Origin of the sequence: Bacteroides sp. OF03-11BH, assembly GCF_003604005.1 — a bacterium.
GTDB classification, from domain to species: domain Bacteria; phylum Bacteroidota; class Bacteroidia; order Bacteroidales; family Bacteroidaceae; genus Bacteroides; species Bacteroides ovatus.
Genome location: NZ_QTMW01000013.1, coordinates 115,344 through 158,171, shown reverse-complemented (window position 1 = coordinate 158,171; position 42,828 = coordinate 115,344). Strand labels below are relative to the sequence as shown.

Genomic DNA, 42,828 nt, shown 5'->3' with positions numbered 1-42,828 from the left:
AACTTTTTACTCATATTTATCAACTTAAATTAATTCCGCCAACGGGTATAATCTCCCTCCTGACACGTATAATTATAGTACACCTCCAATTCCGGAGTCAATTCCGCCCGCGGAACCAGACACCCTTCCATCTCCAGAAACTGATTAACATCCGTACTATCCGACTGTTTCACCAGTACAATACGACGCGCAATCGGATTATGATTGTAGTCCAGACAGAGATAAAGCCCTTTCAGCATATTCGGAAACTCATAATGCGGAAGTTGCAGGTAAATAGTCACCAGCGCAAACTGTGGCAAATCCCTTTCGTTGAACATCAGGTAAGAGTTCTGATGATTACTGATAATCCCGCTCCCCCAATGCACCGACTTATACGCATTAATCATCCCCACCTTCACATACTCATTATTCTCGGAAGCACAAATCATGTACGGCTCGATCTTCAAGCTATCCGTAGAAGACGACAAACTGTAACTAAGATACATACCGCTATAATTATACACCTCCTGCACAGACTCCTTCGCCTCCTTCCCCAGCAACTTGATAAAAGAGTTGCCATTCTCCGCCTCGCTCTGCACGTCCGGCTCCATCTCCTGAAGCAACAGCCTCACCGATCCCACATTATTTAATAAGCGTTTCTTGGAAACATTATTCACCAGTGCCAAAGCTTCATCCAGCGCCTCGTCCGGTGTGCGTGTTTTCAATAAGTCGATATAAGCGGGAAGCACACTCGAATACAAAGCAGACAACACACTCGGAGCCATATCCACCCGGTCGGCAATTTCTTTCATCTTCACCCCGTTGTTGCGCAGGTACTCTATTCTTTTATAAATATCCGTAAGTTCGTCCATGATTTTTCGGTTTGTTAATTGATTCCGTTGCAAAGGAATGACTAAGGTATTATGTTTGTATTGCATGAATATTACATTAATATTTCAGTACACTTAAAGGCTCATATATACAATATGATTCATTGAAATTCATTTTTTCGTTCGCTCCGACACCCTACTTTTGCACCGGAAACAAAAAAATAGCATTATGAACTTCAAAGAAAAACTGTCGCCTTCGGCCCAAAAGAAACTTTCCGATTTACTCTTTATCCTTTATGCGGGAGGAGCGGCACTGCTATCCTATTCATTAGTCTACGCACTACGCAAACCGTTCACCGCCGCCACGTTCGACGGCATGGAACTATTTGGTATGGACTATAAGATAGCCACCAGCATCATCCAGATATTCGGATATATGGTATCCAAGTTTATCGGGATCAAACTTATTTCCGAACTGAAGAGAGAAGGCCGCCTGAAATTCATTCTTGTTTCTATTTTAGTGGCCGAACTCTCTTTGGTTCTTTTCGGATGCCTACCCCGCCCGTTCAATGTGTTGGCGTTGTTCTTCAACGGACTGTCGCTTGGCTGTATGTGGGGAGTCATCTTCAGCTTCCTCGAAGGACGCCGGGTGACGGATCTGCTCGCTTCCCTTTTCGGACTTAGTATCGCAGTCAGTAGCGGCACAGCCAAATCCATCGGACTTTTCGTTGTCGACACCCTGCATGTCAGTGAATTCTGGATGCCTGCACTGATGGTGCGGTAGCATTGCCCTTGCTGGCAGGACTGGGCTATATCCTCGATCACCTGCCCAAACCGACTGCCGAAGACAAAGCACTGCGTGTGGAACGTGTCACTCTCAACAAACAACAACGCTGGAACCTGTTCCGCAGCTTTGCTCCCATATTGACACTGCTTTTCTTCGCCAACCTCTTTCTCACCGTTTTGCAAGATGTCAAGGAAGACTTTCTGGTGAAAATCATAGACGTCAATGCCGCCGGACTTTCCCCGTGGGTATTCGCCAAAGTGGACGGTGTAGTCACACTGATTATCCTGGCTATTTTCGCCACCCTGGCAGTGATGAAAAGCCACATCAAAGTACTTTCCGTTCTATTGACCCTTGTCATTGCGGGAGCAATCACACTTAGCACTGTGGCATTCAACTACCATACCCTGCAACTTTCTCCGCTCGTGTGGTTATTTATCCAGAGCCTCTGCCTCTATTTTTCTTACTTGAGCTTTCAAACCATCTTCTTCGACCGCTTCATCGCCTGTTTCCGCATCAAGGGAAATGTAGGTTTCTTCATAGCGATGGTCGATTCCATCGGCTACACAGGCACAGTGGTGGTATTGGTAGTGAAAGAATGTTTCAACCCGGATTTAAATTGGCTGGAATTCTACAATACGATGGCAGGGACAGTAGGAATCGTCTGCACCTTTGCGTTCACCTTAGCAATGATTTATCTGACACAAAAATACAGAAAAGGGAAACAGGGTGAAATACGCGGGAACGAATCCTGCCCCGTCCCCTCCCTCGCTTCTTATTAATTTCTGACGAATAAACCAATATTATATAGAAACAAGAATGAAAAAGATTGAATGTATTATTATGGACTGGGCTGGTACAGCCGTTGACTATGGATGTTTTGCCCCCGTGGCTGCTTTTATCGAAGCATTTGCCGAAAAAGGACTGGTAATCGATGTTGTACAGACCCGCAAACCAATGGGACTACCCAAAATTCAACACATCCGCGAACTACTTTCCATGCCTGACGTGAACGAACAGTTTACCGCCCGTTACCAACGCGCCTGGACGGAAGAAGACGTGGTAGAACTAAACCGCCTTTTCGAGAAGCATCTCTTCGCCTCTCTCGAAAACTACACAGACCCTATTCCGGGAGTAATCCCAACTTTGGAAAAATTGCGTGCCGCAGGTATTAAAATAGGATCGACCACCGGCTATACCCGCAAAATGATGGATGTAGTTCTCCCCGCCGCACAGGCAAAAGGATACCACGTGGATTATTGCGCCACTCCCAACCTGCTTCCCGCCGGACGTCCCGCTCCTTACATGATTTTTGAGAACCTGACGAAATTAGCAGTCCCCAGCCTCGACGCTGTTATAAAAGTGGGCGACACGATTGCCGATATTCGCGAAGGAGTGAACGCGAAAGTGCATAGCGTAGGCGTGATTCTCGGCAGCAATGAAATGGCACTTACCGAAGCAGAAACAAAATCAATGCCTGCCTCCGAACTCGAAGCCCGCATCGCCGACGTCAAAGAGCGCATGCTTGCCGCAGGAGCTTCTTACGTGATACGCACTATCGAAGAACTTCCCGCACTGATTGAAACGATCAACGCCGGCAACTAACATTCAAGCCCGCACCCAACAATCAGAAAAGAAACAAAATCATTTATTTATTCATTTCTAAAGAAAACATCATTATGAAACCATATTTGTTATTAACTCCGGGACCTCTAACCACCTCTGAAACAGTAAAAGAAGCCATGATGACCGACTGGTGTACATGGGAGGAAGACTACAACCTCGGCATTGTTCAGGAACTCCGCAAAGACCTGGTTAACATCGCCACTAAAAAACCGGAAGAATACACTTCCATCCTTTTACAGGGAAGCGGAACCTATTGCGTGGAGGCCGTTTTAGGCGCCACCATCACCCCGAAAGACAAACTCCTGATTTGTAGCAACGGAGCCTATGGCGACCGTATGGGCAACATTGCAGAATATTACCATCTCGACTACGACATGCTGGCTTTTGAAGAAACAGAGCAGGTATCAGTTGAATATGTAGACGATTATCTTAGCAATAACTCCGATATCACACATGTCGCTTTCGTTCATTGCGAAACAACGACTGGTATCCTGAATCCGATCAAAGAACTGTCCCACATCGTCAAGATGCATGGTAAAAAGCTGATTGTAGACTGTATGAGCAGCTTCGGAGGTATCCCCTTAGATGTAAACGAACTCGGTATCGACTTCCTAATCAGCAGTTCCAACAAGTGTATTCAGGGTGTACCGGGATTCGGATTCATCATCGCCCGCCGTTCGGAATTAAAATATTGCAAAGGAGTGGCACGCTCTCTTTCCCTGGACATCTACGACCAATGGGAAACAATGGAAAAAGGACACGGAAAATGGCGCTTCACTTCACCGACACACGTTGTCCGTGCTTTCAAACAAGCCCTGACCGAATTGATTGAAGAAGGAGGCGTAGAAGCACGTTACCAACGCTACTGCGAAAATCACCGTATTTTGGTGGAAGGTATGCGTGCACTCGGATTCAAAACATTACTCGAAGATGACATCCAGTCGCCTATCATCACTTCTTTCCTTTATCCGCATGAAGGATTCGACTTCAAAACATTCTACTATGCACTGAAAAATAAAGGATTCGTGATTTACCCGGGAAAGATTTCAAAAGCAGATACCTTCCGTATCGGAAACATCGGTGATGTGCATCCGGAAGACTTCCGCCGTCTGGTAGAAGTCATACGGGAAACGAAATACTAGAAAGTCAAATCTTTCAAGTTCATCTTGAATGATTACTTACTGATATGTTGTATGATGTTCCTGTGAAGTTCTGAAAGACTTAATCCTCTTTCAGGACTTCATTATTTTCTTTTCAGGGTGGAAGGCTGTGATAGCCTCAAGCTACTGACGATAGCTGCCACAACGGCAAACCCACTCCCCACCATCAGGCAAACAGCCGTGCTCCGGCTATGAGTGACAAAGCTGAAAAGCAAGGCAACCAATGTTGTTCCGGTGGTCTGTCCCAACAGGCGGGCCATTCCCAGCATCCCACTGGCCCCTCCCGAACGCTGCGTAGGAGCGGAAGAGATAATTGTACTGTTGTTTGGCGTCTGAAACAATCCGAAGCCTGCACCGCATAACATCAAACGCAGGATAATACTTATATCAGATGATTCGGCAGTCAGACTGGAAAGCGAGAAAAGCCCGATGGCAAACAAAACCATCCCGATACTTCCCAGTATACCGGGGTGAATACGCTCCACGAGATACCCTGCCAATGGAGCCGTGACCAGCGTAGCCAACGGCCACGGAGTAAGCAAAAGTCCGGTCATCACCTCACTGTGTCCTAAAGTGTTCTGCAGGAAAAAAGGCAGGGAAACCATTGCCGACATTTGAGCGATAAAGGAACAAATGGAAGTCAGGATGGATAACCGGAAAATAGGAATCCGCAACAGGTCGAGCGGCAGTAACGGAGTAGTTTGCGTCAGTTGCCGGCGCACATAGTACGTGCCTACCACTGCCAATACAACCAGTTGGATGAAAAGGAAATCCATTTCCTCGTGATGGGCGAATCCGTCCAGCGTATATATAAGCAGGCCGAAGGTAACCGCATTCGCTATGGCGCTGATATAATCAAACTTGCGTTTCGAGCGTTCCTCCTGCCTTGGCAGATGTTTGATGCCGAGGAACAATGCGGTAAGTCCTAACGGAACATTAATAGCAAATAACCAGTGCCAGCTGGCAATAGAAAGAATACCGCTCGCCACAGAAGGCCCGGCGGCAGCCGATATGGCAACGACCATCGCATTAATCCCCATTCCCCGCCCAATCTGGCTCTTCGGATAGATGTAACGTAGCTGTGCCGTATTCACGCTGGTGATGGCAGAGGCACTGAACCCCTGAAAAATACGGGCGACGGTTAGCGTCCAAAACGAATCGGACAAGGCACAAATCAACGAAGTGATGCAAAACAGACCGATACCTGAAAGAAAGACTTTCCGGTAACCGATGATTTCACCCAAAGCGGAAAAAGACAGTAGCGATATGACGATGGCCAGCTGATAGCCGTTGATAATCCAGGTGGTTACAGCGGGAGAAGTCCCAAAATCATGCGAAAGCGTGGGTAGTACGATATTGACGATGTTAATATCCAATACCGACATACAAAGAGCGAATCCGACGGACACCACCGCCCAAATACGCTTAGGCATCGGCAATCCGTCGGTTTCCTCTATTTTTTGAGTTGAATTTATCGATTGTACCATAAAAACTTATTCTTGTAAGTAGTCATTCTTTTTTCACCATAAAGCAACGCAGGGATGCAAACACAAACACCACCGACGACAAAAAAAGCACCGCGTTACTCTGTGATAAAAAATGATTCACTTGGTTTCGTAAAGGTAAACAAAACAATGGTACAGGTGTTTTTGTTTCCTTTGAAAAATAAGTTTTTTTAGTGGAGAAAAGTCGTTACTTCAACTTCAAGATCCGTTGATTACTGCTTCCCCTGAACTCCAGATACGGAGAGAAAAGAGCCTGCTCGAAGCGTCCGTCCACCAACACATCTATATAATCAAGAGCAGCACTCAAACGAGGCTGTGCCTTGATTTCTTCGTAGCTATATCCTGTATAGCACCACACATTCATCCCCGTCTCCTCTTTCACCCGTTTCAGTAAAAGCAGAAACTCCTCCGGATGGAAGAACGGATCACCACCGGAAAAAGTAACACCGTCCAGCAAAGGATTTGCCTTGATTTCACGGATGATGGACTGTATTTTTTCTTCCGTCAACTCTTCCCCCGCCCTCGGATTCCAGCTCTCCGGGTTGTGGCAACCAGGACAGTGATGGGAACATCCGGCAAGATAAATAGAGTACCGGATGCCTTCACCATCGACAATCGTTTCAGGATAAGTTCCTAATAAATTCACTTCTACAGGTGTTTTACGCGGTCTTGTTCTTCTGCCCGTTTAGCAGAGTTCCAGGAACTCAAATCGCCTGTCAGGTAACCGGTTATACGGCGCATACGAAGGATGCTTTCACTCTGGCACACCGGACATTTATCGAAGATAACCCCTTTGTAACCACAGTTATGACAAGTATCTACCGGGTGATTGATAGAGCCGTAGCCAATCCCCTCGTCGTGCATCACTTTCACAATCTTGGCGATGGCACGTACATTCTTCTGTGCTTCACCGTCCAGTTCTACATACGTGATATGTCCGCCGCGCGTAATAGCGTGGAACGGAGCTTCACGCTTGATTTTCTCAACGATGCTGATCGGTTCTTTCACGTCTACGTGAAAAGAGTTGACATAATAGTCGCGGTCTGTCACTCCGGGGATTTTTCCATATTTCCGACGATCCATTTTAGTGAAACGTCCCGAAAGTCCTTCGGCAGGAGTAGCCAGAACGGAGTAGTTCAGGTTATATTTCTCTTTATATTCGTTTACCACTTTATTCATTTCCATCACCGCTTCATACAGCGTGTCCCATGCTTTCTGGTTGTGGCCGTGACCTTGTCCGTAGAGAGCCACCATCGCGTTGTGTCCGCCGATAAATCCGATACCCAGCGTACCGCTGCGCAATGCATCACCCACCTGTTCATTCGGGTTCAGCTCACCGCCGCCTTTCCACACATTATTTCCCATCATGAACGGGAACTGACGTGCCAGGGCCGTACGCTGATACTGATAACGCTCGTAAAGCTGATCGGCTACAAGCACGGACATTTGGTGTACGGATTCGATGAAAATTTCTTTTGCCTTCTGTTCAATGGCATCCTTGTTGCGTTCATCCTCTATCAGGTTTTCCGCCTTGATGCGGGCTTCAATCGCCAGTCTCGGCATATTCAGCGTAGTGAATGAAAGATTGCCACGACCTAAAGAAGATTTTTCTCCTGCCACGTTTTCAAAGACACGGGTGCGACAACCCATCGTCGCCAATTCGTAGATGTAACGTTTCGGATCGTCCGCTCTCCATTTCTCGTTCTGATTGAAAGGTGCGTCGAGGAACATGAAGTTCGGGAACAATGCTTTCGCCGTAGTCTGGCAAGCCTTCAACAGCAAGTCGAAGTTGGGAGCCTCGTAACGGTCGGTCATTGCCTCTTCGATATTTTCCGCTTTCATTGCTTTCTCAAAGTCTTTTTCCGAGTAAGAAACTCCGTCTTTCACCTTGAAAATCTGGATCGGGAATACAGGCACCTCACCTCTTGTACCCAATCCTTCAATGGTAGCTTTCAGCAATTCTTCGATCACCATGCGGCCTTCGGCAGAAGTGTCCGTACCGTAGTTGATGGAGCTGAATACCACCTGATTACCGCCACGTGAATGCATCGTGTTCAGGTTGTGGATAAATCCTTCCATGGCCTGATGGGTATCTTTGCGAGTCTGCTGATAAGCTTTCTCAACGATACGGGCAAGGTGTTCCTTATCTATAATAATCTGTAAAGCCACCAAAGCAATGCGCAATGTTTCGCGTTCGGCTTCAGTAGTCTTGATAGACGGAAGATATTCTTTAATCAATGTGCGGATGGATTTCTCATCGGCCTGATTTCCGTTTTCCATGGCGACATAGAAATTGATGAACGATGCCAGATGCTTGCGGAAAGATTTGGCCACACCTTTTGCCATGAAGAAATCGAAAGCAGGAATTGCCTGTCCGCCATGCTGCTCATTCTGATTCGTCTGGAAAATAATAGTAGCCAACGTAGCATAACTCTGGATGCTTTGCGGGGTACGGATACTACCGTTCTTGGTGCGAAAACCACGTTCAAAGAGGTCATCCATATCATATTGGATACAGGTCGTCGTCTTTGTCGGATAATAATCCAAGTCGTGAATGTGAATATCTCCCAACTGGTGCGCTTCGGCAAAACGTTTCGGCAACAGGTATTTATACGTATAATCTTTGGTTACTTCGGAAGCGAACGTCATCATCTGTCCGGCAGGCGTGTGACTGCTCATGTTGGCATTGCTCAAGTTGACATCGTTCTTGTCGATAGCAACGATGCCGTCCATCACTTGCTTCATCTGGGTTTTCTTATCGCGCTCCGTATTCCGCCATTCGCGATAAATAATATATTTCTTCGCTACTTCCGGGCGTACTTTCATCAACGACTTTTCTACTAAATCCTGAATCTCTTCTACGGTAATAGTAGGAGTAGTAAACTGACTGATTACGTTCATAGTGATGTCAGCCACCAACTGCTGCTCATCCTGAATACCTGTTGCACTGAATGCTTTACTAATTGCATTCTTGATCTTACTGATAGAGAAATCTTCTCTCTTACCATCACGTTTGATGATACAAATTTCCGCGTAGTTCATAACTTTAACTCCCGAAAGTTTAAATTTAAAATATTGATAACTAAAAGAAAAAGTTCCGGCAGGTCTTCTGACTTATCCCTCCCTCGCAACACCTTCCCACACCGACATCGATGCAGTGGCTTATTGTGCGGATTCTTAGAGAATTACAGCAGCGGGTACTGTCGCCGATTTACACAGCGTTCCCTCATTGACTAAACCTCTTTTAGCTCCGAAACCGGATACAAAGATAGAAGATAATCTAATAGCTTGGTTAGCTTTTAACATTAAATTTCGGGAAACATTTCTTTCTCGCTGATACAGAAAGTTTTCCAAAACGGAAAACTTTTTTCTGATTTTAACGTGGATAATATTCCAATTCCGTTTATTTCACCCAAAAGACATATATAGTTTTTAGCTACTTCACTCTTAGCGAAAAAAGAATGTGTTAAAAGTCTCCACAACTATCTTTTGCTTCATAAGTTACAGACTATTTTTCACTTTCGACCAAACCTTTCTTTCCGATAAAATGAAAGAAATTATAATTTTTCGATTTCTTCTTTCGAAAGCCCGGTAGATTTTATGATAATATCGTCAGCCACTCCTAATTCTTTCAAATTACGAGCTGTTTCTTCTTTACCTTTTTGCAAGCCTTTCTGTTCAGCAAAGTCCAACGTATTAAAATAATCGTTATAAACTTTCCATTCTTCTTCATACTGGGCTCTTTCCTCCTGGGTCATATTTGCTTTGGAAGCCAACTTTTCAAGTCGCTCGAAGACGGCCTTGCGAGCCTTGAAAGGCATCCGGTCAAGTGTATCCATATGCTTTAGTATATAAATCCAGCGTTCAAAATCATTTTCACATTCATCCTCCTCTTTGTTGAAGTTCGGCAGTTCGATAAAAATCTGCCGGAACTTGTTGCTGAAGAGCTTCCCCGTATCCCTGTCAGAAAGAACGATATCCGTTCTGATTTTAGAGGGCATATCCTTGTCCATCACGAAATTCATGAAGAACACTCCGTACACGGCATCTAATTGAAAGTTCCAAACTCCCCTTTTCGCCTGCTGCGTAATGGCCCTAGAAAGATAGAAGAGGGCACGATCTTTAAAGTAAGGCTGTTCCCGGTTCTGCATTTCTACGATAATACGTTCACCGGTATCGGTTACGCAATAGATGTCGTAGATAAGACCTCGTTCTGTTTTTACTTCCGGCTGCTGTTCACTGTTAAGGAACTGAATGTCGGTAATCACATGCTCTCCTACGAGCAAATCGTTCAAGAAGTCGATTAACAACTCCTTTTCTACCTCTCTGCCGAATAAAAACTTAAAGCCAAAATCGGTAAAGGGATTGATAAATCTTCCCATTATATGCTGTGTCTCAATTACAAAACAAAGATAGAGTTTTTTTGTTGAATACGGTCAAGAATAGAAAAAAATAAATGGGTACAAAAAAAGAAGCTGCCTCATTCATCGGGAGACAGCTTCTTCATTTGAACCTTGAGCCTTACTTTACTTTCACTTTATGAGTTGCTCCACGTTTGTTACCGGTTCCGTGAGCTATGTGCGGGCGGCACGTTTCGTTTTTTTTCAGGATCATTTTTTTACACGTACACTAATCTTTTTCCGTCTTACTGCTTCTCCGATGACGGAACCGCAGAACAGCCTCAAGAATGTCTAACAACTTTTCCAGTAATAATTTCATTCGCTTTTCTATTAAGGTTGATAATCTATTTTATATCGGTCGAAGTGCAACCATCAGCTATACCCGATTCGCGGCTACTGATAAGTCTATCAATAAGCTTTAGTTTGCCTGACAAACTTATCAGTTAATCCCTACGGATTCAGCTGCCAGCTGCACTTCCGGTCAAGCGGCCGGGTCCGGCGCTTCTCCTCCTCCGCCACCGGGTTCGTCGCCGTCATCCGGGTCTTTGTCAACGACATCGTCGGCCACAAACGAACCCGCTACATCCTTGATGTGCACAAACTCCACTCCGGTGGTCAATGCGCGGGTAGCACTTCCGTTAGCGGCACGGGTGTATTCAGGGGTAAACTGACAACGCAATGAAGTGATCTGCGAACTGCTGACTTTACTCTCCAACTCCACTCCTTTTCCTCCTGCTTTGGCAATCATTGTAAATGTTCCCAAGCCTTCGAGGCGCACCGTGCGGCTGTTGAGCAACTGTTCGCGCATCACCGACATCAGGTTACGAATCACGTTATGAACATCACCCGCCGTCAGCGAGGCTTTTTCTGCAATCAATTCCGCCATTTTCTGCGTATTGACCATTTTCCCGAATTTCACCAGACGGGGATAATAAAGTTTCTGTCCTTCCTTGTTGGCAAGTGTTGCCTGATAAGGTTTGTAAATTAATGGCATACTGTTTTCCTTTCTTTTTTGATTGATGAATAAATAACTACTGTTTGTAACCGATTACGAAGACAAAAGTACACGAAGAGAAAAAAGCAGGGAAACACGATGTTACAACCCGTCGCAAGAGAGAACAGACAAACACAATTTGATACGATTCATGCCTACAAAGGCTTCTGTACAAAACAGAACCAACCGACATAAAAAGGCGTACCTTTGCATGAGTTCATACAAAATAAACCTCTAAAAAACAGTCAATATGAAAACAGAAACAACTCCAAAAGCAGAAACAGAGAGCCGTACCCGCATACAAGCCTATAGCAAAAGCCAGTTGGCCGGACTTTACCTACCTCACATACAGTCCGCCTCGGCACGACGCACCCTCCGTAGTTGGATTGCCAAGAACACTGCACTGCAAGCCGCACTCGCTCAAACCGGATATAGTGAAAAAGCCATCCTGCTCACTCCGGCACAAGTAAGGCTGTTCTTCAAGTTTTTAGGAGAGCCCTGAAACGACTCTTTTACAAAGAAAATATCATTCGGAGAAAGATAAAGCCAAACAAGGCAAGAAAAAAGGCAAGCCAAAGCAAAGCGGACATTTCATCACAGATCACGCGAATCAAATTATAACTTGCTGATTGCTGTTATAAAGAGTCCAAGATAATCTGTAACGAACTGTCCGCTCATTATATAAAAAAAGGATTATATCATTCCGGAGTACCTTCTCCCGACGGCTTCATCAAATCGGCTGTAACCTCCGCTTTAAAACGGACACCGTCGTGAAGCCGCAGATTCAATTTGACAGTAACATTCTCATCGTTGTTACGCTTCACATAAAACGTTCCCGTCACCCTTTTATATTGGGAATAATAATAGAACGGATCTTCGTAAATAAAGAAATACTGGTCGTTTTGGTACAAGGTCGATGCATCCACCACTTGCCCCTCCCAATACATACCCAGAGAAAACAAAAAATAAGTACTAGTTTTCCCGTCCTGTATCTTTTCCGGAGAAAAGATACAGGTAAAATAACCACCGTCCATAGTAGCCTCACCGGACACGATCCTGTTCGCTTCCCCCCGGAATGAATAAGTACCGATGGAAGGCAATTCCTCCACATCCGGACCGGGATTTACCGGATCATTATCTTTATCGTCACTACATCCGGCAAAACCCACCAGAAGCAATCCCGATAAAACATATAAATTTAAATATTTCAATAAGATTTTCTTCATGAATACACTTCATTAAATCGTCACTCTATTACTGTCACCGCACCTTTATAGTAGCCGGACAAACTGGCATCGCCATATTTCTTAATACCTACCACTTCAAAAGTCATTTCAACTTCATTGCCCTGAAGAGACACCGAAGTCCGGCCTCCCAGAGCCAGATTGCCCAATGTGGTATTAGCCCGACTGTAAGTCACTCCTTCATACGTAATCGAGATTTTCACATTTTCATCATCACCGGAGAATCCGCGGAGCACTCCATCCAGCATTGTTTTCGAAAGACGCACCACTGCATCCGCTGCCGACATTCCCGCCACAGTAGTGATACCTGGTTGTCGTGAAAGGTAAATAACACAAATATCCGCATCCGTCTTATCTATCACCACAGACTGGATAGTGACCGGAGTACCGTCCGCCCCTAAGCGATATTCATTCGGGATCGTCGTATCATACACCGCGAAAGCACCGTTATAGTTACCTGATATTTTAAGGCTATTATCACCCAAATATTTGAGGTTAAGCGTCAATGAATATTCATTATCCGCTGATTTCGATACACTGAACGTACCTGCCGCATCCTCCAGGTGACCTTTGGATATTTGTATTCTTTCTTCGTCATACGGGCTATAATAAGTAAACTCAAAAGCCAGATTGGTATCTGTAATATCCACCTCCTGCCCGTTAAGTCCTGCATTCGGAACAAAAAGGCGCACATAATACGAGTTTACATTTTCCAAGTCCGCAGCAGATGAAATTCCCGACGGAGTGAGATACAACGCTACTCCTGCATCTGTCTTTTCATAGAAAGTAGCTTTGATGTCACGCGTTTTTTCTCCGTTCAACGTTAATATATTCGTCGTACTCTGCTTAATTTCAGAATAAGCACCCTCATAAGAACCTTCGAACTTTTCACCCGAAAGCAAAGTAAAGCTAAAAGTTACTTTCACATGATCGTCCGTCTTTTCTACTTTGAACTTACCTGCCGAACATATTTCAGACCATCCATAAGGCTCCACCGCACCCAGATCGTCAGCTCCCAATTCTGTCATATTATAGAAAGCATAATCCGTACCGTCATAAGACGTGATATCCAATACCTGTCCCAACATATCCGGATTGATTCCGATCATCAGGAACTCCGTGTCCGACATATCTTCCACCGTTGTCACTCCCGCGTCCGGACTAAGATAAAGGTATTGAATCCCTCCGATGACAGTAGCCACCGCCGATTTCAACGGACGCACTTCACTTCCGAAAGAAAATTCACTGGGCAACTTTGCAGGAGCCTTGTAGCTACAACCAGCCTCCCCTGTAAACTTACCGCCACTTTTCAGCGTACAATCAAAAGTAGCTTTCACAGCCGATATCTCATTCTCACCCGGAGTCATCGTCAAAGTGATCTTGCCTTGCGTCAGCACCTCTTCCCATTCGTAAGGGTCCACGGCTACAATAGCCTCACCATCGGCATCCATGTAATAAAGCACATAATCGTCACCTTCAGAGCTGCCTACCGTAACCGGACTGCCCACCAGACTCTTATCCACTCCCAGCATCACATATTCCTTTCCGCTATTCATAAAGTCTTCAAGCGTTTCCAAACTCTGCAACGGACTCATACACACATACACAATGCCATCCTGTTCAAAACAAGACACCGATTTAGCTTGTATCGTCTTATCCTTATACGTATACGTATTCACTGTTTCCACAGGTTCCAGTTCCGGCTCCGGTTCGGGATCAGTGGCCGGATCATCGTCACTACATGCCACAAAACAACTCATTGCCAACATGAATAAGAAAAAGGAAATAAATCTAGTTTTCATATTTCTCGTTTTTTGGGTTAATTATAAAATCGCGTTATTAGTAAAATGATGCCATCCACCCGTGTTTACTGCGGACGATAATCAAATACGGTAATAGGAGCATCCTGCGAATAAGTGGTACGTACATGATTCGGGTGTTCCTTATCACAGTCAATAAAATCTATCGTCAGCGTGTGTTTGTCACCGTCGCGTGCCACAGTCATGGTTCCGCCGTCTATGCGTGCATATTCTTTCATGGCTCCGTTCTGAAGTTTCTCATACCAGGTTCCTCCCGGATAAGTAAAGCCGTTAGGATAGCCCGAAGCTATGTTTCCCGGTTTCAGCAACTCGCGCGGGATACCATATGATTCCTTATCACGCGCCACCACCGTATAAGTACCTGCCGGAATACCCTGTGTTACATCCGTAGCCCATTCCACGAAAAATTCCACCTTCAATACTCTTCCATTACCGGCCGGCCAAGTGTCGACAAGACTTATACTCTCTTCCGCCAGATAAAGCTCGACTACCCGGCACGACTCATCTTGCAGATAATAAGAATCGCCCTTATCCTGCAGGCGGGCTTGCGTCCATCCATTCAGTGCAATATCGGTGGTCAGCGTAGAATTAGGAGTTTCATCCTTGCTTTCGTGACGGTCGATGGTGATTACTTTTCCCGTATAGGTGAAATAACGTTTCAAGGAAAGATCGCCCACCAATGTTCCGCTAATCGAATATTCACCACCGGACAGCCGTTTCACCGTCATTTTACCACCGGAAAGCAAATCGGCATCGACACTCGTAGAGTAAGATTTCACATCACCGTAGAAAGTTCCGGCAGGAATATCCACCTTTCCGGTCGGGAGATCGATTTGATTCATATATCCGAGGTTGAATGTCCATTCATCAAACGTGTATCCGTTCAATGCTGCATCAAAAGTGCCTTCAGGGAGCGGAAATTCCGTAGCTTCCGAAGCAAATGGCGGGACATTCAGGCTGAACGCCATGATCTTGCCCGGTCCTATCGGATTACCAGTAGCATCTACTTCCATATCCGTATAAAGCGTCAATACAAAATGATCTGTGCCCACTCCGTCTTTATCTCCCCAGTACACCAGGTTGGAGTTGACAAACTCCACCACTTCCGGCGCCGGGTTTACGTCTTCTCCACCGGGTTTTCCTCCCTCCGGATTTTCGGCGTCATTGTCACTGCAAGCGGTCAACACCCCCACAGACGCAACAGCGAACAGGCAGACACCCAATAACTTCATTATTTTCTTATCCATATCAGACTGATTTATATATTTTACATCATTGAAAAGAACTTCCGTAGCGACCGGGAATCATAAAAAAGGCGGAGTAAGCTCGGGAAAAGGATTCCCATTCTTCGCACGAGTATCCCCGCCTGTCATATAGTAAAGTTAAATTAAGAGAGAATTAGTAAATTCTCATTCCGTTTCACAACGGTAGTTCTTTTCTTTATTCATCAATGTTATGTTCGTTTTATCTGAAAAGTGCAATATCCGGGAAAAGGATACAATCTTTCAGTGTCCCGGTCAGGAACTGCTGTCCGTCAAACAATGCTATCGCCAGGTAGCATCCGCTTTCCGGTGCTCCGGTCACGTCCTGAAAACTGACTCCGACAGAACCGTCCTGATAAAGCACAGGAGCGAAACCGAAATTTCCTTTCGAATAAATATTGGAAGAAGCCGCTACAGAAAAGCCGTACAGGGTTTGCAAAACAACACCTGCCCCATCATCCGATGTTCCGTCCGATACTCCACCTGACGTTCCGTCCGAAGCGCCTTCTGCCACCTCATCCGCAACTTCTTCCACGACCGTAAAGTCTTTCTGTGCCGCACCGATAGGAACCACAAACGATCCATTTTCATAGGTAGCCTGCAATGAAATCGTAGCCTTTGCGGGGTCTTTCAGATATTGCGCTGCCGGAGTATTTGCCAACGACATCTTAATGGTATATCCCTCGCCATCGACATTCTTCGAAATTTCAGTAGCCGACAAGGGATAGGCGTTTTCGATATTCTTCGTATCCCATTTCACATAAATCCGGCTATTTCCCCACACTCCAAGCAGGTCCGTCGCTTCATACTGGTAGACGTAGTAAAGGAACTTCCGCCCCTCATTGGTGCTGACCAATAACTGGCAGGCACGGGGATTTCCGGTTTTGTTCTCTTTCAACACAAGCAAGAAACCATCTTCTTTTGAAGCAGCCGGCACCTCCACCCAGTCGATTCCCCGCTGCACGCTCACTTTGAAATCAAACGAACTATTCACACGTACAATCGTCTGTGAAGGAGCATTTCCGAAGCGTATCACCTGCTGGTCGGAGTCGGGAGCAAAAATATTTCCCTCCTGCGTCACTACAATTTTCTGTTCGCTATTACCATCGCTCACGGTCACCTGCGTGGCACGTGACGTATATTCATAATTGGCTCTGGCAAGCAAAGTTATCTTTTCGTTTGTCACTTCGATTACCCTGCACCAGTCCGCACCCGAAACGGCAGTCAGTTCTCCGGTAGCCTGCAAAGCCACTTCCACCGTTCCGCCTCCGGCTGCCAGATCGACGTCCGCATTCATGATGCGGAAGCCTTGTGCCGTTTCATCGTTTTCCTTGTCGCACGCTGTCATCAGCAAACAGCACGCAGATAATAACAGTATAACTAACTTATTCATCATATCATTCTTCTATTGTTTTTTTAATCAACCTGATTGCTGCAACTGCATCCGTGTATCCCATGAAAGAGGCCTCCTCATCCTGCGAGTCGTACACACCGAAGATAAATCCGGAGATTTCACCCATCCACACTCCATTGTCCACCAGATAAATGCCGTCGGTGGTAGGATAACTGATAAGACCGATTGCCGAACTGCGCAAAACATAATCATTCATCAAATCCCACATAGCCAGATACACGTAACCTCCCTGTACTTTCTTCAAAAATTGCGGCAAGATGGAAAGTCCGCCACGCGGCTTGTCATAAGTTACCAGAATGTCATATTCGAGTCCTTTGAGCCAATAGCTCTTGCCGTCCTCGTCCTTCACCAGTTGAATCTCCTGCGAAGCCACTTCCATCTGGTTCGTCGCATCGTTCAGACGATAAAAATCCATCTGGTAAGTGCCTGGATAATAGTCGTAACTTTGATACCCGGCAGTATAGACACCCGCCAGTTTCACCTCCGTAGCTCCTTCGTCGGTACAAACAAAGCTGATCTCCTCGTTCTTCCAGACAAAATTCTGCATGGTTTGTCCGTCTATCGTCACCGGTTCGTGAAAACGCATTCCGTCGGTGGTAAACATAAAAGGTACGGTTTTCTGATGCACCTTTCCAACTTCGTCATAATAGGTCACAATGAACGTATAGTTGCTGCGTAGCATTTGCCCGGTGTAGAGTCCGTCCATCCGCAGGTCGTATTCATAAAAGAAAGCATCGTCTTCCACTTTCTTTATCCGGGTGAGATATTGCTTCCACGTCTGGTCGGCAGAAAAAGCCTTCATCACGATGCGGTTGCCATATTTCTTGCCTTTCAGTTCGATACGGTCGGCGGTGGCATCGGAGATCACGAATTCGTAGTCGCCTCCGAGCGTTCCGTTCGGGTCGTCGGCCATACTTCCCTGCGGTTGCCCGAAATAATGCACCAGGTAATTGTAGGTATCGAAAGACAACATCGTCGCCTGCTCGGACTTGACGCTATAAAGCGAACTGACCGTCTCATCCGCTCCCGCTATCTGCGAAGCCATCGTCACCCGCTGGCCGTCGAACTTGCAAAGCAGGGTAATACCTCCCAGCGAGTAGTCCTTACCGACGTAATATTCCATCACCCATCCGTTGGGTGCTGCTTCCAGCAGTTCGCTGCAACGCTTCACATCGGCCGTGGCACGGTTGGCAGACGAATCGTCAAAATAATCTTCTTCCTGAAAGAGGCACGACTGCAAACCCAGGCAGACAAGGGCCAACAGGAAATATATCGTTCTATTTTTCTTCATCATAATAATGTGTAATTAAATAATCATCCAATCGTCAATCAAAAAAACAAGAGGTGACCGGCACTTATTGAATAGTGCTCAAGTCAATTTCGGTAATCTCCTGCTGGCGGCGCAGCACGATTTTACGAAGTTCGTTGAGGTCGATCCCCCATGTGTCGCGCATATAGTTATAGACAATCGTGAATTTCTTGTTGATGATGGCAGCGCCCGATTCTCCGGCTGCCGTCATCATATTGTCCCAGTAGGCCTGCGTATGCGTGACGTACATGGCTATATTTTCCACAAAATCCTCGTTGGACTGGCTCATGGCATAAGCCGTCACGAAACCGTCGGACCAGGCCACATCGTCCGTGCGGGGCATGGCACCTTGGGCGGTCATGTAGTAATACCAGTCGGCTCCCACGTATTTTCCCTCCGAGATGCGGTTGAAAGAAGGGTCGAAATTCCGTTTCTGATGCAGGATATGGGCAAACTCATGATGCATCGTTTCAAAATAATACTCGTTGAGCTTTTCGATATTGATCTTCTTTATGTTGAGGTCGTTCACGTTGTAGAGGGTGATTTTCTTCCCGCCTTCTGCCGTGCCGAGCACCATGTTACCGCTACTTTCGTAGGCGGGCGATCCGATGAGGTGGAATGTCTTGGGTACGTAGACACGGAGAAAATCCATTCCTGCCAGTTCGACGTAAGCGTCCATCCAGACGTGTTTGATGATTTTCGACAGTGCCACCGCTTTGTCATAGTCGGCGGGCACGAGGTTGTATTTATGATCGCTCTCGATATCCTTCATGCGGTACATGAAGTCGATGTTATAAGGATAGGTGTAGTTGTCGAGCAGCCAGTAGTCGAAAGCATTTCTCTCCAGCGGTTCGGTAGAGAAGATGCTGTTCGCAGTGTCTATCTCGTCGTTATTGTTGCAAGCCCCCAGGCAGACTGTGGTGAGAGCAAGCAAAGAGTAAATGATCTGTTTCTTCATAATTTTCACTTTTTTCTCTGTTAGTTTCTTCTCGGGTTAGGTTGCATTCCCGCCACGATCACGTTTCGCGGAATCTGGATGGCACGGCGCAGGTCGTTCGGCGGCATTTCGTCGGTGACACGTTGAGTAGCCATGTTACGACGGTAAATCATAATACCGTACCGTTTGATATCGGGCCAGCGCATCCCCTCGTGCAGGGTAGTGACACAGCGTATGTGCAGAATACAGTGAAGAATATTTTCCTGCATCCCTTCCTCGATAGTGAAATCGGGAGCTAGCTGTTTCTTGGGCGTCTGTTGCGTGAAAGGCGTGTAGAAATTCATTTTATCATAATACGCATTGATCTGGTCGGGTGTCAGGGCCGATTTGTTGCGGGTGTAGGCACGTTGCCAGCTCGTGATGTCGGCAGCCGACTGGGGGTACATTTTCTTCAACGCGTATGCTTCGGCACGGCAAAGCAGGGTTTCGTCCGTTGAGAACAATACCGGCATATAATAAAGGTAGCCGCCATCATAAAGTCCGCTCTTGCGCAGGATGCTGGCTACAAATCCGGTGGTAGAGAAAGGTTTCAGATACAAATAATCCGAGCTGCCCCACAGTCCTGCAGAAAGACAGGTTTCGCTGGTGGCGAGCGTTTGGTTGTGGAAGTAACGCGGGCCTACCAGGTAGTCGCTTCCGAGTGCGCCCCAGTTGGAGACGGTGCTGCTTATCAGCAGGTTGGCCTCATTGGAAGAAGCAATATACGCATCTGCCTGCACATTTCCGTTCACGGAAAGATTGCTCAATGCTTCCCAGTCGCGGAGCAGGTCGTCGGGGTTGCTGCCCAACACACGGGTGGCAAAGTCAATCACCCGGTCGCAGTTGGAGAAATCGGGTTTCATATAATAAAGGTAGAAACGGGCGGCAAAGGCATAGGCGGCCTTGCGGGTGAAATGGTATTTGGGGACGGAATATCCGTCGTCCGAAATCAGTTCCACTCCCTCCAGGAGGTCACGCTCCACTTTCCGGTACACTTCTTCCAGCGTGCCGCGCTCGTAACGGGGAGACACGGTGGTTTCCACGTCTTCCATATAGGGGATTCCCAACGATTCGGAGGCATGAGTGTCATAAGCATTGCAGAAGATAGTTGCCAGCATGAAGTGGCAGTAGGCACGGCACACCAGTGCTTCGCCGCGCTGCGGGTTGAGCGATGCCGGATTCCCTTTCTCCTCTATCGCCTTGAGTGCCATGTTGGCGGCTGAAATTGCACCGTAATAACCTCCCCAAAGGGAATTGGGTGTGTCCTGATATTCCTCTTTGGTATCTTCCCAGTTGTAACATTCCTTTTCGGAAAGCTGGTAGTAACCGTAGGTGGGGCCGCTATCATCGGAGTTGTCGCTGTAGAGTTCGAACAGTTCGTTGGGCGATACGTCGGGATAGGCCGATACAAGCAGTTTGGCTATTTTCTGGTCGGTGTTCAGTTCCGTGCGGTTGTCCGGTGTTTTGTCCAGAAAATCATTGCAGGAAACGGTAGTCAGACCGGAAGCTGCGGTGAGCAGCAGCACAGGGAGTATATGGTTTATTTTCGTCTTCATCTATCGTATATTTTTTCGGGTTCTCTATTGGGGGTTACAATCACAGTCCCAGACGCAGGGTGAGGGTAAACTGACGCGGAACGGGGGATGCTACCCCTCCGGTGTTCACAAATTCGGGGTCCTGCCCGTTCAACTTCTTGTCGGCGTAGATCAGGAAGAGGTTGGTAGCCTGCAACTTGAGCGACAGGTTGGATATTTTGGCAGGAGCGATCCAGCTTCTCGGGAACTCATACATCAGTGATATTTCTTTCATGCGGATAAAATCGCCTTTGGCGATGCGCTCCGTAGAATAGTTGTAGGCGTTGTAGGCAAGATAAAGCGATGTATTCGTCCTATATTGCGGGTCGCTAAGTATCACCGGGATATTCGTTCTCGCTTCGTCGCCGGAAACAGTCCAGCGGTTTTTGAATTCACGCGGCATGGCGGTAAGGTCGGAATATTTGTAGTTGAACACCGGGTTGAGGCGGACTACGTTGCCAAAAGAGTAAGTCATAAAGACATTTAGTTTGAAGCCTTTATAGGTGAATACATTACCGAAACTTCCCGTGACGGTGGGATCGGTAGGTCCTTCGTATTTCAGGTAATCCAGTTTTTCGCGTTCCTGGAAGTTGATGCTGGTGCTAGTCACTTTTCCGTCGATGAGGTATTGCGGAATACCGTCTTCATCAAGTCCCGCAAAAGGGATGGAGAAGAGTCCGCGCACGGGGTATCCTTCGCGGGCAAAGCCGTTGCCGGAAACGAGTTCCATCATACTTGTGAGTCCTTTCAGTCGGGTGACTTCGTTCTTGGCATAGGAGAAGATAAAGTCTGTGTTCCATGAAAAATCCTTCGTGCGGATGTTGCGGGTGGAGAGCGTGAATTCCACACCGTGAGATTTCATGGTGGCTACGTTGGCATATTTGTTGATGACGCCGCCTACTCCCTGTGTGGGGACTACACCGATCAGGTCGTAGTTGTTACGCTGGTACCAGTCGGCGGAGAAGTTGATGCGATTTTCGAGCAGGCCGAGGTCAATGCCGATGTTCAGCTCATGCTTTTTCTCGTAGGTGAGTTCGCTGTTCTCGATGTCATCGATATAAAGTCCCGTTTCCTGAATGTCGGTAAAGGGGCGGTAGGGCGAGAAGCTGCGGATGATGGCTTGCGAGTTGGTCACTTCCGCCGGGCCGCGGTCGGCGGTGAGGGAGTATGAGGCTTTCAGTGTCAGGTTGGAAAGGGTGGGTTGCAGCGCTTTGAAGAAAGATTCTTCATGCACGTTCCAGGCACCGGACAGGTTCCATGTGGGTAGCCAGCGGGATGAACGGCTGCGTCCCATGCGGTTGGTTCCTTCATAGCGGAAAGTGCCGTTGAGGGTGTAGCGTCCGTCGTAAGAATACGTGGCGTTGAAGAAGCTGGCTATACTCCGGGTTTCGGAGTGTCCCAGGCTGTAATAGCGCGAACCGGATTCGATACCGTTCTTGAAGAACTGGTAGATGTAGGACGGAATTTCCCCCATCGAATATTGCATTCCCCAGCCTTGGAAAGAGGAATATGTTTTTTGAAGGCTGTTCACTTCCATTCCGGCAAAGAAGTTGGTGATGTGCTTTTCGGCGAAAAGATGATTCCATGAGAGTGTTCCACGGAAATCGAGTCCCAGCATACGGCGGTCCTGACGCTGGTAGATACCGCCTTCAGGCAGCAGGGTGATAGGCAGGGCGTATGGGTTGTCGGGGTCGGTATAGAGCAATTTGTTTTGCTCGCGGATGGTGGCGTCGTCCATACCGGTGCGGTAGGCGATTGCCTGATTGGCGTCGTCGAGCACGTTGTGTTCCTGCGATGAAGTCTGGTATCTAACGGCTCCGAGGGCACTCAATTCGAGTCCCTGAACCACTTTCCACTTCATCTCGCCTTGAAATTTCACATCGACCATATTGATTTCGATGTAGTTATTGTCGAGTTCGTGGAGAATATTGAATGGGGCGTAGTTGCTGATATAGTCCACAGAGGGGTCGAGTGTGCGGCTTGTGTTGAGCGCGTATGAATAAGGGTTGATGTCGAATCCGCGGGACATCTTTCCTGATGCGATGTCGAGGGTGGAGTTCATCGTTCCCGGCGCGTTCTGCTGGCGGTAGGAGGCGTTGGATATGAGGTTGAGCGACAGATTTTTATATATATTATAGGTTGTGTTCACATTGGCCGTATAGCGTTTCACCTTGCTCTGCTTGTACCAACCAGGATCGAGCATGGCACTCAAGGAGGCGTAGAAAGAGGATTTTTCCGTTCCGGCGGTGATGCTGACGGAATGGTTCTGCGAAACGGCATTGGTGAAAAGCACGTCGAACCAGTCAGTGTTGCGCATTTCCGCTTCGCGGAGGTAAGCGTTACGGGCTTCGGTGGTGTTGAGCAGTCCGCGTTGGCCGTTACTGTTGTTGTATTCGTCGATGAGGCGGTACATACGACCGTACACTCCGGTGTCTCTGGTGCGGAAAAGGTCGGCACTGTTCAACCAGCCTTTCTGTTCCATTTCTTTGTAGATTCCCATCTGTTCCTGCGAATTCATGATATTGAATTCTTTGTAGCTGGGGATAGCACGGGTGGTGAACTCGCCCGTATAACTGATCTTGCTGACTCCGGCACGTCCTTTCTTAGTGGTGACTACGATAACGCCTGCCATCGCACGTGCACCGTAAATGGAGGTTGCCGAACCGTCTTTCAAAATTTGGAAACTCTCGATATCGTCGGAATTCAGTCCGGCTATGGCGGAACTAATCAGTGTCTCGGCATCACCGGAGGAAAGGTCATCGGGACCTACGTCGATGGCGTCTTCCAGAATCACGCCGTCAACAACCCACAACGGTTTGGAACTTCCGTAAATGGAAGTAGCTCCACGCACACGAATCTTGGGGGCAGTTCCAAAAGTGCCCGAAACATTCTGAACGGAAACTCCTGCCGCACGACCTTCCAGTCCGCGACTAATGTCGGGCAAACCGTCCAGCTTCACATTATCGGCATTTAATTGTTTGGTGGCTCCGGTAAAAAGACGTTTATCCATTTTCTGCATACCGGTCACTACCACTTCCTGTAATACTTCGGAATCGGATTTCATCATTACCTTGATGGTCCCGGACTTGATGGGAACATCCTGCGACTTCATGCCGACATAGGTGATTTGCAAAGTTCTTGATGAACTCATGCATTTTCTGCCCCTCCTTCCATAAGTGCTTGAGCACAAAATATTTAATAAATATAAAAAAGAAAACACCGAAAGGGGAATAAGAAAAGCAAAAAAGGAAGTGAAACCAAAATAAATCGTCCTTTTTTGCTTTTTATCTACTTACTGAAAAGGTAGAAAATATCTTTCATGTAGCAAACTTCAAGTCCGGCAGCAACTCTCGTCTCCCCAATTAGGGTATTAATATAAGAGACTACGGATAGAATTTCTTTCTTTGTCCAATAAACTATCTTTTTTCTACCTGCAATTATTTATTTGCAGATTATTATGTGTTATTAAACATCTTATCTACGAATTTATCCACATTTATTTATCAAAAAGATACTTATTTTCGTTTATTAATCACCAAAAAGAAATAAGAAACCGCCTTTCATGTACTTATCTTGTATTTAAGTCCTTTTGCTACAAGTATTTTGTATCGACAGCACAAATTCATATTTTTTTTCATATTTTTCTTTGTTTTTCTAAAAAAGTGGTTACTTTTGCGAATCGTAAGATAGCAAAACAGACTATTCTACTATATAAAAACTATATGAAAAGAAAACTAACGCTGTTATTAACCTGCCTGCTAGCAGGCATTAGCCTGGCAATCGCTCAAACCTCCAGAAAGGTAATGGGCGTTGTCTTCTCCGAGGAAGACAACCAGCCCGTCATAGGAGCATCCGTTTTAGTTAAAGGTACATCTATAGGAACCACCACCGACCTCGATGGAAAGTTCGTTATCAATAATGTACCAAGTTCATCAAGAACTTGGTAACTCCCCTCCCGCTTTCTTCTATTTTCCATCTTTTTTCTTCACCTTTCCTTCCTTTTCACCAGTCTCCAGGAACAGTGTTTTATCGTCATGAAACTGAATATCTATACGAATATGATGACTATCATCAACTGTATAGCCTACATCCGCAGAATCTCCTAGAAAAAGCTTCAGAATCCAGCACAACACCTCCGGAATATTGACAATAATCGTTGCCTTTCCAATCACACAAGAGAAAAAATTAAAGATAGTTGTCCAATTTGGTATAGGACTCCGACCGTCGAAATTACACCTGTACACACGCCCCACGGACGAACGCGAACAATCCGAATTCTTTTCAACATATTTTTCTGGAATATTATTCAGTTGCCCCAACTTAAAAACACAATCAATTACTTTCTTCTTAACATCATCGTCGCTGTGACGTACACCGGTCATTTCTTTCTGACCATTTTCACTATTAAAAACCACTTCTCTTTCTACCTTAGTCATTTTTTTTACATTTTATTTAATATTTACATATAAAATTCACGACAAAAGTACAATGCTTATTTTAACATATATGTTCAAGCATGACACATTCTATATTTTTCATCCATATTTTCACAAAGAAAGAGGGTTTGGGGTACCCATTTTCTACCTTACCGGTATTATCAAGAAAATAGATGAAATAAAATCTGCCAAAGAGGAAAGAAATCACTCGTTCCAAAAGCTGTGATTTGCGCTAAAAAAGAGAAAGCATTCCTGCACTAAAAGTTTCAACGTTTCATTATGGTTCAAGCTTGGACAGCCTTTGCATTACCTGCTCTCTACCTTTGTCCCCATAATCAAATCATTAAAACGAATCAAAATGACTGAAACTGAAAAAAATCATTCCTTCCAACGGGTACAGCTAATGAAGCAAGCTGCCGTCATCCGGCAAAACAACGGTATGAACCGGCACGATGCACTCGTCACGGCTCACCGGATAGGGGCTCTCATCCGGCAGATGCATCACGGAAATGTCTGTTTCCGCTACACCAAACAGGATGGAACCATCCGACATGCCACCGGCACCCTCACCGGATATGAACATAGTTTCCACCGTCCGTATCTACCCAAACCGGAAAATACGTTCGTTGTCTACTATGATATCGAAGCCAAAGGCTGGCGCACCTTTCACGCTGAAAATTTTCTGGATATCGAAACGGACGGGCAAGACAGCAACAAGTAAAAATGAATCTGCAAAAGAACGGAATGAACGGGCAGGAACGAAAAGAATGGGAGGCGCTTTGCAGACAGTATAACGTAGATTCGCTATACGAGGCCATTCAAGGCTGCCGGGAAGAACTGGAGTTTCTGATTCATTGTGCCGAACGGCTCGAACCTCATACGGAGGAGGAGGAAGAAACGCCGTTCAACACATACAGACCACAGCGTTTCTCCGCACCAGAAAGCGCCGTTTAACAGATGGAGGAAACGCCGTTTCTCCCCGCATGATTCAGAAAAACGATTATTTTTTAACAGAGTATAATTTTATTAACATTATCAATATCAAGTATGGAAAATTGGAGATTTATTGAAGAAAACCCCGACTATATGATTTCAGATCACGGACGGGTATTGAGTTTCAAGGGCAGATCAAAGTTGATCCTTTGTGCCAAAATCATGGGGACCGGTTACGAAACTGTCATACTGCCGAATAAAGGTGTTTGTATCGAATACAAAATTCATCGTTTGGTTGCCAAAGCATTCATCCCCAACCCGGAGCAGCTGCCACAGATTAACCACCTCGATGGCAATACGATGAACAACCACGTGTCAAACCTCGAATGGTGCGATGCATACACCAATATGATGCACGCCATCCGGACGGGATTACGACGTACGGGAGTGGGATCTCATCAAACACCTTTCGCCGTTACGGATGCAACGGGGAAAGTATTGCGTGCCTACCCGTCTATGAAAGAAATGGTCAGAGAGGAACGTCTGAAGCCTGCGCACCGAAACTGGCTTATCCTCCAACTAAAGCATCCAGACCGCGTGAAACAACACGCCTTGCGTGTGCAACATCATCGGGGAGATGCTTTTATTATGGTTCAGACAAGGCCTAACCAGACCACAGTGCTTAATCGGACGACAATACCTAATCGGCCCACCATGCCTAATCAAACGACAACGCCGCCGATGGATGCTCCCTTCTCTCCGGTGCTCCATTCAGTAACAAAGCAATATTACCGCCAACTGTCCAAAGAGGAGGCTATTGCGTTCGGGGTTATCTCACGTGCCGTCTGCAAACAGGAAAGGAGGATTCTTCCATGAAAGACACGATCATCATCCACTGTTCCGCCACTCGTGCGGGACAGGATTTTACCGCTACCGACATCGACCGCTGGCATCGTCAACGTGGTTTTCGTTCTATCGGTTATCATTTCGTCATCCGTCTCGACGGTACGATAGAACCGGGAAGAGATGTTGCTCTCGACGGAGCGCATTGTACAGGTTGGAACCATCGGTCTATCGGCATCTGCTACATTGGCGGATTGGACAGGAACGGCCGGCCTGCCGACACACGGACGGAAGCGCAACGTGAAGCACTCGTCCGGCTGGTAGAAGATTTGCGCCTTGTCTTCCCTTCTCTGAAGCAGGTGATAGGGCATCGGGACACCAGTCCTGACCTCAATGGAGACGGCATTATCTCACCTGACGAGTATATAAAATCCTGCCCCTGCTTCGATGTAAAAGCAGAATTTATTCAGTAATAATCAACCATTTACAACCAGCATTTTATCATCATGGCCCGCATTTCCAAACCCGGATTAGATTATTTCCCCCTCGATGTCAATTTTCTGCAGGACAGAAAAGTACGCCGCATCTCCTGTCGCCACCACGCGGCAGGGATTGCCGCACTCACTTCGCTGCTCTGCCTCATCTATAAAGAAAAAGGTTATTATATTTTGTGGAACAAAGACACTCTTTTCGACATCGCCCAGGAAGCGTGTTGCGGGGAGGAGGAAATGCAGGCCATCATTGATGATTGCCTGGCAGTGGGGCTGTTCGATGATCTTATATATAAGGAGTATGGCGTACTGACTTCACAGGCGATTCAGGAACAATATCATAAAATCATCACCGACAGCCGGAGAAAATATAAATTACCCCTGGAACATTTCTGGATTATCAAGGAGGAGAGTAGTGAAATAGAACCGGAAAATACGGATGACTCCAGTGCCAACTCCGGCAAAGATGTTACAAAACCCCATGAATTTGCTACAACAATGCCACAAACAAAAGAAGAAACGGATACAGATATCAAAGGTAAACAGGAAAGGAATATGGAAAATGAAATCAAACCTGAAATAAAAAAAGACATAGAGACAGAGAGGGAAGGAAAAGACGGAAAGGAGAATGAGAGGAGCATGCCGCCCGTTCCGTCAAACAGCGTTTTTCAGGCTTCGCCTGTCGTTGTAGAGGGTTTGTCTTTGGATAAATCGATTGGAAAAGAAACGGTTTCGGAAGGGATGCAAACGGGAGGAGGCTCGGAAGCTATACTTCTACTTAATATGCAAACTATCGGCATCCGGAACGAGCAGACCGTAAAAGCGATTGTCGCCCTTGCCCGACGTAAAGAATTGGGAGGCCCCGGCGGTATTTTATGGAAAATTCTTAGTTCCCAATACCGCCCTACCCTACTCAAAAAGAATGAACCGGGTGATTACATTCTTTGGGCACTCAATCATCCGACGGAATTTGAAAACACCTACAACGGGACACTGAAAAAGCTAATCAGGGGAAGATAAAGCGGAAAAGTCTGCCTATAAACAAGGAACCTTTTTATTTTTACTGCAAAAGGGATGGAAAACCAAGAATTATCGTACCTTTGTAGTACGAAGAAAAAGCCTCTTTTTTATGTATAAAGAGAAACGTCTCTTTGCAAAACATAAAAAGAAGCGACCCAAAACAATGAGTAAATTTATCAATCCGTTCACCGACTACGGATTCAAACTAATATTCGGCAGAGAAGTGTCTAAGGATTTACTAATCGAATTTCTGAACGACCTGCTCGAAGGTGAACGAGTGATAACGGACTTACAGTTTTTGAATAATGAGCAATTGCCGCTCTATCCGGAAGGACGAGGTATTATCTATGATGTATATTGCACCACGGACACAGGCGAAAAAATCATCGTTGAAATGCAGAACCGTATGCAAAGCAACTTCAAAGAACGCTCGATTTATTATTTATCGCGTGCCATCATCAATCAAGGAAGGGTAGGCAATGAATGGAAGTTTGAAATAAAAGCCGTATACGGAGTTTTCTTGATGAATTTCATTATCGACAAGAACATAAAACTCCGCACGGATGTTATTCTAAGTGACAGGGAAACAGGAGAACTCTTCTCGGATAAGTTCCGGGAAATCTTTATCGCTCTCCCTCTCTTCAACAAAAACGAAGAGGAATGCGAAACGAATTTTGAACGTTGGATTTATATATTAAATAATATGGAAACTTTAAAACGCATGCCGTTCAAGGCACGAAAAGCTGTCTTCGAGAAATTGGAAGATATCGCTGATGTGGCTTCTATGTCTCCGGAAGACAGGGAGCGATACGACAATAGCGTCAAAGTGTACCGAGATTATTTGGTGACAATGGATGCAGCTGAACAAAAAGGAATAAAAGAAGGGTTGGAGAAAGGTATAGAGAAAGGAATGAAAGAAGGTACACAAAGAGCCCAGCTGAAAATAGCCCGGAACATGAAAGCCAAAGGGATAGACAATGAGTCTATCGCCGAATGTACCGATTTACCTTTAAGCATAATCGAAGGGTTATAAAGTAATCGGATTCATAAAGGCACTATCTTGTAACCAACCGTTTACGAACGAAGAAAATAAAAAGAGGTGAGCTCCCTTTGCAGGGTAGTCCACCTCTTTCTCTTCATACACAAACATTCAAATTATCAGGTTTCAGGTGTTCGTCAATATAACGGATACCGTCCATCTTAAAAAGCCCCCGCAGAAGCGTATAGTTCAACATACGCTGCACCAGGTACGGGGTGCCTTGCAAGCTGCTCTGGTAGATGACCTCCTGCAAATCCGGTGCAAAACGGTCGGGATCGACTCCGGGAAGTAAATAACCGCAAATCTTACAATGCGTCAAGACATCAATCAACTGCTGCAACCAGAAAGCTTCCTCCCGCTCGAAAGCAGCACGGTATTCCCTGTCGGCAGCAATATCCATCAGCAACTTCTTCCCCAGCAAATGAAGCAGGGTGAGATAGCCATCCACTGTGATAAAAAGTGCCTCCATGCACGAGCTGTCCATCCGTATCTGTTTTTGCTGGATCCGGCTTCTGATTCCGTTGGCAAAATCAGAAAGACAGACACGGAACAGACTCGTTTTGCTGGGAAAGAGCTTGTAGAGTGTCCGCTTCGACATCTTCATTCCCCTGGCTATATCATCCATCGTCAACCCGTCGGCACCATGCTGGTACATTTCCCGCTTGGTGTAGTCGAGTATCCGGCAACGCAGTGTTTCTGGATTCATACATACCTCCCTACATACGGCCGCCACCCAATGCCTGATACAAAGTGATTACGCCCTGGATTTCGGTAAAGCGGTTCGCTACTTGTGACAGTTGCGCGTTGAGCAACGTCTGTTGGGCGGTCAATACTTCCAGATAAGTGGTGTTGCCATGTTTCATCAACAGGCTTGTGCTCTTGGCTGCTGTTTGCAGGGAAGCCACCTGCTTGTTGTAGTAGTCGGCTTTCTCGCGGGCAGTCTGGTACTGCACCAGTGCCTCGTTCACTTCCACGCCTGCGTTCAGCAAGGTCTGTTCGAAACTAAGGCGGGCTTCCTCCTGTTGGGCTTTCGCTATTTTCAGTTGGGCGATGTTCGCTCCTTTATTAAACAAAGGCTGCGTCAGGGAAGCCACGGCGGAGGCCAGGAACTTACCCGGGTTGACAATCATGCTCCCTGCACTGTTGGTCCACCCTGCGCTGCCGCTCAACGTGATGGAAGGATAGAAAGCGGCACGTGCGGCATTCGTTGTATAGAAAGCCTGTGCCAACGAAAATTCTGCGCTACGCACGTCAGGACGGTTGGCAAGCATCTGTAAGGGAACACCCACGGAGAAGTTTTCCGGCAACTGTTGATTTCCCAATTTGCCACGCTGTATTTTGTGAGGAGTTTCTGCCAGTAAAAGTGCCAGTGAATTTTCCGCCTGATTGATTTGCTCTTTCAGGTCGAGTACGGTGGTACATATATTGAAGTAGGTAGCCTCCGTCTGCGCCAGTCCGGCCTCATTCACCATCCCGGCCTTTTTCATGGCACGGGTGGCATTCACACTTTCTTTCCAGGCAGCTTCGGTAGCCACAGCTATCTCATACTGCGAATCGAGCATCAGCAAGGTGTAATACGTATTGGCAACGGATGCTACCAACTGCGTCTTGACAGCCTGTTCATATTCCTTGCTCTGTTCGTAGGCAGCTTTCGCACGACGCTTTGCTGTTGTCACCTTTCCAAAAATATCCAGTTCCCACGAAGCAGTCACGGGCAGCGAATAAGTTTGTGTAGCCTTTCCACGGTCGAAGCTGCTGGCAGCTCCTTCCGGTGCCAGAAACAAAGAAGGCAGATAAGACAGTTTGGACGTCAACAGCGTGGCTTCCGCTTCTTTCACACGCAAATGGGCAGTCTGCATATCGGTGTTGCGCAAGAGTGCCGAATCCACCAAATTCTGCAGATAAGGGTCGGTAAAGACCTCCCGCCACGAGAGGTTACCGAAGTTTGCCGTATCGGTGGCAGCAACAGACTCGCTGCCGTAAAGTCCTTCGGGAACTTCCGATACCGGTTTGTATTTATTGTAGATACCGCAACTACTCAATATAAGCGTTGCTGCGGACAGAATGATTATTTTTCTCATTAGTTCTTATTTTAATTCAGGTCTAAAACCTTTAATCATCAATTATTCTTTTCCAGCTTTAGATTTTTCTTCCTCGCTCACTTTGATTTCTTCTTCAATCTGCCAGTCATGCGTCGGGACGCTCTGCACGGGACGCAAACGTTCCTGCAACCACTGGAAAGCAATAAACAAAGTAGGCACGATGAAGAGCAACGCCAACGTACCGATGGTCATACCACCTACTACACCCGTACCCAATGAACGGTTACCGTTGGCTCCCACTCCACTTGACATCATCAACGGGAACAGACCGAAAATCATCGTCAATGCCGTCATCAGAATCGGACGCAGACGGGCTTTAGCCGCACTGACCGCAGAAGCAATCAGCCCCATACCTGCTTTACGACGTTCGGCAGCATATTCCGTCAGCAAAATAGCCGTCTTCGCCAGCAGACCGATCAACATAATCAAACCTGTTTGCAGATAAATATTATTCTCCAGTCCGAACATCCAGGCGAAAAGGAAGCTACCCATCAATCCGCAAGGCACACTCAAAAGCACAGCGAACGGAATAATGAAGCTCTCATAAAGCGCACTCAAAATAAGGTAAATCATCAGGAAGCAGATACCGAAAATAATGATCGTCGTACCGCTCTGCTGGTTTTCCTCACGGGTGATACCTCCGTAATCATAGCCATAGCCTTTCGGAAGAGACTGTTCGGCAGTTTCCTGCACAGCCTTGATGGCGTCTCCCGTACTATATCCGTCGGCCGGCATCGCATTTACCGCAATGGAGTTATACATATTGAAACGGCTCAACGATTCCGCACCGTAGCTACGGGTCAGCGTAACGAACTGGCTCAATGGCGCCATCTCTCCATTCGACATACGCACAAAAGCATTATCGAGGGAAGTTTCGTCCAAACGGAACACCGGATCGGCCTGAATCATGACACGGTACACTTTAGAGAAACGGTTGAAATTGGACACATACTGCCCACCGTAATAACCGGACAGCGTACTCAACACAGCGTCGGGCGTGATACCTGCACGCTTACATTTAGCCGCATCCACCTCTACCGTCCACTGCGGATAGCGAACGTCGAACGTCGAATAAGCCATCGATATTTCAGGCCGCTGGTTCAAAGCTCCCAAGTATTGCTGGGTGGTGGTGAAGAACTCGTTCATATCGCCGCCCATCTTATCCTGCATGTGGAGTTCGAGCGCATTACCCATACCGTAACCCGGAATCATACCCGGAGAGATGGCGAACACACTGGCATCCTTGATATCAGCCGTACGCGCATATACCTGACCGATCACCGACTGCACATTGTCCTCATCACCCGGACGTTCGTCCCACGGTTTCAGTTTGAGAATCAACATACCGAACGAACTACCCTGTCCTGCCAACAATCCGTAACCGGCCACTTTCTGCACGTGTTTCAGTTGAGGTATTTCTATCAGGCGTTTTTCGATACGTTCCATCACCTTATCCGTCGTTGTCAGCGAACTGCCTGCCGCTGTACTCACATTGACGAAAATAACACCCTGATCCTCGTCGGGTACCAGACTGGTCTTCGTGTTATTCATCAGTAACACAAGCAATACCACGGAACAAGCCAGCAACGACCATGTCAACCATCTGCGCTTGATAAAGAACAATACAATCGTCTTATATTTATCCACCATCATATCGAAAGCCGAATTGAAAGCCTTACGGAAGCGTGCCGCAAAGTTGTTCTTCTGCGTTCCGTCTTCATTAATATAAGGTTTCAGCAGCAATGCACACAAAGCCGGACTCAAAGTCAACGCGTTAATAGCGGAGATACCTACCGCAACCGCCATCGTCAAACCGAACTGGGTATAGAACGTACCGGAAGTGCCGCCCATGAAGGACACCGGAATGAACACCGCCATAAACACCAGCGAAGAGGTGATAACGGCATTACTGATACCTTTCATAGCGTCGATACTTGCCATATATGACGACCTGTAGCCCACATCGAACCGCGCCTGCACCGCCTCGACGACAATAATGGCATCATCCACCACCGTACCGATAACGAGCACTAGCGCAAACAGGGTCAGCAGGTTGATACTGAATCCGGCTATCGCCATGAAAGCAAACGTACCCACCAGGGAAACCACAATTCCGACCAGCGGAATCAATGTAGAACGGAAGTCCTGCAAGAAGACGTACACCACAAGGATAACCAGGATGATAGCCTCGATCAACGTTTTCACCACCTCATGAATGGAAGCGAACAGGAAGTCGTTGGAGCTCATCATCTGCGTCAGTTCCACGCCTTTCGGAAGGTCTTTACTTGCCTCTTCGAGGAGTTTGTCGATATTCTGGTTTACTTCGGTCGCATTGGAACCTGCCGTCTGGAACACCATACAGGATACACCCGGATGACCGTCCATACCACCGTGGTAAGCGTAGCTGTCCTGTCCCAGTTGGATATCGGCAACGTCTTTCAGTTTCAAGACTTCGCCATTGTCGGTGGAACGGATGACGATATCCCCGAATTCTTCGGGAGTAATGAGACGTCCGGTGTACTTCATCGTATACTGATAAGTCTCATCGGAATTTTCACCGAACGAACCGGTAGCCGATTCGATATTCTGCTCGGCAAGCACACCGGTGATATCGGACGGAATCAGTTTGTACTGTGCCATCACGTCCGGTTTCATCCATACACGCATACTATATTCACCGCCCATAATCATCAGGTCGCCCACACCGGAGATACGAAGAATCTGCGGTTTCAGGTTGATGCTGATATAGTTGGACAGGAAGTTCTCGTCGTAACTGTCGTCCGGACTATACAATGAGAACATCTGCAGAATACTCGTCTGACGCTTGGAAGTGGTCACACCGACCTGGGTTACCTCCGCCGGAAGTTGTCCCGTAGCACGTGATACACGGTTCTGCACGTTGACAGCCGCCATATCGGGGTCTGTGCCCTGCTTAAAATAGACGGTGATGCTCACCGAACCGGAATTGGTGGCGGAGGAAGTCATGTAGGTCATGTCTTCCACTCCGTTGATCGCCTCTTCCAAAGGCGCAATAACACTCTTCTGCAATGTTTCCGCACTGGCGCCATAATAGGTGGTACTCACCATAATGGTAGGCGGAGCAATATCGGGATACTGCTCAACGGGCAAGCTGAACAGCCCGATGATACCCACTACGACAATCGTGATAGAGATGACTGCCGATAATACGGGGCGTTCTATAAAGGTTCTTAAATTCATGAATGATTCCTCCTTGGTTTAATTTTCAGTAGTAGTTGCCGGAGACTTCGTTGTTGTCTCTGTTGATGAGGATTGATTAGCATTTGTCACTCCTGCCACTGGAGTTTGAGCAGCCTTTGCCTTGACCGGAGTACCTTCACGAAGCAAACCTACTCCTTCTGCCACGATCACATCTCCCGGTGCCAATCCTTCATCTACAATAAATTCCCGACCGCCATTGACACGGGTCACTTGTACCTGGCTGGATTGAGCCTTGCCGTCCACTACCTTATAGACATATCTCTTATCTTGTATTTCGAAAGTGGCAGCCTGTGGAATGGTCAGCGCAGCTGTTTTTTGAACAGGAACAATCACATTACCCGCACCACCGCTATGCAGCAATCCTTCCTTGTTCGGGAAAACTGCACGCAGGCTGACCGTACCCGTCGAACGGTCGATCACTCCGCTGATAGATTCAATCTGTCCCCGTTCGGAGTAGGCTGACTTATCGTTCAGTTGCAGGTCGATGGCAGGCATATTTTTCAATGCTTCCTCTTTAGAACCGTATTGGCGGATCAGTCCCAGTAATTGGTTTTCCGTCATGGAGAAGTAGACGTACATATCCGAATTGTCGGAAACGGTAGTCAACGGCTGGGCAAGAGCGGAACTAACCAAAGCTCCTACACGGTAAGGCAACGTGCCTACCACTCCGTCGGCCGGACTTTTCACAACCGTATAAGAAAGATTATTGCGGGCACTCACTTCCTGCGCCTTGGCCTGTGCCAACTGTGCTTTGGCAGCCAACAGGGAGTTTTTTGCCGTACTCAAATCGAAAGAGGAAATTACGTTCTCTTTATACAGTTCCTCTTTACTGTCATACGTCAGTTGCGCTGTAGCCAGAGAGGCCTTGGCCGATTCAACGTTTGCCACTGCCGTCTGCAAAGCAGCTTCATACGGCACTTGGTCGATGATGAACAATGTCTGTCCGTTCTTTACACGCTGCCCTTCCGTTACACAGACTTTAGTCAGCGTACCACTTACCTGGGGGTAAATATCAATATCCTGACGTCCGCGGATGGTCGCCGAGTAGGCGCTTGAAATCATCCGGTCGGCCGGAGAAACGGTCATCACTTCGTATTCTGTTTCCATTTGTGCCGGAGGAGCTTGTTTACAGCCCGTAGCAGCTACCATACAGCAGAGCAACAATAGCCCTTGCTTCACTTTACATACCTTTTTACTCATTTTCTGTTACCTATTTAACTATTTTTGAACGCGGCAAAGGTAGACTGTTTTCTTCATAGGAAACTGGACTTAGTATCTTCAGTTTTGTTCATTTTAGGAACATTAAAACCGATATTTAGTGAAAAAGTCCTATTTTTGTACCCAAAATAAGAACAACAATGGAATCAAAAAACTCTAGCCTAGCCATACTTCATGAACCGTTCGTTGCCGGAATGGACGAAAACCTGTCTCCAATTATGCAACGCCTGTGGAAACTGGAAGGGGGTGCCATCTATTTTTGCAGAAGCGGATGGGCACACGTCACAATCGACCTGAAAGACTATGAAATAGTAGAAAACACTCAAATCGTGCTCTTGCCGGGAACGATTATCCGCATCAATGGCAACAGCAGCGATTTCACAGCTTCTTTCTTCGGATTTCCCAAAGAAATGTTTCGCGAAGCCTGCCTCCGTTTCGAGCCGATCTTCTTCCGGTTCATCAAAGAAAAACCGTGCTATACACTCAAGGATGAAAGCACAGGAGCAATCAACGGGTTAATGCGTGCCACAACAGCTATATACAACGATCGTGAAAACCGTTTCCGCAACCAGATCGCCAAAAATCATCTCCAGTCGTTTATGCTGGATATTTATGATAAGTGTTACCGCTACTTCGACCGACAGGAAATCGAAGGAGGAAGCCGGCAGGATGAAATCTTTAAGAATTTCATCGCACTGGTACATGAAAACTGTATCTCACAACGGGAAGTGACTTTCTACGCCAGCAAACTGTGTATCTCCACCAAATACCTGACAGGTATTTGCAAAAGCGTGACGGGCGAGGCTGCCAAAAAGATTATCGACGACTTTGCCATCCTGGAGATAAAAGTGTTGCTTCAATCCACCGGACTGACGATTCAGGAAATAGCCGACCGACTTGGTTTTCCCGATCAGTCGTATTTAGGAAGGTACTTCAAACGGCACGAGGGAATGTCGCCGAAAGAGTATCAGAGTAAGTATTCTATCTAATCAAGTAAAATAATCTTTTATTATTAGATTATTAGGCACGGATTACGCGGTTCTTTTATTAACTAAAACCGTGTAATCCGTGCCTCCATTTATTTTATTAATTTGTATTTATCGCACAACACAGATTGTTAACAGATCTGTAATACTATCTTAATCTGCCTTGCATTCCTTTGCACCGTGAAACAAAAACACGGGTGTGAATAACTTTATTTCATTTAATAAATTAAAAGAAGCAAGGTAAAAGATTATGAAAAGAAACAAATGGCTGCTTTCTCTGTCGATTGGGCTCTTGTGCTGTGGCTCTGCATACGCACAGACAACAGTGAAAGGAAAAATCACAAGTGAAGGCGGGGAACCGTTAATCGGGGCTACCGTAGCTGTGAAAAACTCGACAGACGGCACGGTGACCGACATCGACGGAAACTACTCCCTGAAGACTAAGAAAACATTGACTCAAAAGGATTTGCTTGTATTCAGTTATGTGGGATATAAAACGCTACAGAAGAACTATGCAGGCAATACGATGAACGTAAAACTGGCGGAAGAGTCGCAACAACTGAATGATGTGGTGGTGACTGCCCTGGGGATCAAACGTGAAGAAAAAGGATTGGGATATGCCACGGAAACCGTGAAAGGGGATATGATTACGAGTGCCCTGCCCACCAACTGGTCGACGGCACTGAACGGCAAGGTAGCCGGATTGAGTGTTATCTCTTCCGGTGGTCCGCTTAATTCGAGCCGTATCTCGCTGCGGGGGGACGTCTCGCTGAACCAGAACGGAAACGACGCATTGGTGGTAGTGGACGGTGTACCGATGAGTAGTCCGATGACCAATCCGGGTGTTGCCTACGGTGCAGGTTCAAACAGCGAACTTTCCGTGGACTATGGTAACGGATTCTCCGACATCAATCCGGATGATATCGAAAGCATCCAAGTATTAAAAGGGGCCAGTGCGACAGCCTTGTACGGTACGCGTGCAGCCAATGGCGTGATTATGGTGACTACCAAATCGGGAGCGGGTGCACCCAAAGGTATCGGTGTGTCTTACAGCGGTAACTTCAGTATTGACGATGTGATGAGATGGCCCGATTACCAGTATGAATTCGGACAGGGATTGCCGAGCAATATCGGTCCGGCAGGTTCTATCTACGAAGGCCAGCCCTATTACTCTTACGGGAAAGCGGAAGACGGCAGTTACGCAAGCACTAGCGGAACCAGTAGCGCCTACGGAGCACGTTTCGACGCCAACAGGTTGTTCTACCAATATGACCCCGTAACGCAGGGACGCGCTTCTGTTGCCACCCCTTGGGTAGCGTACAAAAACAACCGCAAAGATTTGTTCCAGACAGGATACACCCTGACCAACTCGGTAGCCTTGACCGGAAAATCCGACCGGGGCAGCGTACGGGCGTCCATCACCCACACTAAGAACGAATGGATTCTCCCCAATACAGGTTTCCAGCGTATCACCGCCATGGTTTCCGCCCAACAGCAGATTTCGAGGGCACTGCGCATTAATTTCAAGTCGAGTTATACGTACCGCAAGCTCAACAACACGCCTGCACTGGGATATAACAGTAACTCTATCTCCTACTTCCTTATCTTCCAGAATCCGAATGTCAACCTCGACTGGTTGCGTCCGATGTGGCGTACCGGACAGGAAAATGTGAAACAGCTCCAACCGTACAGTTCCTTTATTGGAAACCCGTATGTCATTCTATACGAATCTGAAAATCCTTCGGAGAAACACAGTAATGTATCATCCATTTCTGCCAATCTGCGCATCAACAGTAAATTCGATTTCATGATCCGGTCCGGTATCCAGTTGTCAGCCGACCAACGCGAACAGCATCGTCCTATCAGTGACGTGGTTTTCGGAAACGGGTTTTTCAAGAAACAGAATGTGTTCGATTATGAATTAAACAGCGATGCTTTATTTACTTACCATGATTCATTCGCCAACGGATTGCGTGTCAACGCTTCGGCAGGTGGAAACATGATGCAACAAAGCTACGATATGTTGGCTGCCTCGGTGGTAGGATTGATTACGCCGGGAGTATACAAACTGGCAAACGGTGTTTCCAACCCGAACGTGCAGACGGTTATCAAAAAGAAAGCGCTGAACAGTCTTTATTTCACGGCCAATTTCTCGTATAAGGATAAACTGTTTCTCGATGTCACCGGGCGCAATGACTGGTCGTCTACCCTGCCGAAAAGTAACCGTTCTTTCTTCTATCCGTCGGTCAGCGTCAGTGCAGTGATGAACGAGTGGTTCACGTTGCCGGAACAGATCAGTCTGTTGAAAGTGAGAGGTTCGCTGGCACAGGTGGGCAATGACACAGACCCTTACAAGACATCGCCCTATTATGGCACGAGCGATTTCCCCGGATCGGCCATCGTATCTTCTACGCTCTATAATCAGGATTTCAAACCGGAGATTTCGACCAATTACGAAACGGGATTCGACTTCCGTATGTTTCACAACCGCATCGGACTCGATTTCACATTCTATTATAACCGCACCAAAAACCAGATTCTGGATGCTCCGATGGACCCGACCACAGGTTACAGCAAAGCTACCATCAATTCGGGATGCGTCCGCAACCGCGGTTACGAAATCCAGTTGGACGTTACTCCGGTAGTCAGCAGGGATTTCCGATGGAATGCTACTTTCACCTGGTCTAAGAACGAGAACCGGATTCTCTCACTGGCGGAAGGGGCGGATGAGAACCAGTTAATCAGCAGTATCGGTAGTGTGTCTATCATCGGACGTGTGGGTGGAACTACGGGCGATCTCTGGGGATATAAACTGGTACGCGACCCGGAAGGAAATGTGGTCATCAACGACAACGGATTGCCCGAACGTTCGGGAGAGATCGAATACGTCGGCACGGCCTATCCGAAATGGAAAGCCGGACTGTACAATGAATTTTCTTACAAGAACTTCACGCTTAGCGTCCTGCTCGACGGACAGGTGGGAGGTAAAATGTACTCGCACTCGCACCACAAAATGACGGAACAGGGAAAACTGCAACATACCCTGAACGGACGTCTGCCGGGAACGGAATTTTATATGTCGAAAGACGACCCGCGCATCGCTGCCGCCGGACTTTCACCACAAGACGGGATGTACATGATTGCTCCGGGAACAGTGAAGAACGATGACGGAACTTACTCGCCAAACACCAAAGTGGTGACCGTGGAAAGTTATTATAAGGAATATTACCGGATGGCCAATGTGGAAACTAACACGTTCGACACTTCATTCCTCAAGTTGCGCGAAATGAGACTGGAGTACAAGTTGCCGAACAGCACACTGAAGAAAACACCGTTCAGCAAAGCATCGGTGGCACTCTACGCACGCAACCTGTTCTGTATCACTGACTATCCTCTGTTCGACCCCGAATCTGCCGCCCTCAACGGAAGTTCGATGGTGACCGGTGTGGAGACGGGCTCACTGCCTACGGCACGTACTTTCGGACTGAATATTAACGTATCTTTTTAAACACTGACTTATGAAAACCAATAAACTTTTCAAAAATATAGTATGGGGAATGACTTTGTGCGGAGCTCTCTGCACGACTTCCTGCACCAGCTTCGACGAACTCAATACAGACCCCACCCGCATGGATGAGGTGAATCCCGGCACGCTGCTCAACCCGATTTTATACGAAACATCGGTCTACAACTGGAAACGCTACAACAGCTATACCTACGACCTGATGCAATGCGCCGTATCTACCAGCAGCACCAACGGTGTGGGATGGTGGTATATGACGGACAGCGAAGGAGACGGCACATGGACTACTTATTATAAATGGATCAACAACGCCAAAGAGATGATGCGCCTCACCGGAAAATTGCCGGAAGCCTCCAAACAACCCAACTACGATGCTATATCGCTGACTTTGCAATGTTGGTTATACCAGATTCTGACGGATGCCTTCGGTGATATTCCGATGAGCGAAGCCTGCTCCGCCGACGAGGGAATACTTGCACCGAAGTTCGACACCCAGCAGCAGGTGTACCAACAGATTATCGACAATCTGAAAACAGCTAACGAGTTGTTCGACAAAGCTAACGGGTTGATCTACAACCAATCGGGCGAAATGTTGTACAAGACGTCCAAAGGGGATGCAACCGGTATTTTGAAATGGAAGAAGTTCTGCAACTCGCTCCGTCTGCGTGCACTGCTCCGGGTGATCGACGTGCCGGAATTCAACGCGAAACAGGAGCTGCGTACCATGCTGACCGATCCCGCCACTTATCCGGTATTCGAATCGAACGATGATGCTGCCCTGCTTGCCATCAGCGGAACTTATCCGGAGGAAGCTCCGCTCACCCGTCCACAGGATTTCACTTCTTATGTTCAGATTTCAGAGTTCTTTGTTAATCTGCTGAAAGGTTGGAACGATCCCCGTCTGCAGGTGTATGCAACACAGGTCACTCTCCCCGACCAGACTAAAGATTATGTGGGTTTGCCCAGCGGTTATCAGACGTTGCCTTCAATCACTGCTTCGGGACTGAATCAGGAAATGGCGAAGGCACCTATGAAACTTGCCATGATGCCTTATGCCGAAGTGGAATTCATCAAAGCGGAATTACTGAAAAAAGGAGTGATCGACGGAGGAAGTAGCGCTGCCAAAGAGGCTTATCAGAAGGGAGTGCAGGCGGCTATCGAACAGTGGGGACAGAAAATGCCTGACCATTATTTTGAAAATCCGGAAGCTGCTTATGATGATACGCTGGAACGAATCATGAACCAGAAGTTTGTCGCACTGTTCTTCTGCGATTATCAGCAGTGGTTTGAATATAACCGTACCGGTTTTCCTGTGTTACCTGTGGGGCCCGGCATCGCAAATGCTAATAACAAAATGCCGAAACGCTTTAAATATCCATCTGCTCTGCAGCGTACTAATCTGAAGAATTATCAGGCGGCTAAAGCGAACATGGGAGGCGATGACTTCCATATCCGACTGATGTGGCAGCAATAAATGAATGTGTCGGTCACCAAGATTGCGGCAATAATTATCATTTCAATCAATCTTTAAAATTCAATGAATATGAAAAGAATAATCAGTATGGCTGTTGTGTTAGTTATAACGATGGCAGCAACGGCGCAAAAAGGAGAGCTCGCCATGAACGAGAATATCTCCGGAAAAAACCATATTTCCAAAAACGAAAAAGAAGCTACTCCCGTAGGCAAAAAGCCGAAAGCGGTGTTTATATTCGACGTGTATGGAGAAATCCCGACTACCAAACCAGTGTTTGAAGCGGAACATTATCTGGGGAGTGACATTACCGGAAAATGGAATACTTTCATCCAGAATTATACGCATGAGTATGATGTAACAATCGGATTTACGGATTCTTCGGTCGAAATTTTGAAGCCTTCTATTTACAAGGCGGTTAATAAGGTGAATAAATATTATAAGAAGGCATTGAAGAAAGAAGAGGTGAGCCGGGAAGTTGCTACATTCAACATGGGTCATATTCTGGATTGCGCCAATGTGATGTGTTTCGATGATAACAGCAAGTCTTTTGAGGAGGCTCTCAAGTCGGCAGATGAACCGGAAGAAATTATCGCATTATTCAATCAGGTTACTTTAAGAAAGTTATAAGCAATGAAAAAGATCAATT

At 46.8% G+C, this 42,828-nt stretch carries 34 protein-coding genes, 1 pseudogene and 1 riboswitch (1 of these 36 cut by a window edge); of the genes and pseudogenes, 16 read left to right on the top strand and 19 right to left on the bottom strand.

Annotated elements, in window-relative coordinates:
* Positions 1-29 precede the first annotated feature (29 nt).
* Entirely contained in the window at positions 30-851 is an 822-nt protein-coding gene (locus DXA54_RS12395) for a hypothetical protein (protein WP_120079592.1), read from the bottom strand.
* A 187-nt stretch (positions 852-1,038) separates the two neighbouring features.
* Between DXA54_RS12395 and DXA54_RS12390 the strand changes: the two are divergent.
* From DXA54_RS12390 to DXA54_RS12380, 3 genes and pseudogenes are all read left to right on the top strand, one after another.
* A pseudogene (locus DXA54_RS12390) lies at positions 1,039-2,375 on the top strand (DUF5690 family protein).
* Between the two features lie 37 nt (positions 2,376-2,412).
* A complete protein-coding gene (gene phnX / locus DXA54_RS12385) occupies positions 2,413-3,198 on the top strand; it encodes a phosphonoacetaldehyde hydrolase (protein ID WP_120079590.1) in 786 nt (261 codons plus the stop codon).
* 74 nt (positions 3,199-3,272) lie between these two features.
* Positions 3,273-4,361: a 2-aminoethylphosphonate--pyruvate transaminase gene (locus tag DXA54_RS12380; RefSeq protein ID WP_120079588.1), complete on the top strand. Its 1,089-nt coding sequence runs from the start codon at positions 3,273-3,275 to the stop codon at positions 4,359-4,361.
* Positions 4,362-4,462: 101 nt separating this feature from the next.
* Here the strand turns inward: DXA54_RS12380 and DXA54_RS12375 are convergent, their stop codons facing one another.
* From DXA54_RS12375 to DXA54_RS12355, 5 genes are all read right to left on the bottom strand, one after another.
* On the bottom strand, positions 4,463-5,866 hold the full coding sequence (locus tag DXA54_RS12375; RefSeq protein WP_004296786.1) for an MFS transporter: 1,404 nt from the start codon (positions 5,864-5,866) through the stop codon (positions 4,463-4,465).
* 205 nt (positions 5,867-6,071) lie between these two features.
* A complete protein-coding gene (nrdG, locus tag DXA54_RS12370) occupies positions 6,072-6,530 on the bottom strand; it encodes an anaerobic ribonucleoside-triphosphate reductase activating protein (RefSeq protein WP_004296782.1) in 459 nt (152 codons plus the stop codon).
* 2 nt (positions 6,531-6,532) lie between these two features.
* Complete coding sequence (locus DXA54_RS12365) at positions 6,533-8,926, bottom strand: anaerobic ribonucleoside triphosphate reductase (RefSeq protein WP_004296781.1); 2,394 nt, start codon at positions 8,924-8,926, stop codon at positions 6,533-6,535.
* Between the two features lie 39 nt (positions 8,927-8,965).
* Positions 8,966-9,160, bottom strand: a riboswitch (cobalamin riboswitch).
* Between the two features lie 281 nt (positions 9,161-9,441).
* Positions 9,442-10,266, bottom strand: a complete 825-nt coding sequence (locus DXA54_RS12360; protein WP_004310114.1) for an Rpn family recombination-promoting nuclease/putative transposase — start codon at positions 10,264-10,266, stop codon at positions 9,442-9,444.
* A gap of 499 nt (positions 10,267-10,765) precedes the next feature.
* The gene (locus DXA54_RS12355; RefSeq protein WP_004296776.1) at positions 10,766-11,278 is read right to left on the bottom strand and encodes an HU family DNA-binding protein; all 513 of its coding nucleotides are present in this window, start codon (positions 11,276-11,278) and stop codon (positions 10,766-10,768) included.
* 250 nt (positions 11,279-11,528) lie between these two features.
* Between DXA54_RS12355 and DXA54_RS12350 the strand changes: the two genes are divergently transcribed.
* Positions 11,529-11,780 carry a DUF4248 domain-containing protein gene (locus DXA54_RS12350; protein ID WP_004296773.1) on the top strand — a complete coding sequence of 84 codons (252 nt, stop codon included), beginning with the start codon at positions 11,529-11,531 and terminating at the stop codon, positions 11,778-11,780.
* Between the two features lie 196 nt (positions 11,781-11,976).
* Here DXA54_RS12350 and DXA54_RS12345 read toward each other — a convergent pair whose 3' ends face one another.
* From DXA54_RS12345 to DXA54_RS12310, 8 genes are all read right to left on the bottom strand, one after another.
* On the bottom strand, positions 11,977-12,504 hold the full coding sequence (locus DXA54_RS12345) for a hypothetical protein (protein ID WP_004296771.1): 528 nt from the start codon (positions 12,502-12,504) through the stop codon (positions 11,977-11,979).
* A gap of 20 nt (positions 12,505-12,524) precedes the next feature.
* Positions 12,525-14,324 (bottom strand): hypothetical protein, encoded by a 1,800-nt coding sequence (locus DXA54_RS12340; protein ID WP_022200250.1) that lies wholly within the window; start codon positions 14,322-14,324, stop codon positions 12,525-12,527.
* Between the two features lie 65 nt (positions 14,325-14,389).
* The gene (locus DXA54_RS12335) at positions 14,390-15,589 is read right to left on the bottom strand and encodes a hypothetical protein (RefSeq protein WP_004310112.1); all 1,200 of its coding nucleotides are present in this window, start codon (positions 15,587-15,589) and stop codon (positions 14,390-14,392) included.
* 217 nt (positions 15,590-15,806) lie between these two features.
* The gene (locus tag DXA54_RS12330) at positions 15,807-17,000 is read right to left on the bottom strand and encodes a BACON domain-containing protein (protein ID WP_004310111.1); all 1,194 of its coding nucleotides are present in this window, start codon (positions 16,998-17,000) and stop codon (positions 15,807-15,809) included.
* 1 nt (position 17,001) lies between these two features.
* Complete coding sequence (locus tag DXA54_RS12325) at positions 17,002-18,312, bottom strand: DUF4302 domain-containing protein (RefSeq protein WP_004296764.1); 1,311 nt, start codon at positions 18,310-18,312, stop codon at positions 17,002-17,004.
* 61 nt (positions 18,313-18,373) lie between these two features.
* A complete protein-coding gene (locus DXA54_RS12320) occupies positions 18,374-19,285 on the bottom strand; it encodes a putative zinc-binding metallopeptidase (protein WP_004326042.1) in 912 nt (303 codons plus the stop codon).
* Positions 19,286-19,305: 20 nt separating this feature from the next.
* Positions 19,306-20,859, bottom strand: a complete 1,554-nt coding sequence (locus DXA54_RS12315; protein WP_120079586.1) for a RagB/SusD family nutrient uptake outer membrane protein — start codon at positions 20,857-20,859, stop codon at positions 19,306-19,308.
* Positions 20,860-20,899: 40 nt separating this feature from the next.
* Positions 20,900-24,028, bottom strand: coding sequence for a SusC/RagA family TonB-linked outer membrane protein (locus DXA54_RS12310; RefSeq protein ID WP_120079584.1), 3,129 nt, complete (start codon positions 24,026-24,028; stop codon positions 20,900-20,902).
* Between the two features lie 571 nt (positions 24,029-24,599).
* Between DXA54_RS12310 and DXA54_RS12300 the strand changes: the two genes are divergently transcribed.
* On the top strand, positions 24,600-24,824 hold the full coding sequence (locus tag DXA54_RS12300) for a carboxypeptidase-like regulatory domain-containing protein (RefSeq protein ID WP_004310107.1): 225 nt from the start codon (positions 24,600-24,602) through the stop codon (positions 24,822-24,824).
* A gap of 18 nt (positions 24,825-24,842) precedes the next feature.
* Here DXA54_RS12300 and DXA54_RS12295 read toward each other — a convergent pair whose 3' ends face one another.
* Positions 24,843-25,313, bottom strand: coding sequence for a hypothetical protein (locus DXA54_RS12295; protein WP_004296754.1), 471 nt, complete (start codon positions 25,311-25,313; stop codon positions 24,843-24,845).
* A 358-nt stretch (positions 25,314-25,671) separates the two neighbouring features.
* Here DXA54_RS12295 and DXA54_RS12290 point away from each other — a divergent pair, with 358 nt between their 5' ends.
* The 6 genes from DXA54_RS12290 (at position 25,672) to DXA54_RS12265 (ending at position 29,633) form a co-directional block, all read left to right on the top strand.
* A complete protein-coding gene (locus DXA54_RS12290; protein WP_004296751.1) occupies positions 25,672-26,034 on the top strand; it encodes an SH3 beta-barrel fold-containing protein in 363 nt (120 codons plus the stop codon).
* A 2-nt stretch (positions 26,035-26,036) separates the two neighbouring features.
* The gene (locus DXA54_RS12285) at positions 26,037-26,267 is read left to right on the top strand and encodes a hypothetical protein (protein WP_004296750.1); all 231 of its coding nucleotides are present in this window, start codon (positions 26,037-26,039) and stop codon (positions 26,265-26,267) included.
* A 93-nt stretch (positions 26,268-26,360) separates the two neighbouring features.
* Complete coding sequence (locus DXA54_RS12280) at positions 26,361-27,122, top strand: HNH endonuclease (RefSeq protein WP_004296749.1); 762 nt, start codon at positions 26,361-26,363, stop codon at positions 27,120-27,122.
* Positions 27,119-27,562 (top strand): N-acetylmuramoyl-L-alanine amidase, encoded by a 444-nt coding sequence (locus DXA54_RS12275; RefSeq protein ID WP_004296748.1) that lies wholly within the window; start codon positions 27,119-27,121, stop codon positions 27,560-27,562. Before DXA54_RS12280 ends, DXA54_RS12275 begins: the two co-directional genes overlap by 4 nt.
* A gap of 33 nt (positions 27,563-27,595) precedes the next feature.
* The gene (locus DXA54_RS12270; protein WP_120079582.1) at positions 27,596-28,600 is read left to right on the top strand and encodes a DUF4373 domain-containing protein; all 1,005 of its coding nucleotides are present in this window, start codon (positions 27,596-27,598) and stop codon (positions 28,598-28,600) included.
* A gap of 109 nt (positions 28,601-28,709) precedes the next feature.
* Entirely contained in the window at positions 28,710-29,633 is a 924-nt protein-coding gene (locus DXA54_RS12265; protein ID WP_083793666.1) for an Rpn family recombination-promoting nuclease/putative transposase, read from the top strand.
* 103 nt (positions 29,634-29,736) lie between these two features.
* Here the strand turns inward: DXA54_RS12265 and DXA54_RS12260 are convergent, their stop codons facing one another.
* The 4 genes from DXA54_RS12260 to DXA54_RS12245 are packed head-to-tail and all read right to left on the bottom strand — an operon-like array spanning position 29,737 to position 36,181.
* Positions 29,737-30,345 carry a TetR/AcrR family transcriptional regulator gene (locus tag DXA54_RS12260; protein ID WP_120079580.1) on the bottom strand — a complete coding sequence of 203 codons (609 nt, stop codon included), beginning with the start codon at positions 30,343-30,345 and terminating at the stop codon, positions 29,737-29,739.
* Positions 30,346-30,355: 10 nt separating this feature from the next.
* A complete protein-coding gene (locus DXA54_RS12255) occupies positions 30,356-31,720 on the bottom strand; it encodes a TolC family protein (protein WP_004296742.1) in 1,365 nt (454 codons plus the stop codon).
* A gap of 42 nt (positions 31,721-31,762) precedes the next feature.
* The gene (locus DXA54_RS12250) at positions 31,763-34,960 is read right to left on the bottom strand and encodes an efflux RND transporter permease subunit (protein WP_004296741.1); all 3,198 of its coding nucleotides are present in this window, start codon (positions 34,958-34,960) and stop codon (positions 31,763-31,765) included.
* An 18-nt stretch (positions 34,961-34,978) separates the two neighbouring features.
* Complete coding sequence (locus DXA54_RS12245) at positions 34,979-36,181, bottom strand: efflux RND transporter periplasmic adaptor subunit (protein ID WP_004296740.1); 1,203 nt, start codon at positions 36,179-36,181, stop codon at positions 34,979-34,981.
* Positions 36,182-36,339: 158 nt separating this feature from the next.
* Here DXA54_RS12245 and DXA54_RS12240 point away from each other — a divergent pair, with 158 nt between their 5' ends.
* The 5 genes from DXA54_RS12240 to DXA54_RS12220 form a co-directional block, all read left to right on the top strand.
* Positions 36,340-37,188: a helix-turn-helix domain-containing protein gene (locus tag DXA54_RS12240; protein WP_004296739.1), complete on the top strand. Its 849-nt coding sequence runs from the start codon at positions 36,340-36,342 to the stop codon at positions 37,186-37,188.
* 247 nt (positions 37,189-37,435) lie between these two features.
* The gene (locus tag DXA54_RS12235) at positions 37,436-40,693 is read left to right on the top strand and encodes a SusC/RagA family TonB-linked outer membrane protein (RefSeq protein WP_004321754.1); all 3,258 of its coding nucleotides are present in this window, start codon (positions 37,436-37,438) and stop codon (positions 40,691-40,693) included.
* 10 nt (positions 40,694-40,703) lie between these two features.
* Positions 40,704-42,182 (top strand): SusD/RagB family nutrient-binding outer membrane lipoprotein, encoded by a 1,479-nt coding sequence (locus DXA54_RS12230; RefSeq protein ID WP_004296736.1) that lies wholly within the window; start codon positions 40,704-40,706, stop codon positions 42,180-42,182.
* Between the two features lie 69 nt (positions 42,183-42,251).
* On the top strand, positions 42,252-42,809 hold the full coding sequence (locus DXA54_RS12225; RefSeq protein WP_008998758.1) for a hypothetical protein: 558 nt from the start codon (positions 42,252-42,254) through the stop codon (positions 42,807-42,809).
* A 3-nt stretch (positions 42,810-42,812) separates the two neighbouring features.
* On the top strand, positions 42,813-42,828 hold the beginning of the coding sequence (locus DXA54_RS12220; protein WP_004310100.1) for a calcineurin-like phosphoesterase C-terminal domain-containing protein. Its footprint extends 1,421 nt past the window's final position; only the first 16 of its 1,437 coding nucleotides appear in the window; the start codon lies at positions 42,813-42,815; the stop codon falls past the right edge of the window.

What these genes read in the sequence shown, in the direction of transcription:
- DXA54_RS12395 (WP_120079592.1), bottom strand. Translation starts at nt 851, where the DNA reads ATGGACGAACTTACGGATATTTATAAAAGAATAGAGTACCTGCGCAAC.
- phnX (WP_120079590.1), top strand. Translation starts at nt 2,413, where the DNA reads ATGAAAAAGATTGAATGTATTATTATGGACTGGGCTGGTACAGCCGTT.
- DXA54_RS12380 (WP_120079588.1), top strand. Translation starts at nt 3,273, where the DNA reads ATGAAACCATATTTGTTATTAACTCCGGGACCTCTAACCACCTCTGAA.
- DXA54_RS12375 (WP_004296786.1), bottom strand. Translation starts at nt 5,866, where the DNA reads ATGGTACAATCGATAAATTCAACTCAAAAAATAGAGGAAACCGACGGA.
- DXA54_RS12365 (WP_004296781.1), bottom strand. Translation starts at nt 8,926, where the DNA reads ATGAACTACGCGGAAATTTGTATCATCAAACGTGATGGTAAGAGAGAA.
- DXA54_RS12360 (WP_004310114.1), bottom strand. Translation starts at nt 10,266, where the DNA reads ATGGGAAGATTTATCAATCCCTTTACCGATTTTGGCTTTAAGTTTTTA.
- DXA54_RS12355 (WP_004296776.1), bottom strand. Translation starts at nt 11,278, where the DNA reads ATGCCATTAATTTACAAACCTTATCAGGCAACACTTGCCAACAAGGAA.
- DXA54_RS12350 (WP_004296773.1), top strand. Translation starts at nt 11,529, where the DNA reads ATGAAAACAGAAACAACTCCAAAAGCAGAAACAGAGAGCCGTACCCGC.
- DXA54_RS12345 (WP_004296771.1), bottom strand. Translation starts at nt 12,504, where the DNA reads ATGAAGAAAATCTTATTGAAATATTTAAATTTATATGTTTTATCGGGA.
- DXA54_RS12340 (WP_022200250.1), bottom strand. Translation starts at nt 14,324, where the DNA reads ATGAAAACTAGATTTATTTCCTTTTTCTTATTCATGTTGGCAATGAGT.
- DXA54_RS12335 (WP_004310112.1), bottom strand. Translation starts at nt 15,589, where the DNA reads ATGGATAAGAAAATAATGAAGTTATTGGGTGTCTGCCTGTTCGCTGTT.
- DXA54_RS12330 (WP_004310111.1), bottom strand. Translation starts at nt 17,000, where the DNA reads ATGATGAATAAGTTAGTTATACTGTTATTATCTGCGTGCTGTTTGCTG.
- DXA54_RS12325 (WP_004296764.1), bottom strand. Translation starts at nt 18,312, where the DNA reads ATGATGAAGAAAAATAGAACGATATATTTCCTGTTGGCCCTTGTCTGC.
- DXA54_RS12320 (WP_004326042.1), bottom strand. Translation starts at nt 19,285, where the DNA reads ATGAAGAAACAGATCATTTACTCTTTGCTTGCTCTCACCACAGTCTGC.
- DXA54_RS12315 (WP_120079586.1), bottom strand. Translation starts at nt 20,859, where the DNA reads ATGAAGACGAAAATAAACCATATACTCCCTGTGCTGCTGCTCACCGCA.
- DXA54_RS12310 (WP_120079584.1), bottom strand. Translation starts at nt 24,028, where the DNA reads ATGAGTTCATCAAGAACTTTGCAAATCACCTATGTCGGCATGAAGTCG.
- DXA54_RS12300 (WP_004310107.1), top strand. Translation starts at nt 24,600, where the DNA reads ATGAAAAGAAAACTAACGCTGTTATTAACCTGCCTGCTAGCAGGCATT.
- DXA54_RS12295 (WP_004296754.1), bottom strand. Translation starts at nt 25,313, where the DNA reads ATGACTAAGGTAGAAAGAGAAGTGGTTTTTAATAGTGAAAATGGTCAG.
- DXA54_RS12290 (WP_004296751.1), top strand. Translation starts at nt 25,672, where the DNA reads ATGACTGAAACTGAAAAAAATCATTCCTTCCAACGGGTACAGCTAATG.
- DXA54_RS12285 (WP_004296750.1), top strand. Translation starts at nt 26,037, where the DNA reads ATGAATCTGCAAAAGAACGGAATGAACGGGCAGGAACGAAAAGAATGG.
- DXA54_RS12280 (WP_004296749.1), top strand. Translation starts at nt 26,361, where the DNA reads ATGGAAAATTGGAGATTTATTGAAGAAAACCCCGACTATATGATTTCA.
- DXA54_RS12275 (WP_004296748.1), top strand. Translation starts at nt 27,119, where the DNA reads ATGAAAGACACGATCATCATCCACTGTTCCGCCACTCGTGCGGGACAG.
- DXA54_RS12270 (WP_120079582.1), top strand. Translation starts at nt 27,596, where the DNA reads ATGGCCCGCATTTCCAAACCCGGATTAGATTATTTCCCCCTCGATGTC.
- DXA54_RS12265 (WP_083793666.1), top strand. Translation starts at nt 28,710, where the DNA reads ATGTATAAAGAGAAACGTCTCTTTGCAAAACATAAAAAGAAGCGACCC.
- DXA54_RS12260 (WP_120079580.1), bottom strand. Translation starts at nt 30,345, where the DNA reads ATGAATCCAGAAACACTGCGTTGCCGGATACTCGACTACACCAAGCGG.
- DXA54_RS12255 (WP_004296742.1), bottom strand. Translation starts at nt 31,720, where the DNA reads ATGAGAAAAATAATCATTCTGTCCGCAGCAACGCTTATATTGAGTAGT.
- DXA54_RS12250 (WP_004296741.1), bottom strand. Translation starts at nt 34,960, where the DNA reads ATGAATTTAAGAACCTTTATAGAACGCCCCGTATTATCGGCAGTCATC.
- DXA54_RS12245 (WP_004296740.1), bottom strand. Translation starts at nt 36,181, where the DNA reads ATGAGTAAAAAGGTATGTAAAGTGAAGCAAGGGCTATTGTTGCTCTGC.
- DXA54_RS12240 (WP_004296739.1), top strand. Translation starts at nt 36,340, where the DNA reads ATGGAATCAAAAAACTCTAGCCTAGCCATACTTCATGAACCGTTCGTT.
- DXA54_RS12235 (WP_004321754.1), top strand. Translation starts at nt 37,436, where the DNA reads ATGAAAAGAAACAAATGGCTGCTTTCTCTGTCGATTGGGCTCTTGTGC.
- DXA54_RS12230 (WP_004296736.1), top strand. Translation starts at nt 40,704, where the DNA reads ATGAAAACCAATAAACTTTTCAAAAATATAGTATGGGGAATGACTTTG.
- DXA54_RS12225 (WP_008998758.1), top strand. Translation starts at nt 42,252, where the DNA reads ATGAAAAGAATAATCAGTATGGCTGTTGTGTTAGTTATAACGATGGCA.